Origin of the sequence: Ensifer sp. 1H6 (genome assembly GCF_001976035.1) — a bacterium.
Lineage (GTDB): Bacteria > Pseudomonadota > Alphaproteobacteria > Rhizobiales > Rhizobiaceae > Ensifer > Ensifer canadensis.
This window is the reverse complement of sequence record NZ_MOAI01000012.1, coordinates 57,494-114,434: the sequence shown is the minus strand read 5'-3', so window position 1 is coordinate 114,434 and position 56,941 is coordinate 57,494. Positions and strand designations below refer to the sequence as shown.

Below are 56,941 nucleotides of genomic sequence, written 5' to 3'. Positions count from 1 at the left end.
TGCCTGTTGATCCCTTCATGTGATGGCGGGAATGCGCTAAGCAGAACCATGCTGCTTCGTTCGATGTTCGCCGAAAATTACCGTTCCCTGAAGTCGATCCGCATGGATCTGACCGGTGTCAATTTGTTTATCGGCGAGAACGGGGTGGGCAAATCCAACCTCTACCGCGCGCTGCAACTGGTGCAGGCGGCTGTGCGCGGCAACCTTGCCCATGAGATCGCCAAGGAGGGCGGCATGTCGTCCGCACTCTGGAGCGGTCGGCGACGGGCCGACAAACCGGCGCGCATCCGGCTCGAGACGGAGTTGATGGACGAGGAGCGGGCCATCACCTTCCGCTACCGGATAGAAGCGGGACTGCGCCCGCCAAAGGCGGCCGCAGGCTTTGCCTATGAACCGCAGGTCAAGGAAGAAGAGCTGAGCGTCGAGACCGGACGACGTCCGGTGACGATGATGAAGCGCGCCGGTCCCGGCATCTTCGTGCGCGGCGACCGCGGGCGGATGGAGGACTATCCCGAGCAGGCGCTACAATCGGAGACGGCGATCGCGCTGTTGGGCGATGCCGGGCACTATCCTGAGATTGGCAGCTTCCGCCGGGCCGTCGATCAATGGCGCTTCTTTCACGGCTTCCGCACCGATCGCGATTCACCCCTGCGCCTGCCGTGCCTTGCAGTCACGGCACCGATGTTGGACGAAGACGGCACCAACATGGCGGCGGTCTTCGCGACGCTGCGCCATACCCGCGAAGACACCGTCGATCTCGACCGCGCCATCGCCGATGCATTTGGCGGCGCCTATCTGGAGGTGCCGCATCCCGGACAGTTCGCCGAATTCTCGCTCGTCTTTCCCGATTTCCCGCAACGGCCGTTTTCGACGCGCGAACTGTCGACGGGCAAATGCGGTTCCTGGCGCTTGCGGCAGCGCTGCTTTCCTATCGCCGCCCGCCCTTCATCGCGCTCAACGAGCCGGAAACCAGCCTGCATCCGGATATGCTGCCCGCGCTCGCCGACATGATCGCCAGCGCCTCGCGCGACAGCCAGATCTGGATCGTTACCCATTCGGAGCGGCTGGCCGGTGCCATCCGCGAGCGCTGCGGCGTTCGCGCCCGCCGGGTGATCCGCAAGGACAGCGCCACCTGGATCGACGGTATGCGGCTCACTGGCCTGATGGACGACGATGACGCATAAAATAGGCCCCGCATCGCTGCGGAGCCTTCGAATCTTTATCGCGAAAAGATCAGGCGATCTTCTGGCCGGTCTTCGCCCAATCGGCGAGGAAGGTTTCGAGGCCCTTGTCGGTCAGCGGGTGCTTGACCAGCGCCTTCAGCGTTGCCGGCGGTGCGGTGACGACGTCGGCGCCGATGAGCGCGGCTTCCTTGACGTGGTTCACGGTGCGGATCGAGGCGGCGAGAATTTCGGTCTCGTAGCCGTAGTTGTCGAAGATGTGGCGGATTTCGCGGATCAGGTCCATGCCGTCGAACGCGATGTCGTCGAGGCGGCCGACGAAGGGCGAAACGAAGGTCGCGCCGGCCTTGGCGGCAAGCAGCGCCTGGTTGGCCGAGAAGCACAGCGTCACGTTGGTCTGATGACCGTCAGACGTCAGGGCTTTGCAGGCCTTGAGGCCGTCAAGCGTCAGCGGCAGCTTGATGCAGATGTTGTCGGCGATCTTCGAAAGAACGGCCGCTTCCTTCATCATCTCGGCGTATTCGGTCGCGGTCACTTCGGCCGAAACCGGGCCTTCGACGATGCCGCAGATTTCCTTGGTGACTTCGGTGATGTCACGGCCCGACTTGAGGATCAGCGAAGGGTTGGTGGTCACGCCATCAAGGAGGCCGAGATCGTTCAGCTCACGGATTTCCTTGACGTCGGCGGTATCAACGAAAAATTTCATGGGGTCACTCCCTTGGGGCACGATTGCCGTTCGGGCGCATATCTACCGGGAGGAATTCCTTTGGCAGAGAACGCGCGCGTTGAAACTCTGGTGGAACCGTGAGAAACCCTGCGCCGGCAAGGCTGCGGTTCGCAGCGCAGTTTTCTTTAACCGAAACACGTGGCAAGGTCACGGCAAAATGACTCGCGATTCAACCGATTTATTCGGGCCTGTTTCCGGCCGTCGTGTCGTGCCAGTTCTGGTGCCGATGCCGGCCTCGAAGGCCTATTCCTACGCGGTGCCTGATGGCATGGCGGTCGAGCCCGGCTCGATCGTCCAGGTGCCGCTCGGCCCCCGTCTGGTCGTGGGCGTCGTCTGGGATGGCGACGACGATGGCAGCGTCGATCCGAAGAAGCTGAAGGCGATCGAAAAGGTCTTCGACTGCCCGCCGTTGACGCCTGACATGCGCAGTTTTCTCGATTGGGTGGCGACCTATACGGTGACACCGCCGGGTCTGGTGGCGCGCATGGCGTTGCGTGCGCCAGCGGCCTTCGATCCGGAACCGATGGTGGAGGCCCTGCGGCTGACCGACATGCGCCCCGAGCGCATGACGACGGCCCGCGAGCGCGTCATCGCTGCTGCCGGCGATGGTTTTGCCTGGACGCGCTCAGGCCTTGCTCACGCGGCCGGCGCGTCGTCGAGCGTCATCGACGGCCTTGCCCAGCAGGGCGTCTTCGAGACGGTCTTCATGGCGCCGCCGCCTGTAGTGGCGGCTCCCGACCCGGAATTCGCCGCCCACCGGCTCGAAGGACCGCAGAAGGATGCGGCTGCCGACCTTTTGGCCGCTGTCGAGCAGGGCGGGTTTTCGGTGTCGCTGATCGACGGCATCACCGGCTCGGGCAAGACCGAGGTTTATTTCGAAGCGATCGCCGCGACGCTCAGGGCCGGCAAGCAGGTGCTGATCCTGCTGCCCGAAATCGCCCTGACTGCGAGCTTCCTCGAACGCTTCCAGGATCGCTTCGGCAGCAAGCCGGCCGAGTGGCACTCGGATCTCGCGCCGCGGACGCGCGAAAAAGTCTGGCGGCAGGTGACGACCGGCACGGTGCGCGTGGTCGCGGGTGCCCGCTCGGCGCTGTTCCTGCCGTTCGAGGAACTGGGCCTCATCATCGTCGATGAAGAACACGACCCCGCCTACAAGCAGGAGGATCGGGTGTTCTACAATGCCCGGGACATGGCCGTCGTGCGCGGGCGCATCACCGGCTTTCCCGTGGTGCTGGTTTCGGCAACGCCATCGGTCGAAAGCCGGGTCAATGGCGAGGTTGGTCGCTATAAACCGATCCATCTGCCGACCCGCTTCGGCGATGCGGCGCTGCCGCGGCTCGGCGTCGTCGACATGCGCCAGCATCCGCCGGCGCGCGGCGGGTTCCTGTCGCCGGTTCTCATCAACCAGATCGGCAAGGCCGTCGAGCGTGGCGAGCAGGCGCTGCTGTTTCTCAATCGGCGCGGTTATGCGCCGCTGACCCTTTGCCGCGTCTGCGGCCATCGCTTCCAGTGCCCGGACTGTTCGAGCTGGCTCGTGGAGCATCGCTTCCGTGGCCAGATCCAGTGCCACCATTGCGGCTATGCGGAAAAGACGCCTGAGGCCTGCCCGGAATGCGGCACCTTCGATCACCTCGTTGCCTGCGGTCCGGGTGTGGAGCGCATCGCCGAAGAGGTCGAGCGCCATTTTCCAGAGGCGCGCACGATCGTGCTCTCCTCCGATCTGATGGGCGTGAAGCGCCTACGGCTGGAGCTGGAGGCGATTGCGCGTGGCGAAGCGGATATCGTCATCGGCACGCAGCTTGTCGCTAAGGGCCACAATTTTCCGCTGATGACGCTGGTCGGCATCATCGATGCCGATCTCGGGCTTGCCAATGGCGATCCGCGAGCGGCGGAGCGCACGTTCCAGCTCTTGTCGCAGGTGACCGGGCGCGCCGGCCGAACCGGTTTGAAGAGCCTCGGCTTGCTGCAGACCTACCAGCCGCAGCACCCGGTGATGCAGGCGATCGTCTCGGGCGATGCGGATGCCTTTTACGACCGCGAGATCGCCGAGCGCGAAAAGGCGCTGCTGCCGCCGTTCGGCCGGCTGGCGTCGCTGATCGTATCGGCCGATACGCGACAGGATGCCGAGACCCATGCCCGCGGACTTCGAAGTGCAGCGCCGCGCACCGATGGCATTTCGATCCTCGGTCCGGCCGAGCGCCGCTGGCGCTGATCCGTGGCCGCCATCGATTTCGGCTGCTGGTGCACGGGCGCCGCAACAGCGACATGCAGGCCTTCGTCAAGGCGATGATTGCCGCCGGCCCGAAGGAGCGCGGCTCGATCAGCGTCCAGCTCGACATCGATCCCCAGAGCTTCCTGTGATCGAAAGTTTCCTGTGATCGTGGCTGCGATCGGATCGTGGGCGATTCACAACCGCTGCGACATGCGCTAGAGGTCAAGAAACGCATCGTCCCAAGGCATGGCCTGAAGGCGAGGCGATCGAGATCGGCGCTCATCTGCGGGAACGGGCATGGAGTTCTACATTCCGACGGAAACCGGCGAATTCCTCGCCTTCTGTGCGGCAGCGGTCGCGGCGCTGATCGGTGTCGTCATGCTGTTTGCGCCGCGGCTTACCTTTCGCGCCGCCGGCATCGGCATTGCCGAAGGCCGCCGTGGCGGTCTCGCCGAAGCGCGCTCGACCATGGGGGGCATGCATGCCGGCCTTGGCCTTGCCGCCATCCTCCTGGCGCAGCCGATGGTCTATCTCGCCGTCGGCGCCGCTTTTGCGCTCGCCGCCTTCGGCCGCATTCTCTCCATGATGAGCGACAACGGCGGCACGCTCTACAACTGGGTGGCGCTCCTAGTGCAGGGCGCACTTGCCATTCTTCCGCTCGCTTATGTCTTCGGAATGATCTGACCGCCGCCCTCGCGTTTTCGCGATTCACATCCTCAGAAACCAATTTACGGCAAAATTCGGCCAATCCGGGTCGACTTATGCCGCATTCCTGCCGTTCGCGTGTTGCGAGTCCAAACATCCTATGCTAGACGAACCGCGAATTGCGGGGGAAGTGGGTCGCCAGGCCTCGATATCCTGCAAATTATTGCAGCAAATTCAAAACGTTAAGTTGACGGCTCGCCGCGACCACCGTTCTTGGATGAAATTGAGAGAAGCTTGTGCCCGTGGCAGACACATCCCAGCTTATTTCCGGTGTTGCAGAAAGGTATGCGTCCTCGCTTTTTGACCTCGCTCTCGAAGCGGGTTCCGTCGAGGCGGTCGGTGCGGATCTTACCCGCGTCCAGGCCCTGATCGACGGCAGCGATGACCTGAAGCGGCTGATCGTAAGCCCCGTCTTTTCTGCCGACGACCAGTTCAAGGCCATTTCGGCGATCTCCGCCAAGGCCGGTATTTCTGGTCTCGTCGGTAACTTCCTCAAGGTTGTTGCACGCAATCGCCGCCTCTTCACGCTGCCGGGCATGATCAAGGCGTTTCGCCTGATCGCCGCGCGCCACCGGGGTGAAATCTCCGCCGACGTAATGTCGGCCCATGCGCTCACTGCAGCGCAGGAAACTGAATTGAAGGCGACGCTCAAGAGCGTCACCGGCAAAGACGTGACTGTTAACGTCACCGTCGACCCGTCTATTCTTGGAGGTCTGATCGTCAAGGTCGGGTCCCGCCAGATTGACACCTCCCTTCGCACCAAACTCTCTACCCTTAAGCTTGCACTGAAAGAGGTCGGCTGATGGATATCCGCGCCGCGGAAATTTCCGCAATTCTTAAAGATCAGATCAAAAATTTCGGCCAGGAAGCAGAAGTCTCCGAAGTCGGCCAGGTGCTTTCCGTCGGTGACGGTATCGCCCGCGTCTACGGCCTCGACAATGTTCAGGCAGGCGAGATGGTCGAATTCCCGGGTGGAATTCGCGGCATGGCGCTGAACCTCGAAGCCGACAACGTCGGCGTCGTTATTTTCGGTTCGGACCGTGACATCAAGGAAGGCGACACCGTTAAGCGGACCGGCGCCATCGTGGACGTTCCGGTTGGTCCGGAACTGCTCGGCCGCGTCGTCGACGCGCTCGGCAACCCGATCGACGGCAAGGGCCCGATCAACGCCAAGCAGCGCTCGCGCGTTGACGTCAAGGCTCCTGGTATCATTCCGCGCAAGTCGGTGCATGAGCCGATGTCGACCGGCCTCAAGGCCATCGACGCCCTCATCCCGGTTGGCCGTGGCCAGCGCGAGCTCGTCATCGGCGACCGCCAGACCGGCAAGACCGCGATCATCCTCGACACGATCCTCAACCAGAAGGCCATTCACGACAATGGTCCGGAAGGCGACAAGCTGTATTGCGTCTACGTCGCAATCGGCCAGAAGCGTTCGACGGTTGCCCAGTTCGTGAAGGTTTTGGAAGAGCGTGGCGCTCTTCAGTACTCGATCATCGTTGCTGCGACCGCATCCGACCCGGCTCCGATGCAGTACCTCGCACCGTTCGCCGGTTGCGCGATGGGCGAATACTTCCGCGACAACGGCAAGCATGCCCTGATCGGCTACGACGACCTGTCGAAGCAGGCCGTTTCCTACCGTCAGATGTCGCTCCTGCTGCGCCGCCCGCCGGGCCGCGAAGCTTACCCGGGCGACGTTTTCTACCTACACTCCCGCCTGCTCGAGCGCGCTGCAAAGCTCTCGGACGACAATGGTGGCGGTTCGCTGACGGCTCTGCCGGTCATCGAAACGCAGGGCAACGACGTTTCCGCGTTCATTCCGACCAACGTGATCTCGATCACCGACGGCCAGATCTTCCTTGAAACCGACCTGTTCTACCAGGGCATCCGTCCGGCCGTTAACGTCGGTCTGTCGGTTTCGCGCGTCGGTTCCGCCGCGCAGATCAAGGCGATGAAGCAGGTTGCCGGCTCGATCAAGGGCGAACTCGCTCAGTACCGCGAAATGGCGGCCTTTGCGCAGTTCGGCTCCGACCTCGATGCTGCTACGCAGCGTCTGTTGAACCGCGGTGCACGCCTGACCGAACTCCTGAAGCAGCCGCAGTTCTCGCCGCTGAAGACGGAAGAGCAGGTTGCTGTCATCTTCGCAGGCGTCAACGGTTACCTCGACAAGCTGCCGGTCAATCAGGTCGGCAAGTTCGAGCAGGGCCTGCTTTCGTACATGCGTTCGGAAGGCAAGGACATCCTGGAAACCATCCGCAAGGACAAGGCGATCTCCGACGACGTCAAGGGCAAGCTGAAGGCTGCAATCGACAGCTTCGCCAAGTCTTTCGCCTGAGCGGATTTCATTTAGGACGGATAACGGATGCCTTCACTTAAGGATCTGAAGAACCGGATCGCCTCCGTCAAGGCGACGCAGAAGATCACCAAGGCGATGAAAATGGTCGCCGCGGCGAAGCTTCGGCGTGCGCAGGAGGCGGCCGAGGCCGCCCGGCCTTACTCGCAGCGCATGGCTGCCGTTCTCGCCAACATCGCCCAGGCGGTTGGCGCGGACGACGATGCGCCGCAGCTGATGACCGGCACCGGCAAGGACGATACGCATCTTCTGGTCGTCTGCACGGCGGAACGCGGTCTTTGCGGCGGCTTCAACTCGCAGATCGCCCGCCACGCTCGCGACCACCTTCGCAAGCTGCTTGCCGCCGGCAAGACGGTGAAGATCATCTGCGTCGGCAAGAAGGGCTTCGATATTCTGCGTCGCGAATACGCGTCGCTGATCATCGATCGTATCGACCTGCGTGAGGTCAAGAAGATCGGCTTCCAGAATGCCGACCAGATCGGCCACAAGGTCATCGCGCTCTTTGAAAAGGGCGAGTTCGATGTCTGCACGCTGTTCTATTCTGAGTTCAAGTCCGTTATCGCCCAGATTCCGACGGCACAGCAACTGATCCCCGCTTCGGCCGGCCCGGTCGCAGTGGAAGCATCGGATGCTTCGGCCGTCTACGAATATGAGCCGGACGCGGGCGCGATCCTGAGCGACCTCATTCCGCGCAACATTTCGGTGCAGATCTTCCGGGCCCTGCTCGAGAACGTCGCCGGCGAAATGGGCGCAAAGATGAGCGCGATGGACAATGCGACGCGCAATGCTGGTGACATGATCAATAAGCTGACGCTGAACTACAACCGTCAGCGCCAGGCTCAGATCACCAAGGAACTCATTGAAATCATCTCGGGCGCGGAAGCGCTCTAAGGTTACGAGAAGAGGGTAAGGATTATGGCTAAGGCAGCTACCCCGAAAGAAACCGCAGCGGCGAAGAAGCCGGCTGCACCGAGGAAGGCAGCTTCCGCCAAGACCGCAGTTGCGGCAGCCGGCGCTGTCGGTCGCGTAACGCAGGTCATCGGCGCCGTCGTCGACGTTGTGTTCGACGAAGGCCAGCTTCCGCAGATCCTGAACGCACTGGAAACCGAGAACCACGGTAACCGCCTCGTTCTCGAAGTCGCGCAGCACCTCGGCGAAAACGCCGTCCGCACGATCGCCATGGACTCGACCGAAGGTCTCGTCCGCGGTCAGCCGGTCACCGACACCGGGGCACCGATCACGGTTCCGGTTGGCGATGAAACGCTCGGCCGCATCATGAACGTCATCGGCGAGCCGGTCGACGAAGCTGGTCCGCTGATCACGTCGGGCAAGCGCGCCATCCACCAGGACGCGCCGTCCTACGTCGAGCAGTCGACGGAAGCGCAGATCCTCGTCACCGGCATCAAGGTCGTCGACCTTCTCGCTCCTTACGCAAAGGGCGGCAAGATCGGCCTCTTCGGTGGCGCAGGCGTCGGCAAGACCGTTCTCATCATGGAACTGATCAACAACGTCGCCAAGGCGCACGGTGGTTACTCGGTATTTGCTGGCGTGGGTGAACGTACCCGCGAAGGCAACGACCTCTACCACGAAATGATCGAGTCCGGCGTTAACAAGCTCGGCGGCGGCGAAGGCTCGAAGGCAGCCCTCGTTTACGGCCAGATGAACGAACCGCCGGGCGCCCGCGCTCGCGTCGCTCTGACCGGTCTGACGATCGCTGAAGACTTCCGCGACAAGGGCCAGGACGTTCTGTTCTTCGTCGACAACATCTTCCGCTTCACTCAGGCAGGCTCCGAAGTTTCGGCTCTGCTCGGCCGTATTCCATCGGCCGTGGGTTACCAGCCGACGCTGGCGACCGACATGGGTCAGATGCAGGAACGCATCACCACGACGACCAAGGGTTCGATCACCTCGGTTCAGGCCATTTACGTTCCGGCCGACGACTTGACCGACCCGGCGCCGGCAACCTCGTTCGCCCACCTGGACGCAACGACGGTTCTGTCGCGCTCGATCGCTGAAAAGGGCATCTACCCGGCCGTTGACCCGCTCGACTCCACGTCGCGCATGCTGGACCCGATGATCGTCGGCGAAGAGCACTACGAGATTTCGCGTAAGGTCCAGACGACCCTGCAGCGTTACAAGTCTCTCCAGGACATCATCGCCATCCTGGGCATGGACGAACTGTCGGAAGAGGACAAGCTGGCCGTCGCCCGCGCTCGTAAGATCGAACGCTTCCTGTCGCAGCCGTTCTTCGTGGCCGAAGTCTTCACCGGTTCTCCGGGCAAGCTCGTCGCTCTCGAAGACACGATCAAGGGCTTCAAGGGCCTCGTCAACGGCGACTACGACCATCTTCCGGAAGCCGCGTTCTACATGGTCGGCTCGATCGAAGAAGCGGTCGAAAAGGCCAAGAAGCTGGCTGCAGAAGCCGCTTGATAGCATCGTGAGCCTCGGCGCAGCGATGCGCCGAGGCTTTCATCCTGCGTTCCGCCATATTGCGGAGCAGGGAAGACATGCACAGCCTGCCACCTCAGGTGGCGCGCCCACGAGAAGTGAATGGTCATGGCCGACAGTTTCAATTTTGAGCTTGTTTCCCCCGAGCGCCTGCTCCTCTCCGAGAAGGTGACGGAAGTCGTCATTCCGGCGACCGAGGGCGAGATGACCGTGATGGCCAATCATGCCCCGACAATGACGACGGTGAAGCCCGGCGTCGTTACCGTGAAAACGGCTGACGGCAAGACCGAGCGGTTCGCCGTCTTCGGCGGCTTTGCCGATATCCTGCCGACCGGCTGCACTCTGCTTGCCGAATCCGCCGTGCACGTCGACGAACTCGACCGCACCGCGCTTGAAAAGCGCATCGAGGCGGTCCGTGCCGAGCTGGACGGTGCCGGCGACGAGAAGAAGACGCGCGCCGAGCAGTTCATCGCCGAACTGACGAAGCTCGGGGAAATCGTGATCCCGGCCTGAAAGGGACATCCCGACGGGATAAACCAATGAAAAAGCCCCGCCTTCGAGCGGGGTTTTTTGTTGCCCGCGATGGCCGCGACAGAGCCGCCTCATCGTTGTGCCGATGCGAATTGGTACGGCGTAAGACGATGGGCAAGCTGGCGTCCTATCCGAAGTGAGGGGCATGCCTCACCTTTGGTGCGGTTTGTTTGCACGGCCGGCTTCAGGCATTCTTTAGCATCGGTCCTGTATGGATGGACTCTCGTTCGATGCGCGCAGAGGCTTGGCATGACGTCTAAGATCGTTCCCGTGATCATGGCGGGTGGAAAAGGTACGCGCCTGTGGCCGCTGTCGCGCTCGGGCGCGCCGAAACAGTTTCTGCAGATCCTGTCCGATCGATCGCTGTTCCAGCAGACGCTGGAACGGGTGAGCGATAGCAGGCTGTATGAGCCGGCGATCATCGTCACCAACAGCGATTTCCGCTTCATCGTCGCCGAACAGGCGCGCGCCGTCGATGCGCCGCTCAGCGATATTCTGCTCGAGCCGGTGGCACGCAACACGGCGCCGGCACTGGCGGCGGCCGCCTTCGTCGTGCTCGCCAAGTTCGGGGAGGCGGCGATCATGCAGGTGCTCGCCTCCGATCACGAGATCGATGCCGGAGCGGTCTACATCGATTGCATGCTGCGGGCGCAGCTGGCAGCCGAGGCCGGTGAACTGGTGACGTTCGGCATCACTCCGACGGAGCCCGCGACCGGCTACGGCTATATCGAACTTGGGGAAGCGTTGCCGGCCGGCGCCAACAGGGTTGCCCGTTTCGTCGAGAAGCCGGATCGCGCCAAGGCAGAGGCGATGCTGGCGACCGAGCGCTATCTCTGGAACTCCGGCATGTTCATGCTGCCGGTTAAGGTGTTCCTCGACGAGATGCAGCTCTATGCGCCTGACGTCTATGCCTCGACAAAGGCGGCCGTCGAGGGCGCCAGCAAGGATCTCGATTTCAGCCGGCTGGAAGCGAAGGCCTTCTCCAAGGCGCCGGATATTTCCGTCGACTACGCGGTCTTCGAAAAGACCGTTCGCGCTGCCGTCGTTCCATCCTCATTCGCCTGGTCGGATCTGGGCAGCTGGGATGCCGTGTGGAAGATCGGTCGCAAGGACGGTGACGGCAATGTCGTTACCGACAAGGCGACGGTAGCGAACACGCGCAACTCATTAGTGCTCTCCCGCGACATCCACCTTGCTGTGCAGGGGCTTGACGATATCGCCGTGATCGCCAGCGAAGACGCCGTCTATGTCGGGCGCCTGGAAGACAGCCAGAGCGTTGGAAACATCGTCAAGGTGCTCGCACGGTCGCAGGCAACCTTAGGGCTTACACAGGAGCACCCGACGTCCTACAGGCCCTGGGGCGCGGTCTCTTCGGTCTCCAGCGGCGAGCGCTACGAGGTCAAGCGACTGAAGGTCAGCCCCGGCAAGAAGATCTCGCTGCAGAAGCATCATCATCGGGCCGAGCACTGGATTGTCGTGCGTGGCACGGCGGAGATCACCATGGCCGGCGAAACCCGTCTGCTGCATGAAAACGAGTCCGTCTATATCCCGCAGGGGACCGTCCACCGACTGCACAATCCAGGCAAGATCCCGCTGGAGCTGATCGAGGTTCAGACCGGGTCCTATCTCGGCGAGGACGACATCATCCGCATCGAGGATGAGTTCGGCCGGACATAATACGGCCATCCAACACGTTTCGGGTCGAAACCGCGGTAATCGAAGCGGCGACGTTCAGTTCGACACATAAAAAATGCCCGGGCAGGACCCGGGCATTATAGTCAGCGCAGACGAGCCGAGTGGCCTCAGCCGGCGACGCGTTCTGTCTCGCCCTTCTGGGCGTAGTAGTGACCGAAGCGGTTTGCGAGGAAGGTATCGAGAGCGATGTCTTCCTGGCGAACGAAGCCCTTGGATGCGATCTTGCCGTTGGCGAGCAGATCGAGCACGGCGCAGATGCTGCCGGCGGTGGTGATCTGGATGCCGCTCTGCATGCGGCCGGCGACGACGCCGCTATAGACCTTGTTGGCGTAGGTTTCCTGGATCAGGCGACCTTCGCGGAAGCCCGAAACCGTCACGAAGATCACGACGACGTCCTGGGTGGTGGTCGGCAGCGCGTTTTCGAAGATGTCCTTGAGGACTTCGCGGCGATGACGCAGACCAAGGTCGTTCAGCAGCGCCTTCATGATGGCGGCATGGCCGGGATAGCGGATCGTCTTGTAGTTCAGGGTGCGGACCTTGCCCTTCAGCGATTCGCAGAGCGTGCCGAGGCCGCCCGAGGTGTTGAAGGCTTCGTAGGTCACGCCGTCGAGCGAGAATTCTTCGCGCTCTTCCATGGCGGGAACTTCGATCAGGCTGCCTTCGACGATCGCTTCGCAGGGCTCGATATACTCGTTGATGACGCCGTCGGTGCTCCAGGTCAGGTTGTAGTTGAGCGCATTCGACGGGTACTGCGGCAGCGCGCCGACGCGCATGCGCACGCTTTCGAGCGTCTCGAAGCGGCTGGCAAGGTCATTGGCGACGATGGAGATGAAGCCCGGTGCGAGGCCGCACTGCGGAATGAAGGCGGTGCTGGCCTTGGCGGCGATCGCCTTGACCTGGCGGGTGGATTCGACGTCTTCGGTCAGGTCGAGGTAGTGGATGCCGGCTTCGGCAGCGGCTTCCGCAATGGCAACCGTCAGGTGGAACGGGGCGGCGCTGAGAACGGCGAACTTGCCGGAGAGAAGGGCAACGAGCGCCTTCTTGTCGCCGATATCGACGGCTGCCGTCGTGATGGCGGCATGCTTCTCGATCTGGCCCAGCTGCTCGGCGCTACGGTCGGCAACGCAGACGCTGTAATCGCCGGTGTGCGCGAGCATGCGAGCAATGGTGGAGCCGATCTTGCCTGCTCCGATGACGACGATGTCCTTCATGACTTTCCCCCAGGGTATGAAATGCGTTTCAGACCCTATTGTCCGACCGAGAGTTGTTGATTTGAAGCTGTAATATGACTAAATCGCCTATAGATATTCGGCAGAATGCCTATATGGACCGACGAAATGCAGATTACCGACAAGGATCGCGAGCTCCTCGCCGTGCTCAGCGAAAACGCCCGCATGCCGACAGCAACGATTGCCCGCAGGCTCGGCCTGTCGCGGACGACCGTGCAGGCCCGGATCGAGCGGCTGGAGCGCGAGGGCGTGATCGCCGGTTATGGCGTCCGCTTGTCGGAGAGCTATGAGAAGGGTCTGGTCAAGGCGCATGTGCTGATCACCATCGCGCCAAGGGCACTCAGCCGCGTCACCCCGGAACTTGCTGCCATCCGCGAGATCCGCACCCTTCATTCCGTCAGCGGTAGCTTCGACCTTATCGCCGTCGTTGCGGCAGCATCGATCAGCGAACTCGACCTGCTGATCGATCGTATCGGTGAAATCGACGGTGTCGACCGCACGCTGTCGTCGATCATCCTTTCGACCCGGATCGATCGCTGACCTCAAGCATGTCGCGCAAAAGTGCGTAGCGGCTTTGCGATAACGACATGCGCGAAACACGAGCTTAAAGCGCAGCGTCCAATAAGACGCGCGCCGCTGTAGAGACCGCGACGCGCTTCAAGTCAGGGTCTTGCGTCAGTGTTTGCCTTCGCAGTGCCGGCACCCTCTGGTGATGCCGGGTCTGCTACGGCGTCGCCGCCTTCGGGTATCTTCGCCGGGCCATTCCACGCCGTCGGGCCGAGAACGAAGCTACGCGCATCGGCGTTGCCATAGGCGAGCCATTTTTCACGGTCGAAATAGAGTTCGGCAATGCTCTTCGGGCGGGCGCGGGCCGGTTGGTTGGCGAGGAAATTGTAGCGTGCCGTGGTCTCGTCCGTTTCGCGCTTGAACTGCACGCGGCTGCCGAAGCGCTTTACGTCAAATTCCTTCAACGCCTGGATCTGCAGCGCAATGCTGCCGCCATCGGCCCAGCGGACATGGTCGAGGAAGACCGACGCGGCGCGCGCGGCGCTTGTTGTCACCACCTGCGCGTCCTCCGGGCGCTCGATGTTGAGCTTGGCGCGAAACGAGGTGATCTCTTCTTCGCCGTTGCCCTTGATGAAAATGAAGATCGACGAGATCTTGTCGACCCCAGGGCGCGGAAAGGATACGAGTGAGGAGCATTCCCACTGGCCACGCTCGCCGGCGCTCGATTTCCATTCGAGTTCGCGGAATCCGGCCTCGCGCAGCTCATCGCAGAGAGCGCGGGGATCGCTGCGGAGCACCCGCAGGAACTGCTGTTCCGGCGTCTGCAGATCCTGAAACGTCCAGACCGGCAGGGCGATGCGCGGCGGCTGTCGCTTGACGTGGACCTCCGGGGCCTGCGCCACCGGCTTCTCCGGATCGAGAAACGTCGTCGGAAGATCGAGTGCCTTCAGCAACTGTCTCAGGTTCCTCTGTCCGTTGGCGAGCAGAGCGGTCGCCAGGATCACTGTTGCGATCAATGCAAAGGCAACGAGAAAGAAGGCGATGCCGGTGCGGCTCGGCTGTTTTGGCGGTGTCGTCGCCTTTCCGCGTCCGCCGCTCATGTCGATCTTCCGAGTGCGGCGTGCAGGCGCAGCGCCTCGTCCCTCGATGGCCGGTTGCGGGGCAGGCCGAGAGAGGCCAGCCTTTCCGCGTCGAGGGCGCGCGAAGCGAGATAGTCTGATGATGTGACCGACGAGAGCTCCTCTGCCATCAGCGGCGACAGGTGCCAGCGGGGATGATCGCCCGTACGTGCTGAAACAGCCGCTCGCCCAGCAGCGTCAATTCCAGGTCCTTGCCGCGGCAGCTGACGGCGGCATGAGTGATGTTGATCTCGCGACCGGCGCCGGAAAAATTCATATGCCGGCTGGCCGCGTCGAAAACGCGAAAAGCCTCCAGCGATATGCGGTCGAGCAGCCGGTGTTCCATGATCTCAGGTTATCAAAAAGGCCGAAAATTCGGTGGAGTTGAAAATATCAGATTGTGATGCGGGGTAAAGCGATCATCCCACGGCGACCGGAAGACGGCCTGTCCTTTTCCACTTCCATCATTCCCGGAATCCGCCTGGCAGACAATATCCATGCGACCATCGGGACGGTGACGCGTCCGGCCCGGTGTGGTGCTCGACGAAGGCAGGTTGAAGGCGACGCGTTTCGGCTGGATCGGGTTGTCCGTTCGCCATCCCCGAGCGGAAAAGTTGCGAACAGGCGACGATCGGCTAAAACAGGCGTCCGAGTTTCTGGCGTGAGGCATTTGTCCCGTTATGTCCGATCAATCGACGATCACTCCCACCATCGACGCGCTGCTCGTCCGGCGCCTGATCGCTGCACAGTTTCCGCAGTGGGCCGCACTCGACATCAGGCCGGTGCTGCCCGGCGGGTGGGACAACAGGACCTTCCATCTCGGGCGAGACATGACCGTGCGTCTGCCGAGTGCTGAGTCCTATGCGCTGCAGGTGGAAAAGGAGCAGTTCTGGCTGCCGAAGCTGGCGCCGCACCTGCCGCTGCCTATCCCGGTGCCCTTGGCAAGGGGCGTGCCAGGCGAGGGCTATCCATGGCCGTGGTCGGTCTATCGCTGGCGGCCGGGTGAGACGGCGACGGATGATCGGATCGGCGACCTCAAGGTCTTTGCGCAGGATCTGGCGCGCTTTCTTGTCGCCTTGCGGCAGGTCGATGCGCGCGGCGGGCCGTTGCCTGGCCCGCACAATTTCCTTCGCGGCGGGCCACCTGCCCATTATGACGAGGAAACCCGCCGCGCGCTCGTCGCGCTCGAGGGACGCATCGACACGGAAGCGGCGCGCGATGTCTGGGAGGCCGCATTGGCGGCAAGCTGGCAGAGCGCGCCGGTCTGGTTCCACGGCGATATCAGTTGGGGCAATCTGCTGGTCGAAGACGGTCGCCTGAGCGCAGTCATCGATTTCGGCACCTCGGGTATCGGTGATCCCGCCTGCGACCTTGCCATTGCCTGGACGCTGTTCCACGGGCAAAGCCGGGAGGCGTTTCGCGCCGGCGTGGCGCTCGACGCCGGCACCTGGGCGCGCGGTCGCGGCTGGACCCTGTGGAAGGCGCTGATCGTCTATGCTGGTCTTCCCGGTACCAACTCCGCCGAAGCGGAAAAGAGCTTGGCGGTGATCGAGCAGGTGCTTGCCGACCATCGGCAATTTGGCTGAGCCTCGGCGGGCAGATTGATGCCGGCCCCGATGCCGCAGGCCTATCGGCAGGTATCGTCTCGGCTTGACCTCATCAAAAATTGTCTCTAGGTCAGGCGCACGCGGGACGACCCGCGTCGATGCTTCGCCTGGGGACGGCCCCACTATCTCGACCGCTTGAGATAATGGAGTCGATCGCATCATGCAGCATCCTGGCCTGCGGCACGCCCGCGTGAGCTTTTCCTTCCTGACAGAGCTGAACGTTTGCTTCGGGCGCCATCGCGCCCCGTCTCGCGATCGGCTTTCACCCGCTTCCCACACACATTGATGCGCCCGCGCCGCCGCGCCGTGGTTGCTCCGTTGCCAACGCACGAGGTTCATGATGGCCGGACCCATCGAACAATTCGAGATCAAGTCGCTCTTCCACATCGCCGAGGTCGGCGGACACGACATCAGCTTTACCAATTCGGCCGTCTACATGGCCGTGACCGTGGCGATCGCCAGCCTTTTCCTGATCCTTTCGACGCGCAGGCGCGGCCTGGTGCCGAACCTTGCCCAGTCGGCGGCCGAGATCCTCTACGAGTTCGTATCGAAGACGTTGCGCGAGAATGCCGGAGAGCACGGCATGCGTTTCTTCCCGCTGGTGTTCTCGCTGTTCATGTTCATCCTGGTCGCCAACCTAATCGGCATGTTTCCCTATGCCTTCACCGTGACGAGCCACATTGCGGTGACCTTTGCGCTGGCGCTGCTCGTGTTCCTGACCGTGACGCTCTACGGCTTGATTAAACACGGTTTCGGCTTTCTCAGGCTGTTCATGCCGTCGGGCGTGCCTTTGGTGCTGGCGCCGATCATCATCCCGATCGAGGTCGTTTCCTGTCGCGCCCGGTCAGCCATTCGGTTCGTCTTTTCGCCGTCATGCTCGCCGGTCACATCACGCTCAAGGTGTTCGCCGGCTTCGTCGTCAGCCTCAGTGGCTTCGGCGCGCTCGGTACGCTCGGCGCGGTCATGCCGCTGATGATGACCGTGGCGCTGACGGGTCTGGAACTGCTGATGTCGGTCATCCAGGCCTATATCTTCACCATGCTGACCTGCATGTATCTCAACGACGCGCTGCATCCGAGCCATTGAGGTTGCAGTGGAGAGGCTCCCTTCCCGGGGGGAGGGGAGCCCCGCCCTCATTCGACCGTCGTTCGCTGGGCCTCGATGCGGGCCGTCCGCCAGGACGACCAGAGGAAAGCTGCGAGGAAGATCACGGTCATCAACAACACGATGGTCGGTGCCGGGGCGCTGTCGATGAAGAACGAGAGATAGACGCCTGAGAACGAGGCGACGGTTGCCACCAGCACCGCAACGATGAGCATGCTGCCCATGGTGCGGGTGATCAGAAACGCGATGGCGCCGGGCGCGATCAGCATGGCGATGGCAAGGATCAGGCCGACGGCCTTCAGCGCGCCGACGATCGTGAGCGACAGGATCGCCAAGAGCCCGTAATGCAGCCAGTTGACGCGCAGGCCGACGGCCTTGGCCTGTGCGGGGTCGAAGGCGTGCAGCAGAAAGTCGCGCCATTTTACCGCCAGGATCCCGGTTGCCACCAGGGCGATCAGACCGGTTTCGATGATGTCGGGCCAGCCGATGCCGAGCATGTCGCCGAAGAGGATATGGTCGAGATGCACGTCGCTCTGGATCTTGGTGTAGAGCACCAGGCCGAAGCCGAACATGCCGGAGAACACCACGCCCATGACAGTGTCCTGCTTGATGCGGCTGTTTTCCTTGAGGTAGCCGGTCAAAAGCGCGCAGGACATGCCGGCGGCAAAGGCGCCGACGGCGAGCGGCAGGCCGACGATGTAGGAGATGACGACGCCGGGAAAGACCGCATGCGAGATGGCGTCGCCCATCAGCGACCAGCCCTTGAGCACGAGGAAGCAGGAGAGCAGGGCCGTCGGGATCGCCACCAGGACCGAGATCAGCAGCGCATTGCGCATGAACTCGAATTCGAAGACGGCAAGCAAAAGGTCGAGCGAGATCATTGCGTGACCTCCAGGGCTTCGGCGCTGCGCCTGCGGGCAGCCAGCAATCCGTGCTTGGGCGCGAAGACGAAGGCAAAGAGGAAGATCAGCGTCTGCAGCACAATGATGATGCCGCCGGTAGCGCCATCGAGGAAGTAGCTGAAATAGGCGCCGAAGAAGCTGGTGAGCGCGCCGATCGCGACGCTGATGACGATCAGCCGCGGAAAGCGGTCGGTGAGCAGATAGGCGGTGGCGCCCGGTGTCACCACCATGGCGATGACGAGAAAGGCGCCGACCGTCTGCAGCGCGGCGACCGTACAGGCGGACAGCAGCGTGAAGAACAGCACCTTCAGGAAGGTCGTCGGGATACCGATCGAGCGTGCGTGGCTCTCATCGAAGAAGGTGACCATCAGATCCTTCCACTTGGCCGTCAGGATGATCAGCGAGATGACGCCGATCAGCGCAAGCTGCAACGTGTCGGCAGGCGTGATGGCGAGGATGTTGCCGAGAACGATCGTCTGGATGTTTACTGAGGTTGGCGACAGCGACACCATGAACAGGCCGAGGCCGAAGAACGAGGTGAAGATCAGCCCGATGATGGTGTCTTCCTTCAACCGGGTGCGCTGGTTGAGAAACAGCATCGCGCCGGCCGCAAGCCCGCCGGAGAAGAAGGCGCCGAGCGAGAAGGGCAGGCCGAGCATATAGGCGCCGGCAACGCCCGGAACGATCGAGTGCGAGAGCGCGTCGCCGATCAGCGACCAGCCTTTCAGCATCAGATAGGACGACAGGAAGGCGCAGACGGCGCCAACCAGCGCGCTGACCCACATGGCGTTGACCATGTAGTTGTAGGTGAAGGGCTCGAAGAGCGTGGCGATCATTTGCCTGCTGCCTCCGGGTCGCTCTCAGGCTTGGCCGGTTGCGACACCATCTGCCCCTTGGCGCCATACATCACCAGCGGACGCTCGTCGTCGGTGATGACGGACAGTTGCCGCGGATCCGCGTCGTCATGCAGGCTGTCGCCACCGAGCACGAAATGCCTGAGGACGCCGCCGAAGGCGAGTTCGAGGTTTTCGCGGGTGAAGGTGGTTTCCGTCGGGCCATAGGCCAGCACCGTGTTCTTCAGGAGAACGGTCCGGTCGCAGAATTCCGGCACGCTGCCGAGGTTGTGGGTCGAGACCAGCATGACGCGGCCCTCGTCGCGCAGGCCGATCAACAGGCGGATGATGGCATCTTCGGTCTTGACGTCGACCCCGGTGAAGGGCTCGTCGAGCAGGATCACGCGGCCGTCCTGGGCAAGGGCGCGCGCCAGGAACACGCGCTTCTTCTGGCCGCCGGAGAGCTCACCGATCTGGCGCTTGCGGAAGTCGCTCATGCCGACACGGGCAAGCGCGGCCCCCACCGCCTCATGGTCGGCCTTCTTCGGGATGCGCAGCATGTTCATATGGCCGTAGCGGCCCATCATCACCACGTCCTCGACCAGAACCGGAAAATTCCAGTCGACCTCTTCGGCTTGCGGAACATAGGCGACAAGGTTCTTCTTCAGCGCCTCCTGGACCGAAAGGCCGAGAATGGAGATTTCTCCGCGCGCCAGCCGGGCAAAGCCCATGATCGCCTTGAAGAGGGTCGACTTGCCGCTGCCGTTGACGCCGACCAGTGCTGTGATCGTGCCGGTCGGGATCTCGAAGGAGGCATCGAGAAGCGCGCGGTGGCCGTTGCGATAGGTCACGGTCGCGCCGGAGACGCGGATGCCACCGCCTGCATCCCCGGAGGCGGCTTCCGGGCCGGAGCGAGGTTTTACCTGAAGGTTCATTGCGAAAGGCCTTTCGCGATGGTTTCGGACGTGACGCGCAAGAGGTCGATATAGGTCGGTACCGGACCGTCCGCTTCGCTCAGGGAATCAACATAGAGCACGCCGCCGTATTTTGCGCCGGTTTCCCGCGCCACCTGCTGTGCCGGGTCGGGCGAAATCGTGCTTTCGGAGAAGACGACCGGTATATTGTTGGCGCGCACCGCGTCGATGACTTTGCGAACCTGCTGCGGCGTGCCCTGCTGATCGGCATTGATCGGCCAGAGATAGAGTTCCTTCATGCCGAAGTCGCGGGTGAGGTAGCTGAAGGCGCCCTCGCTCGACACCAGCCAGCGCTTGTCTTCCGGGATCTTGCCGATCTCGGCGCGGATAGGGGCGATCGCCGCCTCGATCTTCTGCTTGTAGGCTTCGGCATTGGCCTTGTAGGTCTCGGCGTTGCCGGGATCGTATTTGACGAAAGCGTCGCGGATGTTGTCGACATAGATCAGCGCCGCCGAAGGCGACATCCAGGCATGTGGGTTCGGCTTGCCGCTATAGGGGCCTTCCGCGATGCCCATTGGCTCGATCCCTTGAGAAACCACGACGCCGGGCACCTCGTCGAAGTTCTGGAAGAACTTTTCGAACCAGAGTTCGAGATTGAGGCCGTTCCAGAGGATCAGCTTTGCATCGTGCGCCTTCAGGATGTCGCGCGGCGTCGGCTGATAGTTGTGGATCTCGGCGCCGGGCTTGGTGATCGATTCGACGATTGCCGCGTCGCCGGCGACGTTCTTGGCCATGTCGGCGATCACCGTGAAGGTGGTGACGGCCTTGAACTTTTCCTGCGCGCAAGCGGCACCCGGAACGAGCGCGAAACCTGCCAATGCCGTGGCGGCAACCAGGATCGCGCGTCTCGTGTGATCGATCATTCCATACTCCCCGATGTTGTCGTTCACAGGACTAGGCGAATGATTTGCATAAGTCAATGCACATGAGAAGCATTCGCAACTAGCTATTTTCAAACTTATCGGCCTTGGCTAGTGTACGACCATGAAACAGAACAAAAATCGCATCGAAGAGCTGGAAGGCGTCCTGAGAGATGGTGGTGTGCGCGTGACGCGGCAGCGTGCGGCAATCCTGAAGATTCTCGCGACCGCCGAAGACCACCCGGATGCGAGCGAATTGCACCGCCGCGCCAAGGAAATCGATGCCACCGTTTCGCTGTCGACGGTTTACAGGACACTGTCGGCGCTGGAGCACCAGGGCGTCGTCCATCGCCACGCCTTTGAAAGTGCCACCGCCCGTTTCGAGACGGCCGACGCTCCGCACCATGACCACCTGATCGACATCGACACCGGCGCTGTGATCGAGTTTCGCTCCGACAAGATCGAGCAGCTGCAGGCGGAGATCGCCGCCGAACTCGGTTACGACCTGGTTCGTCACCGGCTCGAGCTCTATTGCCGCAAGCGCAAGGACTGATCGACATAGCGCCGTGACTGACGAAAGGCGCAGCGGGGCAATCGCTGCGCCTTTTCCGTTTTGGCCTTGAGACTAGCCGCGATCGGCAAGGGCCGGCCGGCCCGGCGCGCCGGGATGGTCATGGCTGCGACGCCGATGACGACGCAGGCAAGGCCGATCCAGATCGTGTCCGACAATCTTTCTCCGAGAAAGAGAACGCCGATGGTGACCCCGACGGGAACGCGCAGGTAGGCTTGCGCGGTAGCGCCGACCGAACCGAGCGTCTGGATCAGCCGGAAATAGATGGCGAAGGCCAGCGCCGTCGAGAACACCGCCAAGCAGACGAGCGCGATCACCGACTGAGCGGAAGGGGCAAGCGTCCATGGCTGGTCGATGACAAGGCTTGCGGGGATGAGAAGCACGGCACCTGCAAGGAGCGAGCCTGCGGCCGGAACCATCGGGTCGAGGCCCCTGAAGCTCTTTCCGAAGATGGCGGCGCCGGCGTAGCAGACGGTTGCGAAGACCACGGCAAGCTGGGCCAGCAGCTGGTCACCCAGGCCGCCGAAGGCTTCAACGCCGATGATCAGGCTGATGCCGGCCATGCCGGCCACGACGCCGATCAGCTTTCTTGTCGATGCCGGCTCGTGGCGGGTGATCAGCGCCGTCAGCAGGAAGGCGAAGATGGGGGTGGCGGCGTTGAGGATCGAGGCGACGCCGGCGTCGATCGTCTGCTCTGCCCAGGCGATCAGGGTAAACGGGAAGACGCTGTTGAGGCAGGCCTGGAACAGGAAGCGCTTCCATGTGGCTGCGTCGCGCGGCAGCTTGATGCCGCGAAAGCGGAGGACGGCGAGCAGGATGGTGCCGGCGATCAGCGTGCGGGCGGCAATCAGCGTCACCGGGGGAATGGTTTCGACGCCGATCTTGATGAAGGTATAGGATGCGCCCCAAAGCGTTGCGAGAAGAGCGAGCAGCAGAAGCTCGAGGGTGAGGTTGGTCTTGGCCATCGTCGTCGAATCCTTCGGGGCGTTTTCGTTGTCCTCTTTCTACCGTGCCGACACCTGTCGATGCTTCGTTGGCGATCGAAGTGTCGGGGCTTTTTGGAACGGCCTGATGACAAAGCCCCGGCCTCCTCGCGGGGGCCGGGCAGAGCGTTCGACGCTCAATCCGTTGAAGAAGGCGTTGAGCACCACTGCCGAGATCGAGGCGAGCACGATGCCCGATTCGATGATCGGGTGGATCGCATGCGGCATCCACATCAGGAAGTTCGGCGCGATCAGCGGGATCAGGCCGAAACCGACCGAGACGGCAACGACGAACAGGTTGTTGCGCGATGACTTGAAGTCGACGGTCGACAGGATGCGCACGCCGGTGGCTGCCACCATGCCGAACATCACCAGGCCGGCGCCGCCGAGCACGAAGGTTGGAACCGCCTCGACCAGCGCGCCCATCTTCGGGATCAGGCCGAGCACGATCATGATCACGCCGCCCATGACGCAGACATAACGGCTCTTCACGCCGGTGACGCCGACGAGACCGACATTCTGCGAGAAGCTGGTGTAGGGGAAGGTATTGAACAGGCCGCCGATCATCGTGCCGATGCCGTCGACGCGAAGGCCGGCCGTCAGCTGCTGCTGCGAGACTTCCTTGTTGGTTATTTCGCCCAGCGCCAGGAACATGCCTGTCGATTCGATCATGACGACGATCATCACCAGCGACATGGTGGCGATCAGCACCGGATCGAAAATCGGCATGCCGAAACGCAACGGCGTGACGACCGCGAACCAGCCGGCATCCGCAACCCGGTCGAAATGCATCATGCCAAGGCTCGCTGCAAAGACGCAGCCGATGACGATGCCGGTCAGAACCGCAATGTTGCTGATCAGCCCGCGGCCGTAGCGCGCGACCACGAGGATGGAGATGAGCACGAAGGCGGCAAGTACCACATGGCTCAGTTCGGCATAAGCAGGGTTCGGCACCGTTGCGCCAAGCACGACGCCGTCGGGAACGGCCGGGCCGCCTGTCGTGGCGAGCTTCTTCAGCTCGGCCAGCCATTCGGCGTGGGTCGGATCGACCAGCTTCGGTGCCGTCGGTCCGAAGGGATTGCCGAAGATCCAGTTGACGCCGACGCGCATCAAGGTCACGCCGATCACCAGAATGATGGTGCCGGTGACGATCGGCGGGAAGAAACGCAACAGCCGCCCCATGATCGGGGCGAGCAGCAGCGCGACCAACCCGGCGCCGATAATGGCGCCGAAGATCAGTCGGGCGCCCTCCTGTCCGGGCGTCATCGTTGCCATCGACACCATCGGGCCGACGGAAGCGAAGGTCACGCCCATCATCACGGGAAGACGGATGCCGACGCTCCGGGTAATGCCGAGAGACTGGATGATGGTGACGAGGCCACAGACGAAAAGATCGGCGGAAATCAGGAAAGCGACGTCCTGAGGGCTGAGCTGCAGGGCCCGGCCAACAATCAGCGGAACCGCGACGGCGCCACCGTACATGACAAGGACATGCTGAATCCCGAGGGTCGCGAGCTTGCCGATTGGCTCTCGTCCACCGGGTGTATGCTGGATGCGTCGCTCATGGTTACTCCTCCCATCACGTCGACCAGTCCGCTTCCCCCGTCCTCCAACAGGGGGCCCCATCCTCCAACAGGGTAAAGGGTATCTTTGGTGCCGAGACAGAGTGCCGCAAGTGCAACCGTGGAGTAAACACTTTCGGGAATCCGGGGGGAGTGGGCAAAGGGAATGCTGCACCGAAGGCACCGCGGAAAAAGACGTCAACGGATGCAACGTTGCCGCAATGCAGCGCAGGCAGTGTGCACTGGCGTCGAGGCGAAGGCTCGCCTCCGCCGGTGTCCATGGGATTGCAGCATATGAGATTTTCGTCGCCTGCTGGCACGTTTCGCCGTTTGGTCGGCGCATTGATTGCCGTCGCCATTGTTCTGTGGCCGTTTGCCGCCAACGCCGAAACCGAAGATTTTCCGGGGCAGTGGCGACAGATGGTGTCGAACGCCGGCACCTGCGGAACCTGCTGGCTGGCGATCAAGCAGCACGGGCCTATCCTGAAGGTGTCTTCCAACAACGGCTGGTTTGCCTTTGCCCATGCGGACCTGAAGACGGGCTCCACGACTGCGGCCGGCATCGGCCGATGGAGCGAGAACGTCAGCGGCCACTATGGTGGCAAGCCGTTCGATGTCCGCTTCGTCATCGTCGACAAGCAGCTCTACCTCGACATGATCGTGCTGATGGACGATGGCACGAAACAGGCAATCAGAGCGATTTTCGACAAGGATCGGCCGGGCAAAACCGCGCGCCGCGTGATGGCGAAATCGTAGTGCGGCCGCTATCGGTCAAGCCGAGCCCGATGACGCACCACTGGTCGGGAAGAGATTGGCAGCCATGAAGTCGACGAAGACGCGCAGTTTCGGCGCGAGATGCCGGCTGGACGGCCACAGGATCCGGTAGGTGCCGTAGCGGCGCAGCTGGTTATCGAGAACCGATACGAGTGTTCCCTCGCGCATCTGCCGTCTGATCGTGAAGTTGGGAAGGCAGGCGATACCGAGCCCTTCCTCGGCCATATGGATCAGCGGCTCCAGGGCATTGGAGACGGCCGTTACCGGCACATCGACGTTGGCTTCGGCGCCGTCCTGCACCAGCGGCCAGGGCTCGAGCTTGCCCGTCGAGGGAAAGCGATGGTGCAGGCAGTGGTGTTGTTCGAGATCCGCAGGCGCCTCCGGCTTCCCATGTCTTTCGAAGTAGTCGGGTGATGCGACGAGATAGGGGTGAAACGTGCCAAGCTGACGCGTCATCAGCCTGGAGTCGCCGATTTCCCCGCTGCGCACGACCGCGTCGAACCCCTCCTCGATAACGTCGACCATGCGGTCGGAGAAATCGAGATCGATCTCGACCTCCGGATAGGCGCGCATGAAGGCCGTCAGCGTCGGCATCAGCAGCATGCCGGCCATGGGCAGGCTGACGCGCAGCTTGCCGCGCGGAGCCTCCTGGCTCTGAACCAGTTCGGCCTCGGCCGCTTCGATTTCGCAAAAAATCCGCCGGCAGCGTTCGAGAAACAGCGTGCCTTCCGGGGTCAACGTGACGCTGCGGGTGCTGCGATGAAAGAGGCGAACGCTCAACCGCTCCTCCAGCCGGGCAATCGCCTTGCCGACGGCGGAGGGTGAAACGCCGAGCTGGGTTGCGGCCTCCGTAAAGCTGCGGAAGTCCGCCGCCTGCACGAAAGCATTGAGTGCACCAAGGCTGTCCATCCGCCGTCCTCATCCGTTTCGGGAATTGTGGATATTTTTGTCCGATATCTTCGGAGCTGTAGCGTATTTTTCTCTGATTGGAAGCTCGTCATAGTCCGCCCGTCCGACAAACGCGCGTTCGTGACGTGCGAAAACATCGTCGGCGACAGAAGGAGAAAACATGCAGCAGGCACTTGTGGCGGGTTTCCATAGGGATCCGGAACCGACCGTCTTCATCGTCAATGTCATCCACGCCCACCCGGGCAAGCAGGAGGAAGCGTTCCGGCTGATCCAGGACGTCGTGAACTATGTGGCCGAGCGCAAGGAGGGCTTTCTCTGGAGCAACCTCTCCAAGAGCACCGACGGCCAGACGGTGGTCAATATCGAAGCGATAGCCGGCGAAGGAAACGTCGAGGAGTTCTTCACCGACGCGGTCTTCCTGGAAAAGTTCAGGGCGCTGAATTCGGTCTCAACCTGCGAGTTTCACACCTATCGCGTCGATGACATCGTGCTGCCCAAGCGCGCCGTAACCGCAGCTTAGGCACAAACGAGATCGCCGCCCGCTTCGGCCGGCGGCGAACACCTGGCACGCGCTTCCATTCCGCTATTGCCGTCAAGAGAGACGTCACTGGCGATCATCCTGAAAGACACTATCCATGCAATCCACCGACTGCGCGCTTCCGGCTCCGCAGGAAGCAGCATCCACGCCCGTCGTTGTCGCCGGGGCCGGGCTGCCGCTTGCGGCGCTGCTTGCGCTTGCGACCGCCGGCTTCATCACCATCCTCACGGAGGCGTCGCCGGCCGGCCTGTTGCTGCAGATCAGCGCCGATCTCGACGTCTCTCAGTCCCTGGCCGGGCAGATGGTGACGATCTATGCGATCGGCTCGCTGGTCGCGGCCATCCCGCTCGTGGCGCTGACGAAGACCTGGCGTCGGCGGCCGCTGCTGATCACGGCGATCTCGGGATTTGCCGTCGTCAACACGGTCACAGCGCTCTCGACCGACTATGTCGTGACGATGGCGGCGCGTTTCCTTGCCGGCGTCTTTGCCGGGCTGTTGTGGGCACTGGCCGCCGGCTACGCCAGCCGCATGGTACCGCCGCAGCAGCAGGGGCGGGCGATCACCGTTGCCATGCTCGGTGCTCCGGTGGCGCTTTCGATAGGCATTCCCGCCGGCACCCTGCTTGGCGCTATGGCCGGCTGGCGCCTGACCTTCGGCCTCCTGAGCATCATGGCGGCCCTGCTCGTCGGCTGGGTTTTATGGTCGCTTCCCAACTCTCCGGGGCAGCGCGCCGAACGACGCCTGGCGCTTTCGTCGGTGTTCCGGCTGCCCGGGATCCGACCCATTCTGTTCGTGATGTTTGCCGTCGTTTTCGCCCATAACATCCTCTACACCTACATCGTGCCGTTCCTGGAACCGTCAGGGCTTGATGCGCGGGCTGACACGGTACTTCTTGTCTTTGGCATCGCCTCGCTCGTTGTCATTCCGATCATCGGCGCCCTTGTCGATAGGCATCTGCGTTTGCTGGTGCTGGCGAGCATGATGCTCTTTGCGGCAGCGTCACTGCTGCTTGCCGTCTGGGGCGAGCAGTCGGCCGCGATCTATATCGGCGTTGTCGCCTGGGGTCTCGCCTTCGGCGGTGCAGCGACGCTGTTTCAGACCGCCTCCGCAAAGGCGGCCGGGACGGAAGCGGATGCGGCGCAGTCGATGATCGTCACGGCCTGGAACGCGGCGATGGCCGGCGGCGGCTTGGCCGGCGGCGTGCTGCTCGACAGTGTCGGCGCAGCGATCTTTCCAGCGGTCCTGCTGGCGATCCTGCTGCAGGCCCCGGCCGTGGCATGGGCTAGCCGGCATGGATTTCCGTCCCGCTCCGGCTGACAGGCATGAAAAAACCGGGGCCGTTGCCGACCCCGGTGCCGCATCTCCTGATCTTCGGCCGCCCGTTTGCACGGGCGGCCGTCGTCTTGGGCTTGTTACTGCTGCCAGCTTTTGACCAGTTCGTCGTAATTGACGGTCATCGGCTTTTCTTTTTCGTTCTCGATCTTCAGCTGCGGAGCGAGGTTGCCGGCCTTGACGGCTTCAGCGTTCCAGTATTCGAGGTCGTGTTCCTCGGCGAGCTTCGGACCGATCTCGCCCTGGATACCGGCGCGTTCGAGGCGCTGAAGCACCTTCTCCTGCTCGGCGCACAGCGAGTCCATCGCTTCCTGCGGTGTCTTGGCGCCAGAGGAGGCGTCACCGATGGCCTGCCACCAGAGCTGAGCCAGCTTCGGATAATCAGGAACGTTGGTGCCCGTCGGCGACCACTGCACGCGGGCCGGCGAACGATAGAACTCGATCAGACCGCCGAGTTCCGGCGCACGTTTGGTGAAGCTCTCGTGCTGGATCGAGGATTCGCGGGTGAGCGTCAGGCCGACATGGCTCTTCTTCACGTCCACGGTCTTCGACGTCACGAACTGCGCATAGAGCCATGCGGCCTTGGCGCGGTCTTCCGGGGTCGACTTCATCAGCGTCCAGGAACCCACGTCCTGGTAGCCGAGCTTCATGCCGTCCTTCCAGTAGACGCCATGCGGCGAGGGGGCCATGCGCCACTTCGGCGTGCCATCCTCGTTGACAACAGGCAGGCCCTTCTTGACGGCATCGGCGGTGAACGCCGTGTACCAGAAGATCTGCTGAGCGACGGCACCCTGGGCGGGGACCGGGCCCGATTCGGAGAAGGTCATGCCCTGGGCTTCCGGCGGCGCATAGGCCTTCAGCCAATCGAGGTATTTGGCGATCGAGTAGACCGCGGCCGGGCCGTTGGTGTCGCCGCCACGGGCGACGCACGAGCCGACCGGCTGGGATTTCTCGTTGACTTTGATGCCCCATTCGTCGACCGGCAGGCCGTTCGGGATGCCCTTGTCGCCGTTGCCGGCCATCGACAGCCACGCGTCGGTGAAGCGCCAGCCGAGCGACGGGTCCTTCTTGCCGTAGTCCATGTGGCCATAGACTTTCTTGCCGTCGATCTCACGGCCGGTGAAGAATTCGGCGATGTCCTCATAGGCAGACCAGTTGACGGGAACGCCGAGGTCGTAGCCGTACTTCGCCTTGAAGTCCGCCTTGTTCTTCTCGTCGTTGAACCAGTCGTAGCGGAACCAGTAGAGGTTGGCGAACTGCTGGTCGGGAAGCTGGTAGAGCTTCTTGTCCGGAGCGGTGGTGAACGACGTGCCGATGAAGTCGGCGATGTCGAGGCCGGGATTGGTGACGTCCTTGCCTTCGTTGGCCATCCAGTCGGTGAGGTTGCGCACCTGCTGGTAGCGCCAATGGGTGCCGATCAGGTCGCTGTCGTTGACATAGGCGTCGTAGATGTTCTCGCCGGACTGCATCTGCGTCTGCAGCTTTTCGACGACGTCGCCTTCACCGATCAGGTCGTGGGTGATCTTGATGCCGGTGATCGCCGTGAAGGCGGAAGCCAGCACCTTGGATTCGTATTCATGCGTGGTCAGCGTTTCGGAAACGACCTTGATGTCCATGCCGGCAAACGGCTTGGCGGCATCGATGAACCATTGCATTTCCGCTTCCTGGCCGGCGCGGTCGAGCGTGGAGAGATCGCCGACTTCCTTGTCGAGGAACTGTTTTGCCTCGTCCATGCCGGCGAATGCCGTGCCGGTAAGAGCCAGCAGCACTGCCGCTGTCGTCGTGAAAAGGTGCCGTCGCATAATTTCCTCCCTTTGGGTTTTGCGATTGCGTTCATTGCAGTGTCGGAAGGCCCTCCCGGACCTGCCATTTCGATCGCCTCAGACGTAGCGAAAGACGCCGACGGCATAGACGACGGAGAGCGCCAGCGCCCACCAGAGGTCCTGTCCGCCGCCGAAGCCGAGCCATGCGAGGTGAATGAAGGCGCTGCCGAGCAGCGAGACGAAGAGCCGGTCACCTCGGGTCGTTTCGAAGCGCAGGATGCCGACGCGCGGGTTGCCGCCCGGCGAGACATATTCCCACACGCCCATGCCGATGAGCAGCAGCGCGATGGTGATGAAGAACAACGCCGTCGGCAGCGTCCATGCCATCCATGAGAAATTCATCACGAAGCTCCTTTAGACGCGGCCCAGGGCAAAGCCCTTGGCGATGTAGTTGCGCACGAAATAGATGACGAGCGCGCCGGGGATGATGGTCAGCACGCCGGCCGCGGCCAGAACGCCCCAGTCGAGGCCGGAGGCGGACACGGTCCGGGTCATGATGGCGGCGATCGGCTTTGCCGCGGTTGTCGTCAGCGTGCGGGCCAGCAGCAGCTCGACCCAGGAGAACATGAAGCAGAAGAAGGCCGCGACACCGATGCCGGAGGCAATCAGCGGCGTGAAGATCTTCACGAAGAAGCGCGGGAACGAATAGCCGTCGATATAGGCGGTTTCGTCGATCTCCTTCGGCACGCCCGACATGAAGCCTTCCAGGATCCAGACCGCCAGCGGCACGTTGAACAGGCAGTGGGCAAGCGCCACGGCAATGTGCGTATCGATCAGGCCGAAGGCCGAATAGAGCTGGAAGAACGGCAGGGCGAAAACGGCCGGCGGCGCCATGCGGTTGGTCAAGAGCCAGAAGAACAGGTGCTTGTCGCCAAGGAAGCGATAACGAGAGAAGGCGTAGGCTGCAGGCAGGGCGGCTGCCACCGAGATCACCGTGTTCATGACGACATAGATGATCGAGTTGATATAGCCCTTGTACCAGGACGGATCGGTGAAGATCACCGTATAGTTCCGCAGGGTCGGGTTCTGCGGCCACAGCGAAAACGTGCTGAGGATCTCGCTCGTCTCCTTGAAGCTCATGTTGACGAGCCAGTAGATCGGCAGCAGCAGAAACAGGATATAGACCGTCGGGATCAGCCAGGAGAGGCGTTGCGACAGGGGTTGTGTTGTAGCGGTCATGGTTTTTCCTCCCTTCCGGCTCAGCTCTGCGCGTCGCTTGTGGTCATCACGGTGTAGAAGATCCACGAGAGCAGCAGGACGATGAGGAAGTAGATGATCGACAGGGCTGCCGCCGGACCGAGGTCGAACTGGCCGATGGCCATCTTGACGAGGTCGATCGACAGGAAGGTGGTCGAGTTGCCGGGGCCGCCGCCGGTGACGACGAAGGGCTCGGTATAGATCATGAATGAGTCCATGAAACGCAGCAGGAAGGCGATCAGGAGCACGCGCTTCATCTTCGGCAACTGGATGTAGCGGAAGACGGACCAGCGCGATGCGCCGTCGATCTTGGCGGCCTGGTAGTAGGCGTCGGGGATCGAGACGAGACCGGCATAGCACAGAAGTACGACGAGGCTCGTCCAGTGCCAGACGTCCATGACGATCAGCGTCACCCAGGCGTCCATGGGGTTTTGTACATAGTTGTAGTTGATGCCCAACGCTTCCAGCGTGTGGCCGAGCAGGCCGATGTCGACGCGGCCGAAGACCTGCCAGATGGTGCCGACGACGTTCCACGGGATCAAAAGCGGCAGTGCCATCAGGACGAGGCAGACCGGAACGCCGAGGCCCTTCTTGGGCATGTTGAGCGCAATGATGATGCCGAGCGGAATTTCGATGGCGAGGATGATCGCCGAGAAGATCAGGTTGCGGGTGAGCGCGTCCCAGAACCGGTCTGAGGTCAGCACGTCGACATACCAGTCGGTGCCGGCCCAGAAGAACTCGTTGTTGCCGAAGGTGTCCTGAACCGAGTAGTTGACCACGGTCATCAGCGGGATCACCGCCGAGAAGGCGACGAGCACCAGCACCGGCAGAACCATGAACCAGGCTTTGTTGTTCCAGGTCTTTTCCATGATCAGGCCTCCCCGCCGACGCGCCAGGAATCGGCGTAGATGTTGATGGCCTTCTGGTCGAAGGCGATGCGCGGCTCGGCCGGAATGGCGCCGTCCTCGTCGAGGATGATCGAGATCGGCTGGTCGGCGAAGCGGGCGCGCACGATCTTGTGGCGGCCGATATCCTCGACCTTGGTGATCGCAACCGGCATGCCCTCGCGACCGATCGACACGAATTCCGGGCGAATGCCGAGTTCGGTCTTGGCGCCGGCCTTGATCTCGGGCCGGAAGTTGAGAGCGATGGTCTCGCTGCCGATCGTCGCGGTGCTGCCGTCGATCCTGGCCGGCAGCACGTTCATGCCCGGCGAACCGATGAAGTAGCCGACGAAGGTATGGCGCGGCCGCTCGAAAAGCTCGGCCGGCGTGCCGATCTGCACGATCTGGCCGTCATACATGACGACGACCTTGTCGGCGAAGGTGAGCGCCTCGGTCTGGTCGTGGGTGACATAGACCATGGTGAAGCCGAACTGCTTGTGCAGGCGCTTGATCTGCGAGCGCAGCACCCATTTCATTTCCGGGTCGATGACGGTCAGCGGCTCGTCGAACAGGATGGCGCTGACGTCGGAGCGCACCAGGCCGCGGCCAAGCGAGATCTTCTGCTTCTGGTCGGCCGTCAGCCCTTGCGCCTTTTTGCCCGCCCAGCCGCCAAGGCCGATCATCTCGATGATCTCCTTGACGCGGCGATCGACCTCGGTCTCCGGCACATGCCGGTTGCGCAGGGGAAAGGCGAGATTGTCGTAGACGGTCATCGTGTCGTAGATGACCGGGAACTGGAACACCTGGGCGATGTTGCGGTCCTGCGTGGACAGGTGCGTCACGTCCTTGCCGTCGAAGAGGATGCGTCCCTCGGACGGATTGATCAGGCCCGAGATGATGTTGAGCAGCGTGGTCTTGCCGCAACCGGACGGACCGAGCAGCGCGTAGGCGCCGCCATCGTTCCATTTGTGGTGCACTTCCTTGAGCGCGTAGTCGTTTTCCGACTTCGGCTTGGCGCCATAGGCGTGGCGGATATGTTCGAGATCGATGCGTGCCATTTTCGTTTCCTCCCAGCGCCTCCTCAGGCGGTTCCGCCGATCGCGCGCCCATCCGGCCCGAAGACCATCAGGTGGCGGATATCGACGAAAACCTCGAGGGTTGCGTCCGGTTCGATGTCGTGAATGCCCGGCGCCAGCATGACCCAGCGCGCGCCGGAAAATCCGACGTGGATGAAGCTTTCGGAACCTGCGATTTCCGAGATTGCCGTCTTTACCGTCAGCGGCGTCGCGCCGTCGAAGGGACGGTCGAACGACAGATGGTGCGGCTGGAAGGCGACCGTGCAGGGGCCGTCCGGCAACGCCGACAGATGGGCGGGAACCGACAGCACGTGTTTGCCGTCAAAGGTGAAGATCGAGCCTGATTTGATGAGCTCGATCGTGTTCAGCGGCGGATCGGCGAAGGTGCGTGCCGTCACCAGGTCCACCGGGCGACGGAAGACGTCGATGGTCTTGCCGAACTGGGTGATCCGGCCCTGGCTAAGCGTAGCGGTGTTGCCGCCGAGAAGCAGAGCTTCGGAAGGTTCGGTGGTCGCATAGACGAAGATCGCGCCGGAGGCTGCGAAGAGCTTCGGCAGTTCCTCGCGCAGTTCTTCGCGCAGCTTGTAGTCGAGGTTGGCGAGCGGTTCGTCGAGCAGCACGAGATCGGCATTCTTGACGATGGCGCGCGCCAGCGCGTCCGCTGCTGCTGGCCGCCGGAAAGGCTGAGCGGCGTCCGGTCGAGATAGGGCGTGAGCTTGAGCAGTTCGGCGGCCTTGCGCACTTCGCGGTCGATCGTGGCTGCGTCCGAACCCTTGATGCGCATCGGCGAGGCGATGTTGTCATAGACGGTCATCGACGGGTAGTTGATGAACTGCTGGTAGACCATCGCTACGGAGCGCTTCTGCACCGGCAGGCCGGTGACGTCGGTGCCGTCGAAGATCAGCGAGCCGGAGGCAGGCTTGTCGAGGCCGGCCATCAGCCGCATCAGCGACGTCTTGCCGGAAAGGGTCGGGCCGAGCAGCACATTGAGCGACCCCCTTTCCAGCACAAGATCGGTCGGGAGGATATGCGTCTCCCCACCCACGACCTTGGATATCTTCTTCATTTCAAGCATTGAATTCTCCGGTGTTCCACCCAGCCATCGGCAGTCTTGAATGCGGGGCCCTCAGGCGGCGGCGTGCGCCGCGCCCCGCATGTATTCCTCCAGCGCCGTCGCCTCGCCGGACGTCAGCTTCAATCCCAGTTTGGTGCGCCGCCACAGCACGTCCTCGGCGTGCCGGGCCCATTCCTGCTCGATCAGCCACTTCACTTCCGCCTCATAGAGGTCGGCGCCGAAATGATGGCCAAGGGCTGCTTCATTCGCTGCCGCTCCAATGAGCGCGGACGCGCGCGTGCCGTAGAGGCGTACCAGCCGACGCACATGGCCGGCGGCAAGGAAGGGATACTTCTTGTGAAGTTTTGCGACTTCGTCGGCGTAGCCCTTGGCCGGGAAGTCCCCGCCCGGCAGGCTTGAGCCGGCGGTCCACTTGGCACCCTTGACGCCGATGGCATCGCCGATCTTCTCGAGCGCGGATTCGCTCAGGCGGCGATAGGTCGTCAGCTTGCCGCCGAAAACGTTGAGGAGCGGGGCCGCGGCCCTGTCGCCTTCGACGCGAAGAACGTAGTCGCGGGTTGCTTCCTGCGCCTTGCTGGCGCCGTCGTCGAACAGCGGGCGAACGGCGGAATAGGTCCAGACGATGTCGTCCTTTTCTATCGGCTCGAGGAAATACTCGCTCGCGGCCTTGCAGAGGTAGTCGACCTCGGCGTCGCTGATGCGGACGTCGGCCGGGTTGCCGGTATAGTCGCGATCGGTGGTGCCGATCAGCGTGAAATCGTCCTCATAGGGGATGGCGAACATGATCCGGCCATCCGGATTCTGGAAGAAATAGGCGCGGGGGTCGTTGAACTTCTTGCGGACGACGATGTGGCTGCCCTGGACCAGGCGCACATTGTGAACGTCGTTCTTGCCGAGCGCGCCTGATAGTACCGCATCGACCCAAGGGCCTGCGGCATTGACCAGCATGCGCGCTCGGATCTGCCGACGTTCGCCGGTCGCGGCATTTTCCGTGTCGACCACCCAGTTGCCGTTGTCGCGCTTTGCCGAGATCACCCGGGTGCGCGCCATGATCCGGGCGCCGCGGTCGGCGGCATCGCGGGCATTGAGCACGACCAGTCGGGCATCGTTGACCCAACCGTCGGAATATTCGAAAGCCTTGGTAAAGAGCCGCTTCAGCGGCTTTCCGGCCGGATCGCGCGTCATGTCGAGCGTGGCCGTTGCCGGCAGCAGCTTGCGGCCGCCAATATGGTCGTAAAGAAACAGGCCGAGGCGGATGAGCCAGGCCGGGCGCGGGCCGCCCTTATGATAGGGAAGGACGAAGCGCATCGGCCAGATGACGTGCGGTGCCATTGCCCAGAGCACTTCGCGCTCCATCAGCGCCTCGCGCACCAGGCGGAACTCATAATGTTCGAGATAGCGCAGGCCGCCGTGGATGAGCTTGGTCGAGCCGGACGACGTGCCGGAGGCAAAGTCGTTCATTTCAGCGAGCGCGACGGAGTATCCCCGACCGACCGCATCACGCGCAATGCCGCATCCGTTGATGCCGCCGCCGATAATGAAGACGTCGAAGATTGCCTGCTCTGCCACTGCTTTTCCCCTCCCACGTTTCGCAATGCACAAATTGATGCAGTCGCGAAAGCGAAATCAGTTAAAGCGAAAAGATATCGAATGTCAAACGAATGTTGTTCGAATCTCAGGACAGTCTAAAAAACGATCTTCAAGCCTCGGTTTCGATCAGGCGAACGTCCTGCTCTGCGCAGATTTTCCGCACGTTATCAATGAGACAGCGATCGGTGATGAAGGTCTGAACCTGGGAGATATGGCCGATGCGGACCGGGGCCGTTCTTTCGAATTTTGTCGAGTCGGAAACGAGGATGACATGGCGGGCATTGGCGATGATCGCCTGGGCGACTTTCACTTCGCGAAAATCGAAATCGAGCAGCGCGCCGTCATGGTCGATGGCCGAGGCGCCGATGACGGCGAAGTCGACCTTGAACTGCTTGATGAAATCGACCGCAGCCTCGCCGACGATACCGCCGTCGGAGCCGCGAACGACGCCGCCGGTGATAACCACCTCGATCGAGGGAAAGACGCGCAAGTGGTTGGCGACGTTGATATTGTTGGTGATGACCATCAATTCCTTGTGGTCGAGAAGTGCTTCGCCGACCGCTTCCGTCGTCGTGCCGATGTTGATGAACAGCGAGGCGTTGTCGGGGATGAGGGCGGCGGCCGCCCTGCCGATCGCCTGCTTCTCCGGTGCGGCGATCTGGCGGCGGGCATCGTATTTGACGTTTTCCTTGCCGCTCGGGAAGATCGCGCCGCCGTGAATCCGGTTCAGGATCTTGGCGTCGCAGAGGTCGTTCAGGTCCTTGCGGATGGTTTGCGGCGTCACCGAAAAGCGCTGCGCCAGCTCCTCGACGAGCACGCGTCCTTCGTTCTTCGCCAGTTCCAGGATTTCCGCCTGCCGCCCCGTCAGATACATTCCGAAACCTCCCGTTTTCGTTTTTTTTCATAATATGCAAAAACGAAAGCTGTGCAATTTCAGAAATCGGCGTTTGTCGCGAATCTGCTTTCGTCGTCGGCTATGTCGATTGCGCGCGTTGCAATCGCCTCGGCGATAGGCGACTTTGGCAATGACGGGAAGAGGGAAAAGACATGTTTCATCCGGCCTTGTTCAAGGGCATGAATGTGGTGGTGACCGGTGGCGGACGCGGCATCGGCCTTGAGGTGGCGCGCCAGTTCCTCGATTGCGGCGCGCGTGTCTTCGTGCATGCCGGGCGATCGGTCGGGGAACTGCCGGATTTTCTGGAGACGGCAGCGACCGAGGGCCGGGCGCATGTGGCTGCAGCCGACTTCCTGGCGGATGGCGGCGTCGAGGCTTTGGCGGAGGCGATCCGCAGCCGATTCGACAGCGTCGATATCCTTGTCAACAATGCCGGCACGATGGTTGGCCGCTTTCCGGCGGCGGAACTGACGGACGAACAGTATCGCACCGTCGTTCAGCTCAACCAGACCTCGGTGGTCGAGATGACACGCGCCATGTTGCCGCTTCTTCGCAAAGGCACGCATCCGGCGATCGTCAACACCGTGTCGATTTCGGCGCTGACCGGCGGCAGCGCCGGCTCCTCGATCTATTCGGCAACCAAGGCGTTCGTCTCCACCTATTCCAAGGCGCTGGCGCGCGAACTGGCCCCGGAAGGCATAAGGGTCAATTGCGTTTCGCCCGGCACCATCACGACAGAGTTTCACGAGCGTTACTCGTCGCCGGAGAAACTGGAGGCAACGCGCAAGACAATCCCGATCGGCAGGCTCGGAACCGCCGAAGACTGCGCGCCGGCCTATCTCTTCCTCGCCTCCCATGCGCTTGCCGGCTACATCACGGGCCAAGTGCTGGAGGTCAACGGCGGCCAGTTGATCGCTTGAGACACGTGTGATGATCGACAAGCTGGAAATGTTCCTGGTGCTCGCTCGCGAAAGGCACTTCGGCCGGGCGGCGCTTGAATGCGGCGTGACGCAACCGACGTTGTCGGCGGCAATCCGCCAGCTGGAAGAACAGCTCGGCGTCATGCTCGTCAGCCGCGGTTCGCGTTTTCAGGGGCTGACCCCGGAGGGGCAGCGGGTGCTGGAATGGGCGCGGCGCATCGTCGGCGATGCCCGCACGATGCGCGAGGAAATGCGCGCGGCGCGCAAGGGGCTCTCCGGGCATATCAGGCTGGCGGCGATCCCGACGACGCTTGCCATGGTGCCGATGATCACCGCGCCGTTTCAGGAGAAGCATCCGGATGTGACGTTCTCGGTGCTGTCGACCACCTCGTTGCAGATCCTGGCGCTGCTCGAAAACCTCGAGATCGATGCCGGACTGACCTATCTGGAGAACGAGCCGCTCGGGCGCGTGACCAGCGTTCCGCTGCAGATCGAGCGATATCACCTCGTGACGGCCACCGGAACGCCGCTTTCCGATCGCGAAACCGTGACGTGGAAGGAGGTTAGCAACGTTCGGCTTTGTCTATTGACCGCCGATATGCAGAACCGCCGCATCGTCAACCAGCATCTTTCCGAGGCCGGCGTCGTCGCTGAGCCGACGCTCGAATCAAACTCGATGATCGTGCTTTTCTCCCATGTGCGCACCGGTCGCTGGGCGAGCATCATGCCGTTTAACGTCGCGAAATCATTCGGCTTTCACGATGATATCAAGATGATTCCGATCGTCGAACCGGATGCCCGCCACACCGTTGGCCTGGTTGCGACCCATCGTGAACCATTCACGCCGCTGGTATCGGCGCTTTTGCACGAAGCGCGCATTCTCGGCGAACGAAATCAGGTTCAATAGATTTTTTCTATCAATCAACGAAACAGCCTTATTGACCCTTCCGGCCAGAAGGGCGAAGCTTTTCACTCTTGGGCAAGGGCGTGGAGGAAACGGCCTTCCCAGAAGATGCCAATTCGAGCTGGGCGAGGTCCGTACAAGGGGCGCTGCAGCCGCGAGCCGGGAGGGCTCCTGAGTGAATATTCACCAGCCGCGTGGCGATGTGCCCGGACGCACGCTTGCGATCGTCGAGGAACTGAAGGGGCTCGAAGGGCCGCTGCTGCCGATCCTGCATGAGATCCAGCACGAGTTCGGATATGTGCCGCAGGACTGTCTGCCTGTCATCGCGCGGGAGCTCAACCTGTCGCGCGCCGAAGTCTACGGCGTCTTTTCCTTCTATCACGATTTTCGCGAGCACCCGGCCGGTCGTCATGTGTTGAAGCTCTGTCGCGCCGAAGCCTGCCAGTCGATGGGCGGCGATGCGCTTGCGGAACGCGCCAAGCACCTGCTCGGCATCGACTTCCACGAGACGACACCCGACGGCGCGGTGACGCTCGAGCCGGTCTACTGTCTCGGGCTCTGTTCCTGCGCACCCTCCGCGATGCTCGACGGAGAGGTGCATGCCCGGGTCGATGCCGACGATCTCGAAGCTCTCGTCGCGGAGGCGCGCCGATGACAACAAAGATCTACATTCCCCGTGATGCCGCAGCATTGGCGCTGGGCGCCGACAAGGTTGCAAAGGCGATGGAGGACGCGGTCGCCGCGCGCGGCCTCGACGTTGCCATTGTGCGCAACGGTTCGCGCGGACTGCACTGGCTGGAGCCGCTGGTCGAGGTGGAAACCTCGGAGGGGCGCGTCGCCTATGGGCCGGTGAAGGCCCGTGATGTTGTCTCTCTGCTTGATGCCGGGCTTGTTGCCGGCGGCGATCACGCGCTCTGTCTCGGGAAGACCGAGGATATTCCGTTCCTGAAGCAGCAGACACGGCTGACGTTTGCGCGCTGTGGCGTCATCGATCCGCTGTCGCTCGACGATTACCGCTCGCATGGCGGTCTTCGCGGACTTGAGAACGCCATCGCCATGGAGCCGATGGCAATCGTTGCCCAGGTGACCGACAGTGGTCTTCGCGGTCGCGGCGGCGCCGGCTTTCCGACCGGGATCAAGTGGAAGACCGTGCTCGAAGCCGCTGGCGCACGCAAATACATCGTCTGCAACGCCGACGAGGGCGACAGCGGCACCTTTGCCGACCGGATGATCATGGAGGGCGATCCCTTCGTGCTGATCGAAGGCATGGCGATATCAGGGCTCGCGACCGGTGCGACCAAGGGCTTCATCTACACGAGGTCCGAATATCCGCATGCGATCGCGACGATGGCTAAGGCGATCGAGATCGCGCGTGCCGCTGGCGTGCTCGGGCCATCGGTGCTCGGCTCCGGCCGGGCGTTCGACATGGAGGTGCGCACCGGCGCCGGCGCCTATGTCTGCGGCGAGGAAACGGCGCTCCTGAACAGCCTCGAGGGCAAGCGCGGCATCGTGCGCGCCAAGCCGCCGTTGCCGGCACACAAGGGCCTGTTCGACTGTCCGACCGTCATCAACAACGTCATCTCGCTCGCCTCCGTTCCTGTCATCATGGACAAGGGTGCTGTCTTCTACCGCGACTTCGGCATGGGCCGTTCGCGCGGCACGATCCCGATCCAGATCGCTGGCAACGTCAAGCATCCCGGCCTATTCGAAACCGCCTTCGGCCTGGCGCTCGGCGAGATCATCGATCATATCGGCGGCGGCACGGCGAGCGGCCGTCCGGTCAAGGCGGTGCAGGTGGGCGGCCCGCTCGGCGCCTATTTCCCGCGCGCGCTGTTCGACACGCCGTTCGACTATGAAGCCTTTGCCGCAAGGGACGGTTTGATCGGCCATGCCGGCATCGTCGTCTTCGACGATACCGCCGACATGCTGAAACAGGCGCGTTTCGCCATGGAATTCTGCGCCATCGAGAGCTGCGGGAAGTGCACGCCCTGTCGCATCGGCTCGACCCGCGGCGTCGAGGTGGCCGACAAGATCGCCGCCGGCATCGAGCCGGAGAAGAACCGCGAATTGCTCTCCGATCTCTGCAACACCATGAAGTTCGGCTCGCTCTGCGCGCTCGGCGGGTTCACGCCCTATCCCGTCGTCAGCGCCATGACGCATTTTCCGGATGATTTTAAACCGGCTCCGCTTGTCGAAGCGGCGGAGTGAGGAGGAAGACCATGTCTCTCATTCATGAAATCGACTATGGAACGCCGGCCTCCCGCTCCGAAACCATGGTGACGCTGACTATCGACGGCCGTGAGGTGACGGTGCCCGAGGGCACGTCGATCATGCGGGCGGCGATGGATGCCGGCATCGAGGTGCCGAAGCTCTGCGCCTCCGACATGATGGACGCCTTCGGGTCGTGCCGGCTCTGTCTCGTCGAGATCAAGGGCCGGGCCGGCATGCCCGCCTCCTGCACCACGCCAGTGGCGCCGGGGCTCGAAGTGTCGACCCAGACGCCGCGGCTGAAGGACGTTCGCCGCGGGGTGATGGAACTCTATATTTCCGACCATCCGCTCGACTGTCTGACCTGTGCCGCCAATGGCGACTGCGAGCTGCAGGACATGGCCGGCGCAGTCGGCCTTCGCGATGTTCGCTATGGCTATGAGGGTGACAATCACGTCAAGGCGCGCAACAACGGCGGCATCAACGCCAAATGGCAGCCGAAGGACGAATCCAACCCCTACTTCACCTTTGATCCGGCGAAATGCATCGTCTGCTCGCGCTGCGTGCGCGCCTGCGAGGAAGTGCAGGGCACGTTCGCGCTGACGATCGGCGGCCGTGGTTTCGACAGCCGCGTTTCCGCAGGCATGGCCGAAGACTTCATGTCGTCGGAATGCGTCTCCTGCGGCGCCTGCGTCCAGGCCTGCCCGACGGCGACGCTGACGGAAAAGTCGGTGATTGAGATCGGCCAGCCGGAGCATTCCGTCGTCACCACCTGCGCCTATTGCGGCGTCGGCTGCTCGTTCAAGGCGGAGATGCGCGGCGAGGAACTGGTGCGCATGGTGCCGTGGAAGGACGGCCAGGCGAACCGCGGCCATTCCTGCGTCAAGGGCCGGTTTGCCTATGGCTACTCGAACCATGGGGATCGCATCCTCAACCCGATGATCCGCGAAAAGATCTCCGATCCCTGGCGCGAAGTGACCTGGGAGCAGGCCTATGCGCATGTGGCCGCGGAGTTCCGGCGCATCCAGTATCAGTATGGCCGCGATTCGGTCGGCGGCATCACCTCGTCGCGCTGCACCAACGAAGAGACCTATCTGGTGCAGAAGCTGGTGCGCGCCGGTTTCGGCAACAACAATGTCGACACCTGCGCCCGCGTCTGCCACTCGCCGACCGGCTACGGCCTCGGCCAGGCCTTCGGCACCTCGGCCGGCACGCAGAACTTCGATTCGGTCGAGTTCACCGACGTTGCGGTGATCATCGGCGCCAACCCGACGGACGGCCATCCAGTCTTTGCTTCGCGGCTGAAGAAGCGTTTGCGTGAGGGCGCAAAGCTGATCGTCATCGATCCGCGCCGCACCGATATCGTGCGCTCGCCGCATATCGAAGCATCCTATCACCTGCCTCTGCAGCCCGGCACCAACGTTGCCATTCTGACGTCGCTGGCGCATGTCATCGTTACGGAGGGCCTCGCCAACGAGGCCTTCATCCGCGAACGCTGCGACTGGTCGGAATATGAGGACTGGGCAGCCTTCGTCGCTGAGCCCTATCACAGCCCGGAAGCGACCGAGGCCTATACCGGCGTCCCTGCCGAACTGGTGCGTGGGGCGGCACGGCTCTATGCCACCGGCGGCAACGGCGCGATCTATTACGGCCTCGGCGTCACCGAACACAGCCAGGGCTCGACCACCGTCATGGCGATCGCCAACCTCGCGATGGTCACCGGCAATATCGGCCGGCCGGGCGTCGGCGTTAACCCGCTGCGCGGCCAGAACAATGTACAGGGCTCCTGCGACATGGGCTCGTTCCCGCACGAGCTGCCGGGTTACCGCCACGTCTCCGACGATGCAACGCGCGAGACCTTCGAGAAGCTCTGGGGTGTCGAGATTTCCAACGAGCCGGGTCTGCGCATCCCGAACATGCTCGACGCCGCGGTCGACGGCACCTTCAAGGGCATCTACATCCAGGGCGAGGACATCCTGCAGTCCGACCCGGATACCAAGCATGTGGCCGCCGGCCTTGCGGCGATGGAGTGCGTCGTCGTGCACGACCTCTTCCTCAACGAGACGGCCAACTACGCTCATGTGTTCCTGCCGGGCTCGACCTTCCTCGAGAAGGACGGCACCTTCACCAATGCCGAGCGCCGCATCAACCGCGTGCGCAAGGTGATGACGCCGAAGAACGGCTATGCCGACTGGGAAGTGACGCAGAAGCTGGCGCAGGCCATGGGTCTCAACTGGAGCTATCGCCACCCCTCCGAAATCATGGACGAGATCGCCGCGACGACGCCGAGCTTTGCGCTCGTCTCCTACGACTATCTGGACAAGATGGGTTCCGTGCAGTGGCCCTGCAATGAGAAACACCCGGAGGGCTCGCCGATCATGCATGTCGACGGCTTCGTACGCGGCAAGGGCAAATTCATCCGCACCGAATATGTCGCGACGGACGAGCGCACCGGTCCGCGCTTCCCGCTGCTTCTGACCACCGGCCGCATTCTCAGCCAGTATAATGTCGGCGCCCAGACGCGGCGCACCGACAATGTCGTCTGGCATGCGGAGGACCGGCTGGAAATCCACCCGCACGACGCCGAGCAACGGGGCATCCGCGATGGCGACTGGATCAGGCTTGCCAGCCGCGCCGGCGAGACGACCTTGCGCTCGCAGATCACCGATCGGGTGGCACCCGGTGTCGTCTACACCACCTTCCACCACCCGACGACGCAGGCAAACGTCATCACCACCGACTTCTCCGACTGGGCGACCAATTGCCCGGAATACAAGGTGACGGCGGTTCAGGTGATGCCGTCCAACGGGCCGTCGGACTGGCAGCAGGATTATGACGAGCAGGCGCGGCAGTCACGCCGGATCGCCGGCAAGCTGGAGGCTGCGGAGTAGCCTCCATGTCCGGGCCATCAATGCCGAAATTCCAGATGTCGAAGACCGTGCCGGAAGCCGCCCGTCGCAATGGGGCCTTGCGGGACGGGTCCCGTGTGGTCCCGGAGGAGACGCCGGTGGCCTTCACCTTTGGCGGTTCGACCCATGCGGTGATGATGGCCACCCCCGGGAACCTCGAGGACTTCGCCGTCGGCTTCAGCCTGACCGAGGGTATCATCACCGAGCCCGGCCAGATCGAAGCGGTCGAGGCGATGGCCGACGAGGTTGCCGGCAACCTCGGCATCGACCTGCAGATCACGCTCAAGGACAAGCAGAACGACATGCTGCGCCTGCGCCGCCGCCATATGGCCGGCCCTGTCGGCTGCGGTCTCTGCGGCATCGAATCGATCGAGCAGGCGGTGCGGCCGACGCCCGACGTTTCGGCATCGACGCTTCGTCTGTCGCAGGAAGACGTGGTCAAGGCGGTCGCGCTGCTCAACGGTCAGCAGCCGCTGCATTTCGAAACGCGCGCCGTGCACGGCGCCGCATTCTATGTGCCGGGCAAGGGATTGATCGCGGTGCGCGAGGACGTCGGCCGTCACAATGCGCTGGACAAGCTCGTCGGCGCGGCAGCGCGTGCCGGCTTCCGCGGCTGCGACGGCGCCGTCATCGTTACCAGCCGCGTTTCTGTCGAGATGGTGCAGAAGACCGCTGTCGTCGGCAGCCCAGTCATCATCGCGATCTCGGCGCCGACGGCGCTGGCGATCCGCACGGCGCAAGCGGCGGGCATGACGTTGATCGCGCTGGTGCGCGGCGACGAATTCGAAATCTTCACCCATGCCGAACGCATCAAGTCCGGAGCCGTCGCCGATGTCGCATGACACCAATGCCAAGCTGATCTACATGGCGAACCAGATCGCCACCTTCTTCAAGAGCCAGCCGCAGGACGAAGCCGCTGAGGGCGTTGCGACGCATATCAACAAGTTCTGGGAGCCGCGCATGCGGCGACAGCTGTTCCGGCATATCGATGGCGGCGGCGAGGGTCTGAGCCCGTTGGTGCTTGAAGCGGCGTCGAAGATCAAGCGCCCGGAAGCGGCCTGAGGATCTTGATTGTCAGCTTGTTTGCGGAACCGCCTGACGATGTCGAACACTGGAGAGCGGCTGTCGATCGGTACTCGCCATGCGGCGATGGCGCGATCCCATAGAGTTTTTAGGGAAGGCGGCGACCGGTCGCCACCTTCCCTCATTCCTGAGCGCGGGGTGCAGGGATTGCGCTCAGAAATTCTGCCATCCGTCGTTCAATGGTGCGCCGGCGAGCGCTTGTCTTTGTCCGCCGCGCATGGCGCGGGCGGTGGCGTTCAGTCGTGTTGCCTGCTGTCGTTCCTCGGCGTGACGCTGCATCTCGAACGGCGCCGTGTCCTGGCCGATGCGGAACTGGCGTAGCAGGGCGTGGAGGGCTTCGGCTTCCCGCGACATGTTGTGGCTTGCGGCCGTGCTTTCCTCGACCATCGCTGCATTCTGCTGGGTTGCCTGATCCATCGAATTGACCGCCTGGTTGATCTCCTTCAACCCCGTCGACTGCTCGCGTGCGGCCTCGACAATGGCCGAAACGTTGAGATTGATCTCCTGGACCTGGACCAGAATTTCCTCGAGCGCCGCCCCCGTCTGTCCGACAAGCGATACGCCGTTCTTGACGTGGTCGCTGGAGGCGGTGATCAGCGCCTTGATCTCCTTGGCGGCCTGGGCCGAGCGCTGGGCGAGTTCGCGCACTTCCTGGGCGACGACAGCAAAGCCCTTGCCGGCTTCACCGGCACGTGCCGCCTCGACGCCGGCATTGAGCGCCAGGAGGTTGGTCTGGAAGGCGATGTCGTCGATGACGCCGATGATGTTGGAGATCTCGCGTGACGATTGCTCGATCTGATCCATCGCTCCGATCGCGTTCTTGACGACGTTGCCGGAGCGTTCGGCGCCCGCCTTGGTCTTGGCGACCAGTCCGCCCGCTTCTTCGGCGCGACGGCTGGAATCGACGACTGTCGTGGTGATCTCGTCGAGGGCGGCTGCGGTTTCCTCCACAGAGGCCGCCTGCTGCTCCGTGCGTTTGGAAAGATCGTCGGCGGCCGAGCGGATCTCGCGGGCGCCGGAAGCGATGGCGTTGGCATTGTCGCCAACAGTCTGCATCGCCCGACAAAGCCGATCGATCGCGCCATTGAAATCGGTACGCACCGTTTCCATGCTGGGAACGAAGGGTGTCGGCAAGCTGTGAGTGAGGTCGCCCTCGGCAAGCGCCTGCAGGCCGAGGCCGAGCGCCTTGATTGCGCCCATGCGCTCGCTGACGTCGGTCGCGAACTTGACGACCTTGTAGACCTTGCCGCTCGGATCGCGGATCGGATTATAGGCCGCCTGGATCCAGATCTCCTTGCCGGCCTTGCCGTAACGGACAAACTCGTTGGAGATGAACTCGCCGGCGGCCAGCTTCTTCCAGAATTCGGCATACTCAGTGCCGCGCACATAGCTGGGTTCGCAGAACATGCTGTGATGCCTGCCCTGAATTTCCTGAAGGCTGTAACCGAGTGCGTTGCAGAAGTTCTCGTTGGCCATGAGGATTTCGCCCCCGGGGGTGAATTCGATCACCGCCTGCGATCTCGATATGGCATCGAGTTTGCCGCCATCCTCGTTGGCCTTGATCTTGGCCGCTGTGATGTCGCTTGCGAATTTTACGACCTTGTAGGGCTTGCCGTTGTGAAACACCGGATTGTAGGTCGCCTGGATCCAGATTTCGCGGCCGCCCTTGGCAACGCGCTTGTAGGCATTGGCGTCAAACTCGCCGCGTCCGAGCCGCGCCCAGAAGTCGCGATATTCCTGGGTCTGGACATAATCCGGCGCGCAGAACATGCGGTGGTGCTGGCCGACGATCTCCTGCAGGTTGTAGCCAAGTGCCTGGCAGAAGTTTTCGTTGGCCGTCAAAATTTTTCCCGTGAGATCGAACTGGATCATGGCCTGCGACTTTGAAAGCGCGGCGACGATCTGGCGTGAATCCAGACTCTGCCCGAAAGAGAACATGATTACCCTCTGGTTTGGTTCTTGTTGTTTCAAACCGGAAAGCCGGATCATTGTTGCTTGTGCTGTCGACAGGGCGTGCGGGGCCAAGAGCGGCGCAGACTCCGGGGCAAGGACAAATGCCGGCTTGCCGAAAATTGTCTGGTCCGTCGTCGCCGGCCCAAACGGGGTCAGCGTTTTCGTGCTTCGAGGGGGGAGTTCGAACTCGTGGGCGTTCATGCCCATGACGTCTTGCTTATACAATCTAGATTAGTGGCAGGCTTATTAAGCAGCTGTTAAAATAGCAAACATCAAATTTTAGTTGTGAAAACTCGTATGCTGTTTCTAGGTTGAATTAGCAACTCATCGTTTACGAATCATGGGTGGCGCCACGGGGCCACGCCGCCCGAACGCAAAAAGGCCGCCTTGCCCAGGGCAAAGCGGGCCTTGATGCGACGCAGAATCTGTTGTTTAGGCGGCCATTTCCTCGACTTCGCGTTCCTTGAACATGCGAGCGAGGTTGAGGAAGCAGATCATGCCGTTCTCGTTGGCGATGATGCCTTCGGCAAAGCTCTTGTCGAAGGATGCGGTGACTTCGGGAACCGGTTGCACCTGGTTGCCCTGGACCGTGAGGATGTCGGAGACACGGTCGACGACGAGACCGATCACCATGTTGTGCACTTCGGCGACGACGATGGCGCTGCGCTCATTGGCCGTGGTCGATTTCATGCCGAGCTTGTGGGCAAGGTCGATGATCGGGATCACGGTGCCGCGCAGGTTCATCACGCCGATGACCTCGGATGGCGAATGCGGAATGGGGGTCGAGGGGGCCCAGCCGCGGATCTCGCGGATCGTGGTGGTCTTGACGCAGAATTCCTGATCGTGGAGGCGGAACGCGATGATTTCCAGCGTCTCGCCGTCGAAACCAGCCGTCCTGAGTGTGCTTGTCATCGAAGGTCCTTCCAGCTTTCCGGTCGACGCCTTAAGGCGCGCGACACCGCCAAACTCGTTACATCTCCGTGCGGTGCGGTCGCGGCTGGCGCGGCCATTGAGCCGATGGGGAGAGTTTTCAAAAGTCCGCCGACGACATCCGGCGGGGCGCAGCTGCATCATGCGCGGAGGAACCGCTTTGCGCTTTGGGAAGGGACTATAGGCCGGGATTCGTTAAGACTTGCTTTTGCAAGTGCTAATACCAACCTGTGCCGATATTGGCCTCCAGCCTGCGTCGATCCTGACCGGACGCTGGGTCCGGTTCCGGTTTTCTCCTTGCCGGAAACCAAAATCGCTCCGGCGCAATAGGCCAGTATCGGCGCAGGTTGGTAGTAAGACATTGCGCCCGGTCGAAGCCGGGGCGCAATGGAACACAAAGAATGTCAGGGGATCAAGCGGAAGCGAGAACCTTGGCGAACTGTTCCACCGCCCAATCGACCTGTTCGGCGGTGATCACCAGCGGCGGCGCGATGCGGATCGTGTCGCCATGGGTGTCCTTGGCAAGGATCCCGAGCTGCTTCAGCGCTTCGCAATATTTGCGGGCGCCACCGGCTTCCGGCACCAGCTCGACCGCCAGCATCAGTCCGCGGCCGCGAACTTCCTTGATGATGTTCGAACGGATGTCGGTCAGGCCCTTCTGGAAGCGGTCGCCCATGCGCGCCGAGTTCTCGATCATGCCTTCCTCGGTCAGGGCCCTCAGCGCCGCGCGGGCGATGGCACAGGCAAGCGGATTGCCGCCGAAGGTCGAGCCGTGCTGGCCGGGCTTAAGCACGCCGAGCACTTCCGAGTTCGAAAGCACGGCCGAGACCGGGTAGAAACCACCCGAAAGCGCCTTGCCGATCAGCGTCACATCGGCTTCGATGCCCTCGTGTTCTTCAGCCAGCAGCTTGCCGGTGCGGCCGAGGCCGGTCTGAATCTCGTCCAGGATCAGCGTGATGCCGTGTTTGGTGCAAAGCTCGCGCACTGCCGGGAAATAGCCGGAGGTGGGAACCAGAACACCTGCTTCGCCCTGGATCGGTTCGACCAGGAAGGCGACGGTGTTCTCGTTGATCGCGGCGCGGAAGGCGTCGATGTCGCCGAAGGGGACGACCTTGAAGCCCGGCGCAAACGGGCCGAAGCCGGTGCGGGCGTCCGGATCGGTCGAGAAGCCGACGATGCCCATCGTGCGGCCATGGAAATTGTTGGAGCAGACGATGATCTCCGCTTTGTTTTCCGCGACACCCTTGACCTCGTAGCCCCACTTGCGCACCGCCTTGACGGCGGTCTCGACGGCTTCTGCGCCCGAGTTCATCGGCAGCACCTTGTGCGAACCGGTGAGTGCTGCGATCTCTTCATAGAAATGCGCCAGCTGGTCGTTGCGGAAGGCGCGGGAGGTGAGCGTCAGCTTCTGCGCCTGCTCCATCATCGCCTGGAAGATCTTCGGGTGGCAGTGGCCCTGGTTGACGGCGGAATAGGCCGACAGGCAGTCGAGGTAGCGGTTGCCTTCCATGTCCCAGACATAGACGCCTTCGCCGCGTGAAAGCACAACGTCGAGCGGTTTATAGTTGTGTGCGCCGAGCCGGTATTCGGTTTCGATCAGGTCTGCCGTGGTGTTCATCCGTCGTCCTCCGTTGTTTCTATTTCAGGCGCTGCGGGTCGGGCGGTCAAGGACACGGCGGCCGAAAAGGCTCGCGGTCAGCTCGACCAGGACACGCGCGCTCTTGCCGCGATCGTCGAGGAACGGATTAAGTTCTACGACGTCGAGCGAGGACACGAGATCGCTCTCCCAGAGCATTTCCATGATCAGGTGGGCTTCGCGGAAGGTGGCGCCGCCCGGAACGGTGGTGCCGACGCCCGGTGCCAGCTCGGGATCCATGAAGTCGACGTCGAGGCTGACATGCAGGAGGCCGTTGGCCGAGCGCACTTCATCGAGGATATGACGCATGATGTGCGCCATGCCGAGCTCGTCGACCGCACGCATGTCGTAGACACGCACGCCATGTTCGGCGATCTCTTCGCGTTCGCGGTCGTCGACCGAGCGGATGCCGACCTGGAAGACCTTGGTCGGATCGACCATAGGCCGGTCCGCAGGCAGGATCGGGGCAAACTCGGCCTTGCCGCAGTAGAAGGCGACCGGCATGCCATGCATGTTGCCCGACGGCGAGGTTGCCGGGGAGTTGAAGTCGGCATGGGCGTCGAGCCAGAGCACGAACAGCGGTCGGCCGACTTCGGCGGCGTAACGCGCCATGCCGGAAACGCTGCCCATCGAAAGCGCGTGGTCGCCGCCCAGAATGATCGGGAAATGGCCCTTGCGAACGGTGTCATGGACCGAATCGTGCAGCGCGCGGGCGAAGGCGGCGACGATCTGCAGGTTGTTGGCGCCGGGGTGGTTGGCGAGGTCGCGTGCCGGCAGCGGCTTGACGTCGCCTTCATCGTAAACCGTGTGGCCGAGTTCGCGCAGAACGGTGTCGATACCGGCGATACGAAGTGCCGTGGGGCCCATGGCCGCGCCGCGTCGTCCAGAACCTTCCTCGATGGGTGCGCCGATCAGCGTGATGGTCGTCATATCCGCCCTGTTCCTTCTGTCATGATTCCCGTGGATGGCGCGGATTATCCTCAAAACGCGTGACAGCAAAAAGATGGAAAACTGTCGATTGGAAAGGTAAGATCGACAGATTGCTAAGTCCGATTTTGCAAAGTGAGAGATATGGACGACCTTGATCAGGCGCTGATCAGTGCCCTGCGCCAAAATGCCCGTCTGCCTGTTTCGACCCTTTCGGCGCGGACCGGCGTATCGCGCGCAACCGTTGCAGCACGCATCGACCGGCTGGTCGCCAACGGGACGATCGCCGCCTTTACCATTCGCACGGGACAGGAAATCCCGGCCTCCGGCGTGCGGGCCGTGGTGATGATCGAGGTCCACGGCAAGATGGCCGACCGGGTCGCCGGGCAGTTGCGCGGTCTGCCACAGGTGAGGGCGCTGCACAGCACCAACGGCCGCTGGGACTTCATCGCCGAGCTTGAGGACAGGGACCTGGTGTCGTTCGACGAGACGCTGAGGCGGATCCGGCTGATCGACGGCATTACCGTGACGGAGACGAACATCCTGTTGAAGACCAGCAAGCTGACGGGCGCATTTTAGTGCCTTCTTTCCGCGTGGAGGGCGAGGGTCGAAAATTGCGTTTTTGCGCCAGTCGTTCTTGATTTGTTCTCGTTTTTGTATATGATGTGCGCCTCACCCGAGATTGGAGGATGTCATGGTCATCAATGGCGGCAGGCTGGCCGATCGGCAGATCTGTGTGAAGCTATTTGTCCGGCATGGCGACGAGGATCGCGCCATTGCCTTTTATCGTGATGTGCTGGGTGCCGAACTGGTGCAACGGCATGAATGGCCGAGCGGGATTTTAACCAGCGCCGATCTCAGGATCGGCGAATCCGTCTTCCGGATCGCCGGTGCCAATCCGCGGCGGGACGCGGAGCCGAAACTAGGCGGGCCGAGATCGCCGCATGCGCTCGGCACGACGGCGGTCATTCTCGAACTGCATGTGAAGGATGTCGACCGGGTCATCGGCCGGGCGATCGGGGCGGGTGCCGCCCTCAGAAACCCGGCGGAGACGCTGTCGACCGGAGACCGCGTCGGTGCCTTCATCGACCCGTTCGGCCATATCTGGGCGTTGTTCAACGCCCTGGAAGACATCGACCTCGGCGATGCCGATATCGTCGATCTCAATATCGAGGCCCGCGACGCCGCATAAGGCGGCGCGGGCCATCCTGCGCTTGCTTTCCCCGAGGTCAGAAGAACTCGTCGAGAAGGCAATAGAAGCCGAGTTTTTCGGGATCGGCACGACGGATGCCGTAGAGATCGAGAAACGGCTGAACCCATTCCTCCCCGAGATTGTAGGCAATGCTGCGGCAGGTCAGCGCCAGATCCTGATAGGGGTCGGCGACGCCCAGACGGCTGCAATCGATGAAACCGGCGAAGCGGCCATCCCTGACGATGATGTTTGGAAGGCAGGCGTCGCCATGGGTGACGACCGGCTCTCCCTCCTGAGGGATGCGCGCCTGAAGCTCGACGAAGAGTTCGTCGGCGGTCTTGCCGAGGCGCTCGTCGTCGAAGTCGGTCTCATCGACCAGGTCCGCTTCTGCACGCAGCCTGGCGATCGCGACACGCGCACCAATCCGGTGATCGAACGGGCAGGCATCGACATCGAGCGCATGCATGCGGCGTAGCGCTTCGGCGAGCAGAACAACCTGCTCCGAGGCGGCAAGGGTGCTTGAGGCGAGGTCGATGCCTTCGACCGCCTCCATCAGCAGCCAGTTCTTTTGCGCGTACACGTCGCGGGCGACGACGCGCGGACAGGGCATTCCCTGCTTGCCCAGCCATTCGAGCCGCTCGGCCTCATCGACAAGCTCGTCAAAGGGACCGGCCTCTTCGACCTTGAGAACGAGGGGCGGGCGGTCTTTTGCGTCGAACAGGAAGACGCTGGAGTCTGACTGGCCGAGGCTATCCTTTCGGCAGTCATAACCTGCGAGCAGCGGTGCCAGGGTGGGCGGAAGATCGATATCGAGAAGCTGGAGAGACAAAAAACCACCTGAAAATACGGGTTGTTCCGAAATTGCGGCCTACAGCGCCGCGCGTCTTTTTCGACGTACAAAGGTCGCTGTGGCACTATGAACCGTTGCATGTTTTTAGCCTTAAATCGGATACGATTTAGGGAAACATGCAATTTGCGCGAGAGGGCAGGTAGGGACGGAATTGTGCAAAATCCATGGCGACCCGACCCAAGCGCGAGCATCCTCCGCGAAATCTTGATTCTACCCACACCAAATATCGCTTGAGCCGAACCTAAGGTCATACCTTAGAAGATAGTTCCAGGTGGCTCCCATGAGCGACAAGCGAAACCATGATCCCCTTTTGTCCGCCGCCGAATGTGCCGATCGTCTCGGCCTGACCGTGCGGGCGCTGCGTGTCTACGAGGATCGTGGGCTGATCGCACCGCGCCGGACGGAAAAGAACTGGCGGCTCTATGGCGCTGCGGAAATCGCCCGGCTGACCGAGATCCTCGCATTGAAGCGTCTCGGCCTGAGCCTGACCCGGATCACCGTGTTGCTGGCGGGCGCCGCGCCGGATCTCGGCCAGACACTGACGATCCAGCAATCCGCGCTCGTCGATCTGCGTGATCGGGTCGAGCACAGCCTGTCGCTGATCGGCGCGGCGCTGCAGAAAATATCGAGCGGTCGGGCCGTCTCTATCAGCGAACTCATCACTCTTGCCAAGGAGACCAGGATGACCGACCTATCGCCGGATACCGTCGCGTGGCGACGTTATGAGCAGGCACGGCCTCGAACCGAGGTTCGTTTCGATCCCGAAAAACACGGCTCTGTTGTGGGCGACTTCCAGTTCGAGGCGGCGATGTGCTCAGCGTCACCCGCCGCGAGGGCGGACTGATGGCGCAGTTGACCGGGCAGAATGCGCTCGAAATCTATCCCGAAGCGGATGACCTGTTCTTCTATCGCATCGTCCAGGCGCAACTCTCTTTCACCCGCAACGAGCAAGGTGAGGTGGAAGGCGTAGTGCTGCATCAGGGCGGCTACGAACAGGCGGCGAAACGCATCGACGAGACGAAGGCGCGTGCCGTTGCCGACGACCTGGAGAAGCGCGTGAAGGATAAGATCCCGTTTCCCGACAGTGAGGCATTGCTTCGCCGCGTCATCGCCGAGCACCAGCGCGGCGAGCCCGACTACGAAGGCATGACGCCGCCGCTCGCAGCGGTGGCGCGCGAGCAGGCGCCCCTCGCCAAAGCCGAACTCGACCGCCTGGGGTCACTGCAGAGCGTGGCGTTCAAGGGCGTGCTGCAAGAAGGTTGGGATGTCTATGACGTGCGCTTCGAAAAGGGAACGCTGGAATGCGGGCTGATGCTTGCCCCCGGCGGCAAGCTCAGTGGCATCTATTTTCGCCCGGGGCTGTGACGGACGACTGATCCGTCCCGGCCGTCCGAAGACGGAAGACGACAAAGAATACGCCCGCGGATCGTTAGCGACCCGCGGGCGTATTCTTTGTGGCGAAGGTAGGCACGCCGTCAGTCAAAACGGTATTGATGACGCGCCGCCTCAATATTCCTTTTCGAAGAAGATGCCGCCCGATGCGGAGCCGTCACCGCCGGCCGCACCCTTCAGCTTGACGCCCTTGCCGACATCGAGATTGATCACGGCCTTGCTGGAGCCTGAATCCGAGCCTTGCTGCAGCTCGATATAGGTGCGGTCGTTAAGATACTTGCCGGCGCGCACCGAGGCGCCGCCGTTCTCGTCGGTGGTGACGTCGAGATCGTCGACGCCGAGCTTGTTGCGCAGACCGTCGAGCAGCGAGGTCGAGCCACCGCCCGCCAGCTGGCTGACGGCAGAGGCAAGCTGAGCAATCTGGAAGGCCGAGAGGTTGGACAGCGAGCGGTTGAAGATCAGCTGCGCCAAAATTTCGTCCTGGGGCAGGGCTGGCGACGACGAGAAGGTGATCTGCGGATTGTTGGCAAGGCCTGTGACGCTGACGGTGATGGTCGTCGCGCCGGCGGTCGATGTCGCCTTGAGATTGAGTGTCGGGATCAGGTCGCCACCGAAGCCGATGGTGCCATCGGTAAAGGTCAGGCGTTTGCCGAGGATTTCCAAACGGCCGCGGCGCATCTCGAAACCGCCCGAAATGGTCGGCTGCACGGCCGTGCCGCGGATCGTCAGGTCGCCGCCGAGTTCGGCATCGATGCCGCGGCCGCGCACGAAGACCTGATTGGCCGTGACGCCAAGGTTGAAGGCGATGACGCCGCTGGCATTGGCGCCTGCCGGCTTCTCGTCCTTGCGGATGTCCCTGGCCATCCGCTTGACCTTGGCCGGCGCATTCTTGTGCTTGATGTCGATAGCCGAGAGCGAGGTCGGCAGTTTCTCGGGAATGGTAATTGCTGCCTTGCGGATCGTCACCTTGCCGCCGAGTGTCGGGGTGGCGACCAGCGGACCTGTCAAGGTCATCTCGCCGGCAAGCTGCGCAGTGAACAGCGTGCCGTCGACATAGGTGGCGTTGTTGAGCCTGATGATCAGGTTGGCCGGAAAGCCGGAGCTGGGTACGGTGCCGACCGTGCCGGTGACCTCGACCGAGCCGCCGGTCGCGAGGTTGGCGGAAAGCTTGGAGATCGTCGCCTGCTTGCCGTCGAGCGCCACGTTGGCCGTCAGGTTGTTGAGCGCGAGGTTGCGCCGGACGTCGACAAGGCGTCCGCCTGAGGTGGTGATCGTGCCGGCAATCTGCGGTGCCTTGGCCGAGCCGGAAATCGAAAGGTCGACGGAGGCCTGGCCCGTGAGCGTGAAGCCCTGCTGGGCCATCAGGTTGGCAACGAGCGCGAAGGGCACATTGCCGTTGAACTTCATGGCGATCGGCATGTTGCCGCCGATATCGACATTGCCGCCGCCCTTGAATGCGAGGCCGCCGGCGCCGGAGAGCGTGGTGTCGAGCGTCACGCGGTTGTTGGCAAACTTGCCATTGGCCGAGATGTCGAAGGCACCGACGCCGGCGGTGCGCGCGGCTGCCAGCGAGGCGCCGGACCATTTGAGGTTATAGGCGACGACCGGCGCTGCCGCCGTTCCGCCGACATCGACGGTGCCGCCGATTGCCCCTTCCGCGCCGAGGCCCGGTGCGAAGGCATTGACCAGGGCTGCCGGCAGGGCGTTCAGCTTTGCGGTAATATCGAGCTTTTGGCCGGCGGTGCCGCTGACCGCGATCGTGCCTTTCGATGCCTGGATCGTGAGCGCATTCAGGCGCACGGTGCCCTTCTCGATCGCGATCACGGTCGGCGCCGCGAGCTTTAGTGCAATCTGTTTCGGCGTCGCGCCGAAGGAGGAAAGACGGATTTCCGTGCGCCCGTTCGAACTCGTCAGGTCGCCCCTCGCCGTCAAAGGCCCGCCGTCATACTTGCCGTCGATGGCAAAGCCTGTCTTGCCGGCCTGCTGGGTGAAGTCGAGGCTCAATCCGGAAACCCGGTTGGCCCCCTGGGCAATTGTCTCTGCCCGGACGCTGCCCTTGATCGCCAGTGCCGAAAGGTCGGCAATGGTGATGTCGGCCGTCGGCTTGGCGATCGTCAGGTCATCGCGCTTGATGCCGCTGCCGCCGGCCTTGAGCACGATGGAGGTGATGCCGTTGGCCGTCCGGATCGCCGCCGATCCAGAGAGATCTCCGGACGCCTTCTGGCCGGCCATGGCGGCAAGCAGCCCAAGGTCCGGAAGATTGAAATCGACAGTGCCGTCGGGTTTGAAGTCGGGGGTGAAGTTGATGGCGCCGTTGAGCGTGTTCTCGCCGATCTTGGCTTCGAGCACCGGGATCGATGTGCGACCGTCCTTCGAGACGACGTCGGCACGCACGTCGATCGGTTGACCGTCGAGCGCACCGGTTGCCGTCAGCTTGGCCTGCGGGCTGCTCTGGTTTGCGGTGGCGTCGGCCTTGATGGTCAGGTCGCTGAGCGTGCGACCGGCGAGCGTCGCGCCGCTCGAGGACAGTTCCGCCTTGATGCCGAGTTCGGCGAGCGGTCCGGTCACAGCGGCGGTGAAGTCGGCCTTGCCCTTGGCGTCGGCGAGCAGCTTGCCGAGATCCGGCAGGACACCTTTAAGATCCGCCGTCAGATTGCCTTCAGCGAGCGCCACGGAGCCGGCAGCCTCGATCGTCCCGGATTTGAGATCGATGTTTTCGACGGTGACGCTGCCGTTGGCGCCGGTCTTGATGCTCCCGGCAAGCGCAATCGTGCCGTCGAATTTTGCAGCGGCAGCGGGCGGCAGGGCGCCTGGGACCGTGAAGAGCTTGAAGGTCGCGGCAACCGTATTGGTTTCGCGCGAGAAGGCGCCTTCGACGGTGCCGCCAACGCCGGGGCTTTCCAGCGTCACCGGCGCAAAGGTGATGCTGTCCTTGGCAACAGTGATGTCGCCGACGATCTTCATCGGCGCCTGGACCAGCCGGACGAGATCGGCATTGTCGAAGCCGACCTGGCCGACCTCGACCGTCGTCTTGATCGGACCCGACTGTGTCGCCAGGTTGAAGCCATCGCTCGCAGCCGACAGCTTGATGGCGCCGAGGGCCACGTCCGGCAGTGCGACAGAGGCGACGTCGGCGGCCGCGTCAAGGATTGCCGATTGGGCATCGCCGATCAGCGACAGATTAACGGTATTGATCAGGACGCGGGCCTCGCCCTTTTCCAGTGGCCAGCGGAAATCGATGGCGCCATTGGTACCGGCGAGCCTTGCCTGCAGATTGTTCTCGCCCTTGCTGTCGAAGGTGCCGAAGGCGGCGAAGGCAAGCGCGCCGGTCGCCACGTGCCCCTTGTCGACGCGCACCATGCCCTTGCCGTCGAAGGCAGCAGCAAGATCGATGCTGGTCTGGCCCTCGAACATCGGGCGCAAGGCCGGCGGCATCAGCGAGCCGAAGCCGCCGCCGCCGGAAAGCGTCAGCCGATGCATGCCATCGGTAGACTGGACGTGACGGCCGTCTAGCTTGAGGATCTCGGTGCCGTCAAGCGCAGCCGTCCCGGCGCCGGCCCAGTCCGAAAGCGGTCCTTCGCCGGTTACCTTGATGTTGACGGCGGGTTCGTTCGGCAGGCGCAGGAGCTTCGCCAGAACGCCGTTGGCGGGCTCATTGACGGTCGCTTCAAGTTTCAGTTCGTTGCCGGCCGGATTGAAGACGATGTCGGCAACGGCACGGGCCTCGGGCCGGTCGCGCTGGGCCGCCGTTATGGCGAGCGCGATGCTCTCGTTGGTGGCGTTTACCTTGCCGCTCGCCGTCAGGAACTGGTCCTCGCCGGCGATTGCCTTGCCGATGACGATT

The 56,941-nt window shown here is 62.6% G+C and carries 48 protein-coding genes and 6 pseudogenes (2 of these 54 cut by a window edge); 29 read left to right on the top strand and 25 right to left on the bottom strand.

Annotation, left to right across the window (positions count from 1 at the left end):
• Together BKP54_RS16085 and BKP54_RS16080 are read left to right on the top strand one after the other, a co-directional pair.
• Positions 1–10, top strand: the 3' end of a protein-coding gene (locus BKP54_RS16085) for a GNAT family N-acetyltransferase (RefSeq protein WP_057221813.1). Its footprint begins 914 nt before the window's first position; only the last 10 of its 924 coding nucleotides appear in the window; its start codon lies beyond the left edge, outside the window; the stop codon is at positions 8–10.
• A 38-nt stretch (positions 11–48) separates the two neighbouring features.
• A pseudogene (locus tag BKP54_RS16080) lies at positions 49–1,184 on the top strand (AAA family ATPase).
• A gap of 49 nt (positions 1,185–1,233) precedes the next feature.
• Here BKP54_RS16080 and fsa read toward each other — a convergent pair.
• A complete protein-coding gene (gene fsa / locus BKP54_RS16075) occupies positions 1,234–1,887 on the bottom strand; it encodes a fructose-6-phosphate aldolase (RefSeq protein WP_025425070.1) in 654 nt (217 codons plus the stop codon).
• Positions 1,888–2,065: 178 nt separating this feature from the next.
• On the opposite strand from fsa, the pseudogene BKP54_RS16070 reads away from it, so the two are divergent.
• From BKP54_RS16070 to BKP54_RS16035, 8 genes and pseudogenes are all read left to right on the top strand, one after another.
• Positions 2,066–4,269: pseudogene (locus tag BKP54_RS16070) on the top strand (primosomal protein N').
• 148 nt (positions 4,270–4,417) lie between these two features.
• The gene (locus BKP54_RS16065; RefSeq protein WP_057221780.1) at positions 4,418–4,804 is read left to right on the top strand and encodes a hypothetical protein; all 387 of its coding nucleotides are present in this window, start codon (positions 4,418–4,420) and stop codon (positions 4,802–4,804) included.
• 257 nt (positions 4,805–5,061) lie between these two features.
• Complete coding sequence (locus tag BKP54_RS16060) at positions 5,062–5,628, top strand: F0F1 ATP synthase subunit delta (protein WP_025425067.1); 567 nt, start codon at positions 5,062–5,064, stop codon at positions 5,626–5,628.
• Complete coding sequence (atpA, locus tag BKP54_RS16055) at positions 5,628–7,157, top strand: F0F1 ATP synthase subunit alpha (RefSeq protein ID WP_025425066.1); 1,530 nt, start codon at positions 5,628–5,630, stop codon at positions 7,155–7,157. Before BKP54_RS16060 ends, atpA begins: the two co-directional genes overlap by 1 nt.
• 27 nt (positions 7,158–7,184) lie before the next feature.
• The gene (locus BKP54_RS16050; protein WP_025425065.1) at positions 7,185–8,066 is read left to right on the top strand and encodes a F0F1 ATP synthase subunit gamma; all 882 of its coding nucleotides are present in this window, start codon (positions 7,185–7,187) and stop codon (positions 8,064–8,066) included.
• A gap of 24 nt (positions 8,067–8,090) precedes the next feature.
• Positions 8,091–9,605 (top strand): F0F1 ATP synthase subunit beta, encoded by a 1,515-nt coding sequence (gene atpD, locus BKP54_RS16045; protein WP_025425064.1) that lies wholly within the window; start codon positions 8,091–8,093, stop codon positions 9,603–9,605.
• Between the two features lie 126 nt (positions 9,606–9,731).
• Entirely contained in the window at positions 9,732–10,136 is a 405-nt protein-coding gene (locus tag BKP54_RS16040) for a F0F1 ATP synthase subunit epsilon (RefSeq protein WP_025425063.1), read from the top strand.
• 267 nt (positions 10,137–10,403) lie between these two features.
• Positions 10,404–11,831 carry a mannose-1-phosphate guanylyltransferase/mannose-6-phosphate isomerase gene (locus BKP54_RS16035; RefSeq protein WP_025425062.1) on the top strand — a complete coding sequence of 476 codons (1,428 nt, stop codon included), beginning with the start codon at positions 10,404–10,406 and terminating at the stop codon, positions 11,829–11,831.
• 125 nt (positions 11,832–11,956) lie between these two features.
• Here the strand turns inward: BKP54_RS16035 and BKP54_RS16030 are convergent, their stop codons facing one another.
• On the bottom strand, positions 11,957–13,060 hold the full coding sequence (locus BKP54_RS16030; protein WP_025425061.1) for a saccharopine dehydrogenase family protein: 1,104 nt from the start codon (positions 13,058–13,060) through the stop codon (positions 11,957–11,959).
• Between the two features lie 126 nt (positions 13,061–13,186).
• Here BKP54_RS16030 and BKP54_RS16025 point away from each other — a divergent pair, with 126 nt between their 5' ends.
• Positions 13,187–13,618: an Lrp/AsnC family transcriptional regulator gene (locus tag BKP54_RS16025; protein ID WP_038575742.1), complete on the top strand. Its 432-nt coding sequence runs from the start codon at positions 13,187–13,189 to the stop codon at positions 13,616–13,618.
• Between the two features lie 122 nt (positions 13,619–13,740).
• On the opposite strand, the gene BKP54_RS16020 is transcribed toward BKP54_RS16025, so the two are convergent.
• Together BKP54_RS16020 and BKP54_RS36535 are read right to left on the bottom strand one after the other, a co-directional pair.
• Positions 13,741–14,685, bottom strand: a complete 945-nt coding sequence (locus BKP54_RS16020; RefSeq protein WP_245317841.1) for a DUF6030 family protein — start codon at positions 14,683–14,685, stop codon at positions 13,741–13,743.
• Positions 14,686–14,833: 148 nt separating this feature from the next.
• Positions 14,834–15,049: a LysR family transcriptional regulator gene (locus BKP54_RS36535; RefSeq protein WP_025425058.1), complete on the bottom strand. Its 216-nt coding sequence runs from the start codon at positions 15,047–15,049 to the stop codon at positions 14,834–14,836.
• Between the two features lie 334 nt (positions 15,050–15,383).
• On the opposite strand from BKP54_RS36535, the gene BKP54_RS16010 reads away from it, so the two are divergent.
• The 3 genes and pseudogenes from BKP54_RS16010 (at position 15,384) to BKP54_RS37305 (ending at position 17,396) form a co-directional block, all read left to right on the top strand.
• Entirely contained in the window at positions 15,384–16,289 is a 906-nt protein-coding gene (locus tag BKP54_RS16010) for an aminoglycoside phosphotransferase family protein (protein WP_025425057.1), read from the top strand.
• A gap of 358 nt (positions 16,290–16,647) precedes the next feature.
• Positions 16,648–17,319, top strand: a pseudogene (locus tag BKP54_RS16005) (F0F1 ATP synthase subunit A).
• On the top strand, positions 17,274–17,396 hold the full coding sequence (locus tag BKP54_RS37305) for a F0F1 ATP synthase subunit A (RefSeq protein ID WP_348272080.1): 123 nt from the start codon (positions 17,274–17,276) through the stop codon (positions 17,394–17,396). The pseudogene BKP54_RS16005 and the gene BKP54_RS37305 overlap by 46 nt, the downstream one beginning before the upstream one ends.
• A 47-nt stretch (positions 17,397–17,443) precedes the next feature.
• Here the strand turns inward: BKP54_RS37305 and BKP54_RS16000 are convergent, their stop codons facing one another.
• The 4 genes from BKP54_RS16000 to BKP54_RS15985 are packed head-to-tail and all read right to left on the bottom strand — an operon-like array spanning position 17,444 to position 20,986.
• A complete protein-coding gene (locus tag BKP54_RS16000; RefSeq protein ID WP_025425056.1) occupies positions 17,444–18,295 on the bottom strand; it encodes a metal ABC transporter permease in 852 nt (283 codons plus the stop codon).
• Positions 18,292–19,152, bottom strand: coding sequence for a metal ABC transporter permease (locus tag BKP54_RS15995; RefSeq protein WP_025425055.1), 861 nt, complete (start codon positions 19,150–19,152; stop codon positions 18,292–18,294). Before BKP54_RS15995 ends, BKP54_RS16000 begins: the two co-directional genes overlap by 4 nt.
• Positions 19,149–20,084: a manganese/iron ABC transporter ATP-binding protein gene (locus BKP54_RS15990; RefSeq protein ID WP_025425054.1), complete on the bottom strand. Its 936-nt coding sequence runs from the start codon at positions 20,082–20,084 to the stop codon at positions 19,149–19,151. Before BKP54_RS15990 ends, BKP54_RS15995 begins: the two co-directional genes overlap by 4 nt.
• The gene (locus BKP54_RS15985; RefSeq protein ID WP_057210835.1) at positions 20,081–20,986 is read right to left on the bottom strand and encodes a metal ABC transporter substrate-binding protein; all 906 of its coding nucleotides are present in this window, start codon (positions 20,984–20,986) and stop codon (positions 20,081–20,083) included. Before BKP54_RS15985 ends, BKP54_RS15990 begins: the two co-directional genes overlap by 4 nt.
• Positions 20,987–21,107: 121 nt before the next feature.
• On the opposite strand from BKP54_RS15985, the gene BKP54_RS15980 reads away from it, so the two are divergent.
• Positions 21,108–21,536 (top strand): Fur family transcriptional regulator, encoded by a 429-nt coding sequence (locus tag BKP54_RS15980; RefSeq protein ID WP_025425052.1) that lies wholly within the window; start codon positions 21,108–21,110, stop codon positions 21,534–21,536.
• Between the two features lie 104 nt (positions 21,537–21,640).
• Here BKP54_RS15980 and BKP54_RS15975 read toward each other — a convergent pair.
• Positions 21,641–22,519: pseudogene (locus BKP54_RS15975) on the bottom strand (EamA family transporter); the annotation flags it as partial.
• A 39-nt stretch (positions 22,520–22,558) separates the two neighbouring features.
• A pseudogene (locus BKP54_RS15970) lies at positions 22,559–24,102 on the bottom strand (nucleobase:cation symporter-2 family protein).
• Positions 24,103–24,393: 291 nt separating this feature from the next.
• On the opposite strand from BKP54_RS15970, the gene BKP54_RS15965 reads away from it, so the two are divergent.
• Entirely contained in the window at positions 24,394–24,855 is a 462-nt protein-coding gene (locus BKP54_RS15965; RefSeq protein WP_128090430.1) for a hypothetical protein, read from the top strand.
• 15 nt (positions 24,856–24,870) lie between these two features.
• Here the strand turns inward: BKP54_RS15965 and BKP54_RS15960 are convergent, their stop codons facing one another.
• Positions 24,871–25,782, bottom strand: a complete 912-nt coding sequence (locus BKP54_RS15960; RefSeq protein WP_025425049.1) for a LysR family transcriptional regulator — start codon at positions 25,780–25,782, stop codon at positions 24,871–24,873.
• 160 nt (positions 25,783–25,942) lie between these two features.
• Between BKP54_RS15960 and BKP54_RS15955 the strand changes: the two genes are divergently transcribed.
• Both BKP54_RS15955 and BKP54_RS15950 read left to right on the top strand, forming a co-directional pair.
• Positions 25,943–26,302, top strand: a complete 360-nt coding sequence (locus tag BKP54_RS15955) for an antibiotic biosynthesis monooxygenase (RefSeq protein WP_025425048.1) — start codon at positions 25,943–25,945, stop codon at positions 26,300–26,302.
• A gap of 115 nt (positions 26,303–26,417) precedes the next feature.
• The gene (locus BKP54_RS15950) at positions 26,418–27,638 is read left to right on the top strand and encodes an MFS transporter (RefSeq protein ID WP_025425047.1); all 1,221 of its coding nucleotides are present in this window, start codon (positions 26,418–26,420) and stop codon (positions 27,636–27,638) included.
• A gap of 95 nt (positions 27,639–27,733) precedes the next feature.
• On the opposite strand, the gene BKP54_RS15945 is transcribed toward BKP54_RS15950, so the two are convergent.
• The 8 genes and pseudogenes from BKP54_RS15945 to BKP54_RS15910 form a co-directional block, all read right to left on the bottom strand.
• A complete protein-coding gene (locus BKP54_RS15945; RefSeq protein ID WP_025425046.1) occupies positions 27,734–29,455 on the bottom strand; it encodes an ABC transporter substrate-binding protein in 1,722 nt (573 codons plus the stop codon).
• Positions 29,456–29,533: 78 nt separating this feature from the next.
• Positions 29,534–29,818 carry a DUF2160 domain-containing protein gene (locus BKP54_RS15940; RefSeq protein ID WP_025425045.1) on the bottom strand — a complete coding sequence of 95 codons (285 nt, stop codon included), beginning with the start codon at positions 29,816–29,818 and terminating at the stop codon, positions 29,534–29,536.
• 12 nt (positions 29,819–29,830) lie between these two features.
• Positions 29,831–30,655, bottom strand: a complete 825-nt coding sequence (locus tag BKP54_RS15935; protein ID WP_057210833.1) for a carbohydrate ABC transporter permease — start codon at positions 30,653–30,655, stop codon at positions 29,831–29,833.
• A gap of 20 nt (positions 30,656–30,675) precedes the next feature.
• Complete coding sequence (locus BKP54_RS15930; RefSeq protein WP_025425043.1) at positions 30,676–31,542, bottom strand: sugar ABC transporter permease; 867 nt, start codon at positions 31,540–31,542, stop codon at positions 30,676–30,678.
• Positions 31,543–31,544: 2 nt separating this feature from the next.
• Positions 31,545–32,615 carry an ABC transporter ATP-binding protein gene (locus BKP54_RS15925; protein WP_025425042.1) on the bottom strand — a complete coding sequence of 357 codons (1,071 nt, stop codon included), beginning with the start codon at positions 32,613–32,615 and terminating at the stop codon, positions 31,545–31,547.
• A 23-nt stretch (positions 32,616–32,638) separates the two neighbouring features.
• A pseudogene (locus tag BKP54_RS15920) lies at positions 32,639–33,708 on the bottom strand (ABC transporter ATP-binding protein).
• 51 nt (positions 33,709–33,759) lie between these two features.
• On the bottom strand, positions 33,760–35,277 hold the full coding sequence (gene glpD, locus BKP54_RS15915) for a glycerol-3-phosphate dehydrogenase (RefSeq protein ID WP_025425040.1): 1,518 nt from the start codon (positions 35,275–35,277) through the stop codon (positions 33,760–33,762).
• A 130-nt stretch (positions 35,278–35,407) separates the two neighbouring features.
• Complete coding sequence (locus BKP54_RS15910; RefSeq protein WP_025425039.1) at positions 35,408–36,172, bottom strand: DeoR/GlpR family DNA-binding transcription regulator; 765 nt, start codon at positions 36,170–36,172, stop codon at positions 35,408–35,410.
• A 173-nt stretch (positions 36,173–36,345) separates the two neighbouring features.
• On the opposite strand from BKP54_RS15910, the gene BKP54_RS15905 reads away from it, so the two are divergent.
• The 7 genes from BKP54_RS15905 to BKP54_RS15875 all read left to right on the top strand — a co-directional run bounded on the left by BKP54_RS15905 (position 36,346) and on the right by BKP54_RS15875 (position 44,196).
• A complete protein-coding gene (locus BKP54_RS15905; protein ID WP_025425038.1) occupies positions 36,346–37,113 on the top strand; it encodes an SDR family oxidoreductase in 768 nt (255 codons plus the stop codon).
• Positions 37,114–37,123: 10 nt separating this feature from the next.
• On the top strand, positions 37,124–38,020 hold the full coding sequence (locus BKP54_RS15900; protein ID WP_025425037.1) for a LysR family transcriptional regulator: 897 nt from the start codon (positions 37,124–37,126) through the stop codon (positions 38,018–38,020).
• A gap of 172 nt (positions 38,021–38,192) precedes the next feature.
• Positions 38,193–38,672, top strand: coding sequence for a formate dehydrogenase subunit gamma (locus BKP54_RS15895; protein ID WP_025425036.1), 480 nt, complete (start codon positions 38,193–38,195; stop codon positions 38,670–38,672).
• On the top strand, positions 38,669–40,225 hold the full coding sequence (locus BKP54_RS15890; RefSeq protein ID WP_057221777.1) for an NADH-quinone oxidoreductase subunit NuoF: 1,557 nt from the start codon (positions 38,669–38,671) through the stop codon (positions 40,223–40,225). Before BKP54_RS15895 ends, BKP54_RS15890 begins: the two co-directional genes overlap by 4 nt.
• 11 nt (positions 40,226–40,236) lie before the next feature.
• Positions 40,237–43,116, top strand: coding sequence for a formate dehydrogenase subunit alpha (gene fdhF, locus BKP54_RS15885; RefSeq protein ID WP_057210827.1), 2,880 nt, complete (start codon positions 40,237–40,239; stop codon positions 43,114–43,116).
• A gap of 35 nt (positions 43,117–43,151) precedes the next feature.
• Entirely contained in the window at positions 43,152–43,976 is an 825-nt protein-coding gene (gene fdhD / locus BKP54_RS15880; RefSeq protein WP_225906371.1) for a formate dehydrogenase accessory sulfurtransferase FdhD, read from the top strand.
• Positions 43,966–44,196 carry a formate dehydrogenase subunit delta gene (locus BKP54_RS15875; protein ID WP_025425032.1) on the top strand — a complete coding sequence of 77 codons (231 nt, stop codon included), beginning with the start codon at positions 43,966–43,968 and terminating at the stop codon, positions 44,194–44,196. The genes fdhD and BKP54_RS15875 overlap by 11 nt, the downstream gene beginning before the upstream one ends.
• Before the next feature lie 174 nt (positions 44,197–44,370).
• Here the strand turns inward: BKP54_RS15875 and BKP54_RS15870 are convergent, their stop codons facing one another.
• The 4 genes from BKP54_RS15870 to rocF form a co-directional block, all read right to left on the bottom strand.
• Positions 44,371–46,155 (bottom strand): PAS domain-containing methyl-accepting chemotaxis protein, encoded by a 1,785-nt coding sequence (locus BKP54_RS15870; protein ID WP_025425031.1) that lies wholly within the window; start codon positions 46,153–46,155, stop codon positions 44,371–44,373.
• Between the two features lie 447 nt (positions 46,156–46,602).
• On the bottom strand, positions 46,603–47,082 hold the full coding sequence (locus BKP54_RS15865) for a chemotaxis protein CheW (protein ID WP_057226435.1): 480 nt from the start codon (positions 47,080–47,082) through the stop codon (positions 46,603–46,605).
• Positions 47,083–47,512: 430 nt separating this feature from the next.
• Positions 47,513–48,718, bottom strand: a complete 1,206-nt coding sequence (rocD, locus tag BKP54_RS15860; RefSeq protein ID WP_025425029.1) for an ornithine--oxo-acid transaminase — start codon at positions 48,716–48,718, stop codon at positions 47,513–47,515.
• A gap of 24 nt (positions 48,719–48,742) precedes the next feature.
• Positions 48,743–49,666, bottom strand: coding sequence for an arginase (gene rocF, locus BKP54_RS15855; protein WP_025425028.1), 924 nt, complete (start codon positions 49,664–49,666; stop codon positions 48,743–48,745).
• 141 nt (positions 49,667–49,807) lie between these two features.
• Between rocF and BKP54_RS15850 the strand changes: the two genes are divergently transcribed.
• On the top strand, positions 49,808–50,242 hold the full coding sequence (locus BKP54_RS15850) for an Lrp/AsnC family transcriptional regulator (protein ID WP_025425027.1): 435 nt from the start codon (positions 49,808–49,810) through the stop codon (positions 50,240–50,242).
• A gap of 115 nt (positions 50,243–50,357) precedes the next feature.
• Positions 50,358–50,855: a VOC family protein gene (locus BKP54_RS15845; protein WP_025425026.1), complete on the top strand. Its 498-nt coding sequence runs from the start codon at positions 50,358–50,360 to the stop codon at positions 50,853–50,855.
• Positions 50,856–50,892: 37 nt separating this feature from the next.
• Here BKP54_RS15845 and BKP54_RS15840 read toward each other — a convergent pair whose 3' ends face one another.
• A complete protein-coding gene (locus BKP54_RS15840; protein WP_025425025.1) occupies positions 50,893–51,684 on the bottom strand; it encodes an APH(3') family aminoglycoside O-phosphotransferase in 792 nt (263 codons plus the stop codon).
• A 301-nt stretch (positions 51,685–51,985) separates the two neighbouring features.
• Between BKP54_RS15840 and BKP54_RS36530 the strand changes: the two genes are divergently transcribed.
• Positions 51,986–52,549, top strand: coding sequence for a MerR family transcriptional regulator (locus tag BKP54_RS36530; protein ID WP_128090429.1), 564 nt, complete (start codon positions 51,986–51,988; stop codon positions 52,547–52,549).
• The gene (locus tag BKP54_RS36525) at positions 52,549–53,070 is read left to right on the top strand and encodes a hypothetical protein (RefSeq protein ID WP_158071699.1); all 522 of its coding nucleotides are present in this window, start codon (positions 52,549–52,551) and stop codon (positions 53,068–53,070) included. The genes BKP54_RS36530 and BKP54_RS36525 overlap by 1 nt, the downstream gene beginning before the upstream one ends.
• Before the next feature lie 141 nt (positions 53,071–53,211).
• On the opposite strand, the gene BKP54_RS15830 is transcribed toward BKP54_RS36525, so the two are convergent.
• Positions 53,212–56,941, bottom strand: partial view of a translocation/assembly module TamB domain-containing protein gene (locus tag BKP54_RS15830; protein WP_057210825.1) — the 3' portion only. The gene runs 446 nt beyond the window's last position; only the last 3,730 of its 4,176 coding nucleotides appear in the window; its start codon lies off the right edge, out of view; it ends in the stop codon at positions 53,212–53,214.

Coding starts and splice junctions, on each gene's coding strand:
- BKP54_RS16035 (WP_025425062.1), top strand. CDS start 10,404: ATGACGTCTAAGATCGTTCCCGTGATCATGGCGGGTGGAAAAGGTACG.
- BKP54_RS15875 (WP_025425032.1), top strand. CDS start 43,966: ATGTCGCATGACACCAATGCCAAGCTGATCTACATGGCGAACCAGATC.
- BKP54_RS16065 (WP_057221780.1), top strand. CDS start 4,418: ATGGAGTTCTACATTCCGACGGAAACCGGCGAATTCCTCGCCTTCTGT.
- atpD (WP_025425064.1), top strand. CDS start 8,091: ATGGCTAAGGCAGCTACCCCGAAAGAAACCGCAGCGGCGAAGAAGCCG.
- rocF (WP_025425028.1), bottom strand. CDS start 49,666: ATGACGACCATCACGCTGATCGGCGCACCCATCGAGGAAGGTTCTGGA.
- BKP54_RS15865 (WP_057226435.1), bottom strand. CDS start 47,082: ATGACAAGCACACTCAGGACGGCTGGTTTCGACGGCGAGACGCTGGAA.
- BKP54_RS15910 (WP_025425039.1), bottom strand. CDS start 36,172: ATGTATCTGACGGGGCGGCAGGCGGAAATCCTGGAACTGGCGAAGAAC.
- atpA (WP_025425066.1), top strand. CDS start 5,628: ATGGATATCCGCGCCGCGGAAATTTCCGCAATTCTTAAAGATCAGATC.
- BKP54_RS36525 (WP_158071699.1), top strand. CDS start 52,549: ATGGCGCAGTTGACCGGGCAGAATGCGCTCGAAATCTATCCCGAAGCG.
- BKP54_RS16000 (WP_025425056.1), bottom strand. CDS start 18,295: ATGATCTCGCTCGACCTTTTGCTTGCCGTCTTCGAATTCGAGTTCATG.
- BKP54_RS37305 (WP_348272080.1), top strand. CDS start 17,274: ATGCCGCTGATGATGACCGTGGCGCTGACGGGTCTGGAACTGCTGATG.
- BKP54_RS15960 (WP_025425049.1), bottom strand. CDS start 25,782: ATGGACAGCCTTGGTGCACTCAATGCTTTCGTGCAGGCGGCGGACTTC.
- BKP54_RS16020 (WP_245317841.1), bottom strand. CDS start 14,685: ATGAGCGGCGGACGCGGAAAGGCGACGACACCGCCAAAACAGCCGAGC.
- fdhD (WP_225906371.1), top strand. CDS start 43,152: ATGTCGAAGACCGTGCCGGAAGCCGCCCGTCGCAATGGGGCCTTGCGG.
- BKP54_RS15980 (WP_025425052.1), top strand. CDS start 21,108: ATGAAACAGAACAAAAATCGCATCGAAGAGCTGGAAGGCGTCCTGAGA.
- BKP54_RS16010 (WP_025425057.1), top strand. CDS start 15,384: ATGTCCGATCAATCGACGATCACTCCCACCATCGACGCGCTGCTCGTC.
- BKP54_RS15900 (WP_025425037.1), top strand. CDS start 37,124: ATGATCGACAAGCTGGAAATGTTCCTGGTGCTCGCTCGCGAAAGGCAC.
- BKP54_RS15990 (WP_025425054.1), bottom strand. CDS start 20,084: ATGAACCTTCAGGTAAAACCTCGCTCCGGCCCGGAAGCCGCCTCCGGG.
- BKP54_RS15945 (WP_025425046.1), bottom strand. CDS start 29,455: ATGCGACGGCACCTTTTCACGACGACAGCGGCAGTGCTGCTGGCTCTT.
- fdhF (WP_057210827.1), top strand. CDS start 40,237: ATGTCTCTCATTCATGAAATCGACTATGGAACGCCGGCCTCCCGCTCC.
- BKP54_RS16030 (WP_025425061.1), bottom strand. CDS start 13,060: ATGAAGGACATCGTCGTCATCGGAGCAGGCAAGATCGGCTCCACCATT.
- BKP54_RS15870 (WP_025425031.1), bottom strand. CDS start 46,155: ATGTTCTCTTTCGGGCAGAGTCTGGATTCACGCCAGATCGTCGCCGCG.
- BKP54_RS15850 (WP_025425027.1), top strand. CDS start 49,808: ATGGACGACCTTGATCAGGCGCTGATCAGTGCCCTGCGCCAAAATGCC.
- fsa (WP_025425070.1), bottom strand. CDS start 1,887: ATGAAATTTTTCGTTGATACCGCCGACGTCAAGGAAATCCGTGAGCTG.
- BKP54_RS15950 (WP_025425047.1), top strand. CDS start 26,418: ATGCAATCCACCGACTGCGCGCTTCCGGCTCCGCAGGAAGCAGCATCC.
- BKP54_RS15985 (WP_057210835.1), bottom strand. CDS start 20,986: ATGATCGATCACACGAGACGCGCGATCCTGGTTGCCGCCACGGCATTG.
- BKP54_RS15935 (WP_057210833.1), bottom strand. CDS start 30,655: ATGACCGCTACAACACAACCCCTGTCGCAACGCCTCTCCTGGCTGATC.
- BKP54_RS16040 (WP_025425063.1), top strand. CDS start 9,732: ATGGCCGACAGTTTCAATTTTGAGCTTGTTTCCCCCGAGCGCCTGCTC.
- BKP54_RS16025 (WP_038575742.1), top strand. CDS start 13,187: ATGCAGATTACCGACAAGGATCGCGAGCTCCTCGCCGTGCTCAGCGAA.
- BKP54_RS15955 (WP_025425048.1), top strand. CDS start 25,943: ATGCAGCAGGCACTTGTGGCGGGTTTCCATAGGGATCCGGAACCGACC.
- BKP54_RS16050 (WP_025425065.1), top strand. CDS start 7,185: ATGCCTTCACTTAAGGATCTGAAGAACCGGATCGCCTCCGTCAAGGCG.
- rocD (WP_025425029.1), bottom strand. CDS start 48,718: ATGAACACCACGGCAGACCTGATCGAAACCGAATACCGGCTCGGCGCA.
- BKP54_RS15995 (WP_025425055.1), bottom strand. CDS start 19,152: ATGATCGCCACGCTCTTCGAGCCCTTCACCTACAACTACATGGTCAAC.
- BKP54_RS15930 (WP_025425043.1), bottom strand. CDS start 31,542: ATGGAAAAGACCTGGAACAACAAAGCCTGGTTCATGGTTCTGCCGGTG.
- BKP54_RS15965 (WP_128090430.1), top strand. CDS start 24,394: ATGAGATTTTCGTCGCCTGCTGGCACGTTTCGCCGTTTGGTCGGCGCA.
- BKP54_RS15845 (WP_025425026.1), top strand. CDS start 50,358: ATGGTCATCAATGGCGGCAGGCTGGCCGATCGGCAGATCTGTGTGAAG.
- BKP54_RS15940 (WP_025425045.1), bottom strand. CDS start 29,818: ATGAATTTCTCATGGATGGCATGGACGCTGCCGACGGCGTTGTTCTTC.
- BKP54_RS15905 (WP_025425038.1), top strand. CDS start 36,346: ATGTTTCATCCGGCCTTGTTCAAGGGCATGAATGTGGTGGTGACCGGT.
- BKP54_RS36535 (WP_025425058.1), bottom strand. CDS start 15,049: ATGGAACACCGGCTGCTCGACCGCATATCGCTGGAGGCTTTTCGCGTT.
- BKP54_RS36530 (WP_128090429.1), top strand. CDS start 51,986: ATGAGCGACAAGCGAAACCATGATCCCCTTTTGTCCGCCGCCGAATGT.
- BKP54_RS15925 (WP_025425042.1), bottom strand. CDS start 32,615: ATGGCACGCATCGATCTCGAACATATCCGCCACGCCTATGGCGCCAAG.
- BKP54_RS15890 (WP_057221777.1), top strand. CDS start 38,669: ATGACAACAAAGATCTACATTCCCCGTGATGCCGCAGCATTGGCGCTG.